General features: G+C 34.5%; 28 protein-coding genes. 16 read left to right on the forward strand and 12 right to left on the reverse strand.

Annotated elements, in window-relative coordinates; translation table 11 throughout:
- Nucleotides 1-88: 88 nt before the first annotated feature.
- The 14 genes from J7574_RS20990 (at nt 89) to J7574_RS21050 (ending at nt 29,028) form a co-directional block, all read left to right on the forward strand.
- Nucleotides 89-1,225 carry a hypothetical protein gene (locus J7574_RS20990; RefSeq protein ID WP_290973471.1) on the forward strand — a complete coding sequence of 379 codons (1,137 nt, stop codon included), beginning with the start codon at nt 89-91 and terminating at the stop codon, nt 1,223-1,225.
- 620 nt (nt 1,226-1,845) lie between these two features.
- Nucleotides 1,846-8,847 (forward strand): hypothetical protein, encoded by a 7,002-nt coding sequence (locus tag J7574_RS20995; RefSeq protein WP_290973473.1) that lies wholly within the window; start codon nt 1,846-1,848, stop codon nt 8,845-8,847.
- Between the two features lie 12 nt (nt 8,848-8,859).
- Nucleotides 8,860-14,637 (forward strand): VWA domain-containing protein, encoded by a 5,778-nt coding sequence (locus J7574_RS21000; RefSeq protein WP_290973476.1) that lies wholly within the window; start codon nt 8,860-8,862, stop codon nt 14,635-14,637.
- Between the two features lie 95 nt (nt 14,638-14,732).
- On the forward strand, nt 14,733-16,766 hold the full coding sequence (locus J7574_RS21005) for a hypothetical protein (protein WP_290973478.1): 2,034 nt from the start codon (nt 14,733-14,735) through the stop codon (nt 16,764-16,766).
- 74 nt (nt 16,767-16,840) lie between these two features.
- A complete protein-coding gene (locus J7574_RS21010; protein WP_253788399.1) occupies nt 16,841-17,113 on the forward strand; it encodes a hypothetical protein in 273 nt (90 codons plus the stop codon).
- 344 nt (nt 17,114-17,457) lie between these two features.
- Entirely contained in the window at nt 17,458-18,255 is a 798-nt protein-coding gene (locus J7574_RS21015; RefSeq protein ID WP_290973486.1) for a DUF5977 domain-containing protein, read from the forward strand.
- Nucleotides 18,256-18,266: 11 nt separating this feature from the next.
- Nucleotides 18,267-19,148, forward strand: a complete 882-nt coding sequence (locus J7574_RS21020; RefSeq protein ID WP_290973489.1) for a DUF5977 domain-containing protein — start codon at nt 18,267-18,269, stop codon at nt 19,146-19,148.
- A gap of 199 nt (nt 19,149-19,347) precedes the next feature.
- Nucleotides 19,348-21,996, forward strand: coding sequence for a tail fiber domain-containing protein (locus J7574_RS21025; RefSeq protein WP_290973492.1), 2,649 nt, complete (start codon nt 19,348-19,350; stop codon nt 21,994-21,996).
- 152 nt (nt 21,997-22,148) lie between these two features.
- Nucleotides 22,149-25,868 (forward strand): tail fiber domain-containing protein, encoded by a 3,720-nt coding sequence (locus J7574_RS21030; protein WP_290973495.1) that lies wholly within the window; start codon nt 22,149-22,151, stop codon nt 25,866-25,868.
- A complete protein-coding gene (locus J7574_RS21035) occupies nt 25,868-27,097 on the forward strand; it encodes a hypothetical protein (RefSeq protein ID WP_290973497.1) in 1,230 nt (409 codons plus the stop codon). Before J7574_RS21030 ends, J7574_RS21035 begins: the two co-directional genes overlap by 1 nt.
- Nucleotides 27,098-27,445: an SET domain-containing protein-lysine N-methyltransferase gene (locus tag J7574_RS21040; protein WP_290973499.1), complete on the forward strand. Its 348-nt coding sequence runs from the start codon at nt 27,098-27,100 to the stop codon at nt 27,443-27,445.
- Nucleotides 27,446-27,559: 114 nt separating this feature from the next.
- A complete protein-coding gene (locus tag J7574_RS23195; protein WP_367272609.1) occupies nt 27,560-27,661 on the forward strand; it encodes a DUF6734 family protein in 102 nt (33 codons plus the stop codon).
- A gap of 83 nt (nt 27,662-27,744) precedes the next feature.
- Complete coding sequence (locus J7574_RS21045; protein WP_290973501.1) at nt 27,745-27,918, forward strand: hypothetical protein; 174 nt, start codon at nt 27,745-27,747, stop codon at nt 27,916-27,918.
- Between the two features lie 102 nt (nt 27,919-28,020).
- Nucleotides 28,021-29,028 carry a hypothetical protein gene (locus J7574_RS21050; RefSeq protein ID WP_290973504.1) on the forward strand — a complete coding sequence of 336 codons (1,008 nt, stop codon included), beginning with the start codon at nt 28,021-28,023 and terminating at the stop codon, nt 29,026-29,028.
- A gap of 176 nt (nt 29,029-29,204) precedes the next feature.
- On the opposite strand, the gene fsa is transcribed toward J7574_RS21050, so the two are convergent.
- The 12 genes from fsa to J7574_RS21110 form a co-directional block, all read right to left on the reverse strand.
- A complete protein-coding gene (fsa, locus tag J7574_RS21055) occupies nt 29,205-29,861 on the reverse strand; it encodes a fructose-6-phosphate aldolase (protein ID WP_290973507.1) in 657 nt (218 codons plus the stop codon).
- A 411-nt stretch (nt 29,862-30,272) separates the two neighbouring features.
- Nucleotides 30,273-31,598, reverse strand: coding sequence for a xylose isomerase (xylA, locus tag J7574_RS21060; RefSeq protein WP_290973510.1), 1,326 nt, complete (start codon nt 31,596-31,598; stop codon nt 30,273-30,275).
- A gap of 8 nt (nt 31,599-31,606) precedes the next feature.
- A complete protein-coding gene (locus J7574_RS21065) occupies nt 31,607-33,088 on the reverse strand; it encodes a xylulokinase (protein WP_290973512.1) in 1,482 nt (493 codons plus the stop codon).
- Nucleotides 33,089-33,091: 3 nt separating this feature from the next.
- Nucleotides 33,092-34,099 carry a GntR family transcriptional regulator gene (locus J7574_RS21070; protein ID WP_290973514.1) on the reverse strand — a complete coding sequence of 336 codons (1,008 nt, stop codon included), beginning with the start codon at nt 34,097-34,099 and terminating at the stop codon, nt 33,092-33,094.
- 368 nt (nt 34,100-34,467) lie between these two features.
- A complete protein-coding gene (locus J7574_RS21075) occupies nt 34,468-35,502 on the reverse strand; it encodes a glycoside hydrolase family 43 protein (protein ID WP_290973518.1) in 1,035 nt (344 codons plus the stop codon).
- Nucleotides 35,503-35,523: 21 nt separating this feature from the next.
- Nucleotides 35,524-36,957, reverse strand: coding sequence for an MFS transporter (locus tag J7574_RS21080; RefSeq protein ID WP_290973521.1), 1,434 nt, complete (start codon nt 36,955-36,957; stop codon nt 35,524-35,526).
- Between the two features lie 328 nt (nt 36,958-37,285).
- Complete coding sequence (locus J7574_RS21085; protein WP_290973524.1) at nt 37,286-38,395, reverse strand: endo-1,4-beta-xylanase; 1,110 nt, start codon at nt 38,393-38,395, stop codon at nt 37,286-37,288.
- Nucleotides 38,396-38,437: 42 nt separating this feature from the next.
- On the reverse strand, nt 38,438-39,601 hold the full coding sequence (uxuA, locus tag J7574_RS21090) for a mannonate dehydratase (RefSeq protein WP_290973547.1): 1,164 nt from the start codon (nt 39,599-39,601) through the stop codon (nt 38,438-38,440).
- Nucleotides 39,602-39,722: 121 nt separating this feature from the next.
- Nucleotides 39,723-40,460 (reverse strand): SDR family NAD(P)-dependent oxidoreductase, encoded by a 738-nt coding sequence (locus J7574_RS21095; RefSeq protein ID WP_290973527.1) that lies wholly within the window; start codon nt 40,458-40,460, stop codon nt 39,723-39,725.
- 133 nt (nt 40,461-40,593) lie between these two features.
- On the reverse strand, nt 40,594-42,747 hold the full coding sequence (locus J7574_RS21100) for an alpha-glucuronidase family glycosyl hydrolase (RefSeq protein ID WP_290973530.1): 2,154 nt from the start codon (nt 42,745-42,747) through the stop codon (nt 40,594-40,596).
- A 282-nt stretch (nt 42,748-43,029) separates the two neighbouring features.
- A complete protein-coding gene (locus J7574_RS21105; protein WP_207297457.1) occupies nt 43,030-44,058 on the reverse strand; it encodes a LacI family DNA-binding transcriptional regulator in 1,029 nt (342 codons plus the stop codon).
- Between the two features lie 82 nt (nt 44,059-44,140).
- Complete coding sequence (locus J7574_RS21110; protein WP_290973537.1) at nt 44,141-44,578, reverse strand: PepSY-like domain-containing protein; 438 nt, start codon at nt 44,576-44,578, stop codon at nt 44,141-44,143.
- A 298-nt stretch (nt 44,579-44,876) separates the two neighbouring features.
- Here J7574_RS21110 and J7574_RS21115 point away from each other — a divergent pair, with 298 nt between their 5' ends.
- Both J7574_RS21115 and J7574_RS21120 read left to right on the forward strand, forming a co-directional pair.
- Nucleotides 44,877-47,066: a sensor histidine kinase gene (locus J7574_RS21115; RefSeq protein WP_290973539.1), complete on the forward strand. Its 2,190-nt coding sequence runs from the start codon at nt 44,877-44,879 to the stop codon at nt 47,064-47,066.
- A gap of 12 nt (nt 47,067-47,078) precedes the next feature.
- Entirely contained in the window at nt 47,079-47,720 is a 642-nt protein-coding gene (locus tag J7574_RS21120; RefSeq protein WP_290973542.1) for a response regulator transcription factor, read from the forward strand.
- Nucleotides 47,721-48,092 lie beyond the last annotated feature (372 nt).

Here is a 48,092-nt window from a genome sequence, read left to right on the forward strand (position 1 = left end):
GAGACAAATAATATTCTGTGAAAAAAAAGATGACAATCACATCTAAAAATACAGTAAATTTCCTCTTTTTACTGAGAACTAAATTTTTATGAAAACAACAATTAGCTTTTTGATTTTTATTAACTCATTACTATTATCAAATATTGTCAACGCTCAAAACAGTCAAAATTATAATAACTTATTTTATGAGAAATACAATGCGATTAGTAATCAAAACTTAAAAGATTCTGTAAAATCTGTTCATCTCAAAATAAGTAAACCAAAAGAGGATATGCCGGAATATAAAAAAACAAATGCTATCTTTAGTAATGGAATTAGAGGCTCTGTATATTTCTATTTTGATAAATTCCAAAGACTTGAAAAAAGATCAGGTATTGTTTTTCCACGTCTAAACTATCTAGAAGATGATTCTAAAACAGAATACGAATATGAATATAATGAAACTGACTGGGTAGAAAAAAAAGAATTAAGATCTACTTTAAAAAAGTATTATCCTGTGATGGATTATAATTTATTAATCAAATTAAATCAAATTAGAATTCCTAAAGAAGATGAAATATCTAAAGAAGATGGTAGAACTTGGCCTCACTATAGAGAAGATAAATTTGAATACGAAATTGACGATGCAGGAAGAATTATTAATGAGAAAGAGTATTTTGTATATAGAACTGGCAAAGAAACTATGAACAAAAAAGCCAATGATAATGACTTAATAAATCAAAAAACATTTATCTATAATGAAAAAGGGCAAGTTGTAAATCAAAAAATTACAGTTGGTTTATATGCTCAGAATAAAATGGCATATCACTTTTTAGGTACTGAGTGTTCTTATTGTAAAGACTTACAATTGCAATATGAATATGATTCAAAATCACGTATTATCAAGATAATTATGTTTGGATGCGAAAAAGTTATTGCGCAACAAGATTATAGCTACAATTCCATTAAAGATTATGTAGAAACTGTAAAATATTATGTGACAGGAAATGGAGGAATAGCCAATCCTACTAGAAATTTCGTAAAAACATTTAATGAACAGGGTGATATTATAAAAAGAGAATACATTCCTGATTATCCAGACCAAGATATCATTCAAAAGATAAGTTACTACACCTACCAATACGACAGCCATAACAACTGGATAAAATGCAACATATTCCTTGAAGGAACACCAGATGGAGAACCAACTTTGGTTGCCGAAAGAAAAATCGAATACTACAATTAGTTTTTTACAAAATACTATCTCAGTGCTGCGCTTAAAATTTAAGCGCAGTAAAAGATAGTTTTATTCTGTTATTAAAGCAGACTTCTTTTCTAGATACTTCATTTCATAGAAGTAATACATTAAAATTCTCTTTGCTCTTCATAGCAAAAACTCATTTCATCTTTTCCCCAAAAAACATAATTGTTCACTTTCTGAACAACTGTGTTAAGTCTTAAAATACAATTGTTCAGTGACCTTGCATGCGTTTTTTAAAGCCTGTTTTTTTTCAAATATTTGCAATGTGAAAAAGAAACAGCAATCAAAATTGAAAGCAAACTCACATAGAAAAACAATTTTCTGATTTAGACAAAAAGACTTAACAACAATGTTTTTTAACTAACTATTGAAACAATTAAAAATTCATGGTCATAACACCATTAAAAAACACAACTACCTAAGAAACAGGTAAAACACAACACAAAAACACATTTCAAAATTATTTTGTCCTCTCTTGCCCGAAAGGAATGCACTCTACCTATGCCTTGTTCTAACAGAAACATTTGGAGAGAATTACAGCAAGATCCTAAAAAAATTGAATGAGTTTGTGTAAACCACTAACAACAGAAAATAAATTTTAGAATATGTCAAATCAAATAATGCACCCCTCGTTAAGCCAATTATTACCATTAGACAAAATCCCTAATGAGTTAGAGGCAATCAGAGATGCCCTCGCAAGTCTTTTTGATTCTGTTTTTGTCAAAGATTTAATTGCTAGCCAGAGTTATGACAACTCCTCTGGTTTTTACAGCATGACATTAACCACGTACAATTCACTTGGACTTGATATTCCGCTAGCACAAGATTTAAAGCTGGTTTTGAATCCAACTGTCGATGGCAAGACCGAAATTCCAATCAGTTTTGATTACTCTTGGATTATTTTAAAGTATATCAATGATTTTAACTTTGAATCATTTGACAATGCTATTGAATCTGTATTGCGTATTCTTTTTGAATTAGCAGAAATCAATGAAAAAACATTTTTAAATGAACTTATTAATACTTTTTATCCTGGTGCAAATGCGCTAGTAGATTTTGTTAATCAGTTTAATAGCGTGCATACAGACGCTATAGCAACTTTAAACGATACAAATGCCTCTTTTGATAATCAAGTAGAGCACTTATCACAGCAAATAGGTAGCTTAGACATTGACTTACTAAAATTTGCTTACGATGCTCTTCTGAATGTTGGAAATGAAGGATTAGATCGTTTGAAAAAATTATTTGCTCGATATTTCGATAATATCGAAAAAAACATCAAAGAGGCTTTAACGCTTCAGTTCAGAATGGCTATTAATGAAATTAGCGTAGGGCTTCAATTTCCTCGCAAATGGCTACAACCAGTTTATACAGGCAAAGAAAATGTTACTGACATAAATTTGGATGATCCATTGCCAGAAAATTATTTCAGTTACTTAAAGTTTGATGTCGGAAGCTTAGAATATTCGTCTAATCGCGGATTTATCTTTAATAATATCTCTAGCTTTAGTTTAAACAGATCTATGATTGGAAATACTGGATTAATCGCAGAATTTTCAGGACTAAAAGTAGATTTAAGCAGAGACAAAAATATTCCCGAAGCAGATGCTGACGGAAGAGGCGCCGCATTTAGAGGAGTTTACGCTGAAAAAGCGGCTATCAAATTACCAGAAAAATGGTTTAAAAAAGAAAACGATGCTACATTACAAATCACTGGAAAACAATTATTAATTGGTACAGAAGGTGGAATTTCTGGAACAATTGGATTAGAATCTCTAATTGTTGGGAATCCCGTTGAGGAAACTGATTATATGTGGTTCAAGTTAGGTAATCGTTTCAAAGTTGGTTTTAACAAATTTGATATTTCCTTCAAACAAAATAGAGTTATCTCTTCTAACATAAAAGGTGCATTAGAAATTCCAAAATTTAAGAAAGGTAATACTCCATTTATTGTTGACATCGAAGGTCACTTATACGATGATGGAGACTTTAATCTAACCGCTTCTTTTGATAAAGAAAATGAGCCAAAAGCCAATTTATTTGGTCTAGTAGATTTTGATTTCCACAGTTTTGAACTTGGAAAACAGGACGACGATTATTATGTAGGAACTTCTTGTTATGTGTCTTTCCCTGAGAATACATTAATGTCTACATTGACAAAAGGACAAGGTTTTGATGTTGAAAAACTTCGCATTTATAGCGACGGAAATATTGAAGTTGAAGGAGGCTCTATTCCAATTCCTATTAATTTATCTGTGAATCTTGGACCAGTCCAGATGGCGGTAAGCAATATCAACTTTGGTTCAACGCAACTTAATGGACGTAAATATAATTTTTGGGGATTTGATGGGGCTATTAGTGTCAATCCATTAGGGTTAGATGCTCGTGGTGAAGGTATTAAATACTATTACAGCACAGAAGAAGGATTCAAAGATTCTTTCGTCAGAATCCAAACGATCGAAGTCGATTTACTTATTCCTGGAACAGCTTCTAAGGAAAATGCGATGGCTATTATCAATGGTATGATTTCGCTTCCTCAACCAGGTGTATCGCCTGAGTTTATGGGAGAGGTTTCATTAAAATTGCCAAAAGCTAAAATTACGGGAAGTGTTGGTATGCGTTTTGCACCTAAATATCCAGCATTTTTAGTTGATGCAAGCATCGAATTACCTACAGGTATTCCGCTTGGATTTCTTTCAATAACGGGCTTTAGAGGTTTATTAGGATTTAGATATGTGGCTACTAAAAAAGCAGCTGGATTAACGGTAGAAAATTCTTGGTACGAATTCTACAAACACCCAAAAGCCGGAGTCAATATTAAAAAATTCAGCGGACCGCCAGATTCTTTACAATACGATTCGCCATTCTCTATTGGAGCTGGTGCAACCTTTGAATCAACAGGTGGAACGATTTTAAATATGCGAGCAATGTTATTGCTCTCTCTGCCAACATTATTTTATATTGAGGCAGGATTAAATGTACTTGGTGACAGATTAGGCCCTATTGAAAAAGATCAAAGCACTCCCCCATTCTTTGCAATGGTTGCTTTTGGAGATGATTCACTAGAACTTGCAGCCGGAGCCGATTTTCAAATGCCAAAAGAAGGCGGAGAAATCATTAAGGTACATGCTTTATTAGAAGCTGGATTTTTCTTCAAAAATCAAAAACCTTGGTACATCAATATTGGTTCTAAAAAAGATCCGATTACGGCTAGAATCTTAACTTTATTTACAGCTAAAGCATTTATTATGCTTTCGGCTCAAGGAATTGAAGCTGGGGCAAGATTAGACTTTAAACTAGAGAAAAACTTCGGACCTGCAAAAGTCAAGTTATGGGCTTACTTGGAAATGGGCGGAAAAATTTCATTCAAACGTCCTCAAATGGGTGGTTATATTGCCGCTGGTGGAGGAATTCAGATTAAAATCTGGATCATTAATGTTGAAATTGTCTTAGACACCATTTTCTCTGTAGAGTCATTTAAACCATTCTTGATTTATGCAAAATTAGAATTAAGTGTACGTGTTAAACTCGGTTTCGTTAGAGTTCGTAAAAATTTCTTAATTGAACTTCAATGGGATATCAACAGAATTGTCGATCGTACACCGTACAGTCCGCTTCCTAAAGGTACCTATGGAGATGCTAATGATAACAGAACAGCCGATTCTGTAAAAGGAGTGCATATGCTTACAAATGAAGCTTTCCTGCTTGATTATTTTGATCAGATGCCTAGCACAACTGCCATTTCTAAAGTGATTCCGTTAGACACTTTTATCGATATTAAAATGACTAAAGGAGTATTGCCAAATACCAGTCTTACTAAAATAATTGGTGGATACACAGCAGATGCTAAAAATTATATTGATTTAATGCCGCCTGAAGCAACATCAAAAGCAGGTCGAAAACTTCGACAAGTGAAACACCAATATTCAATTGAATCGATTGAATTACTTTCTGCAAATGGAAACTCTTGGGAACCTTATCATCCTTTTAAAGCAGTTGTAGATTCAACATCCAGAGATCTTGTAAAAGATTTACCGTGGGCGCAATGGCAAAAGGTAATAGATCAATACGATAGCATTCGTGTTTTGGCAACTAATCCATTTTCATACTTAAGTGCAGGAGAACCTGGTTGGCATGTTCCGGAACAATTCGGAATCACACCTTCTAAGTTATTCTGTGTCTCTGAAAGCATTGAACCAGATTATGTCAATTTTTTAAATAAAAAACTAGGAAAACGTTATTATGTACCTACTCAATATGAAGCAGATAGAATCAATGGTCTGTACTTTAAACTCGTTGGTGAAGGTCCTGAAATCGTGGATGGTGAGCTTAATAAGGGGGATTTTATGAACATTTCTGCAGAAAGCAATCCTCATGGTTTTAGAAGATCGCTTTCATTCAAAAATTACGATCAAGTCGAAATTATTTTCCCTGAATCTGCTATTGAACCAACTTTAAAACTTACAACTCAAGCAAAAACAGTCAATATTAGAGCCTATAGTTCGGTCTTTGAAAACGGAGATAAGCTAGCAAAATACGTACCTGTTAAAATTAGAAAAACTGCAGATTCAACAGCTCTCGAAGAAGTAAGCTATACTAAAGCAGAGCTGAGATCGCCAATTACTTTATTTGATGAAAACGGTGCTATTTTATCGAAGAATAAAATTGATAGAATTGTTATTAGTCCTGTGGCTGCAAATGCTAATGCTATTTTAGAGATTAGAAATAAAATTGCTGCGCTATTTAATGCTACTTACGCTTCAGCTGATGGCGAATTCATTGTGTCAGAACCAAGTGATGTAGCTGAGTATGACCGTTTAATGACAATATTAGCACAATTAAAAGCGGAAGCGGGTAATGATAATCCAACTGGAACTTCTGCTCCATTAACATTTACTCGTTTTTATGGATATAACGGAAAAGCCTTTTTTGCCTTTGATAAAGTTTTCAAATACAATGATACTTATTTAATTTCATTTCATCCAACACCAAAAACTACTGTTATCGCACAAATAGATGCAAAAGGAAATCTGTTGAGAGAGCGTTTATTGAATGGCTTGGTAACATCAATGCAAGTGGTAAATACTAATTTATTAATCACTCAAGCTTTAGATGCAACACAGTGCAAAGGAATTGGAGAAGCAATTGTTGATGATACTTTTATTGTGGGTTGCGCAGCTCCTGCTGCAACAACTGCTATTGTTGAACTTGATTCTGAGTTAAACAGAAATTCTGGAATGCAGTATATGAATACATATTCTGAAGGTTTCAACAAGCTGATTTCATTGCCAAATAATGAACTGCTTTGGATTAATACTTTGTCAGATGGAACTCAAATTAACTGGGTAAATGGTACCGACCGTTCTCTAGTTCGCCGTATAAAAGTAGATGAGGTTGCAATTAAAGTTCTTCAGCATAATAATACTTATTTCAGTTTGATTACTAAAAACAAAAAAATCATTCATTTCAGTATCGATGCGAGTGTTAAAACAATTACAATAGCAGATACAAAATTAGTTTCAGAACCATCCATTTCTGAAATTACCGATGCAGTAATTGCCAATGGCAAAGTATTGCTGACGGTTAAATTGACAAACGGAAAATTCGGATTGGCTCAAATTAATGGAACTGCCATTACAGTTGTGAAAAACGATGTAATTTTTGATTCTGCTCTTTATTTATCAAATAATACTTTGGCTGATAATTCTGTTATTGCTTATAATGAAAAATACTTGTTTGTATTAAATACTTCATTAAACCTTATAAGACTAATCGAAAGAGGAAATGCAAATGATAAAGCATCAATTATTAACATTAAAAATGAGCCTTCGACAAATGAGATTCTAATGCTTTCATCCAAGCAAAATGAAAAAGGAATTTATTTCTCTCTATTTAATGATCAATTTGATAACTGTTCTTTATATCCAAAAGAGACTGTTTCGGTTGTTTCGTCTGCATCTGCTCTAACAGATTCGACTGCGAATCAAACAGACTTAGGCAGCACCGATAAAATAGTATACACAAGAGAAACAAAATCTTCCAATTTATTAACAATTAACGCTCTTATTTGTTCTGCTGGAGGAGATTCGGATGATGATAACGAAGTAAACTACTCTACTTCTATTCAAGAAATTGGGTGGTTGACAAAGGAAAGTGCGGTGCACAATTTAACTATTCCAGGTTCTGATGCTGTTAGTGGAGATAATAAAGCAATGGAAGCTGCTATTCAAAATACCGTTCAACCGATTTGGAGACCAAATTCAACTTATTGCTTAAAATTTACTCTTACAGATAGAGTGGATGATAAAGACACTACTAAATTCGATTACTATTATGGTTTCAAAACATTAGGACCTGTTGGGCACTACCCTGTTCCAGATCCTGTAGTTCCTGCTGGACAAGATGCTCCTGCTAAAAATGAATTAACCGATTTGTCTAAATCGCCATTGACTTCATTGAGACAGTATTTAGATTACAACCGTTCTTATCCAAATGCAGATGGAAGTTTGTTATTATCTAAACCTTCATTCTATGGAAATGAACAATGTAAGATAACAATGTTCTTCAAGAATCCTTATGTGTATCATATGCTTAAAGAATGGGATGCGTATGACAACAGAACAAAAATTGATGGTGCTTTAAATCTTATTATTAAAGATCCTTTGAATGATGTACTTATTCAATATCCGTTACCAGTACAAACCGTAGAAAATCCTACTACGTATCCGCGTGCAGAAAAAGAAAACACAAAATGGGTTGACGATAACGATCCTAGAATTCCTCTAAACATCCAAATGTTGCAAAACATGATTAAAGGAAGTACTGGTAAAATAAAATGTGACATTACAATTGGAGATGCCTTAAAACCAAAATCGTATGGATATGAGGTCAAATTAACCGATCTAAAACCTTCGAAATTATATACTGTTTTAGCGAAAAACTATTTCGATAAAAATCAAAATAATCAAATCGAAGACTCGGAAAATGTATTGGTACACCAATTTGGTTTCCAAACGTCTCGATACAGAGATTTTGCAGAGCAAATTAATAGTTATGAACTAGATGAAGCTACAGGACGTAAAGCTTTATTTGATATACCATTAAGCTTAAGTGAGGATCAGATTACATCTTTAAACAATGTTATTTTTGGAATTGATGACACTCTAAGCAATTCAATTGCTTTAAAATATCAACATCTATTTGATCGTGCTATTGAGGGAATCTTAAAAATGTCTCCTGTTGATCCTGCTCAATCTACAGAAGTAAACCGAATTGTAAATACTAACACTGGTGAAGTCGTAGCGCTTTTAGTTCGTAATCCGGAGCCGTTTAATATTCCTAAAATTCCATTAGAAGAAATTCAAAAAACTATTGCTGTAGTAGACGATGCTGGCGTAGCAAAAACAAACTATCAAGTGTTGCATTCTAAAGATTATGCGCAGGTATTAATTATGAATAACAGTAAAAAAATTACTGATTCAAATTTAAATATCAAGTTCGAATATAGGATGTGGAATAATAACGGATCTACTGCACAGTATTCAACACCATTAACAGTTCGTGCTGCCGAGCCGGTAACCTTAACTATAGAAAATATAAATCTTTAAAAAACAATAAAAATGAGTTCTATAAATCTTCAAGAAAGCCAATCCTCAGGTTGCGAGACATACATCGCTATCGTTGTCGATGAGTCGGGTTCGATAAATGGCAATGAAGCGCAGCAAATACGAGACGGGCTGACTTCATTTATCAATTCTCAAGCTCAAAGCAAAATTACGCTTTCTTTAATCGGAATGTCTAATAGCGACAGCAATTCAAGATCAGAGCATGTTATTCAAAAAAGAATTTCGGGCAATACTTCCAGTTTTTTAAGTTGGATTAATGGTTTTGGTTCACGATCAACCGATCCTCAATCAGATCACTGGGCTTCTGGTTTAGAAGTTGTAAACAACTTGACTGTAATTCCAGACGTTGTTGTAGTGGTTACTGATGGTTTGCAGGTCAACGATACTGATTTGCTGAAAAATTTATATCAAAATCTGGATGAAAAATCACATATTTTTGTTTACGGTGTTACAAGCACCGTAAACAATGCTACCGAGTTGGTAACGCCAATTACAACCTTTTTAGGAAAAACACCGGTAGTAAAAAGTAGCGGTCTTTCTATGCTAAATACAGACTACATCAGAGTTCCTGATTTTAGCACTTTAGGATCAGAATTAAATCAATTAAGTAGTGATTTATCAAGTGCACAAATTGGATGTCTACCTAATGTGAGCATCATTCAAAATAAATTAGTTTATCCTGTTTTAAAGAAAGGTCTTGCCGTACACGAAAGTGCTGGAACTTTGGTTCTTAGAAACAAAAGTCGTGTTCCTCTTACTTTGCCCTCAGGAGTAAGAATCCATAATGCAAGCAGTCTAGGCGGATTGGTTTTCAGACTTCAAGATACTGTTGTTATTCCTGGTTTGGCTAGTGTAGAAGCTACCATTCGAATTGACGGAACACCTTCTGTAATGGATAGCTACAATGCTCTAATTGTTTTACCAAATGTTTCTAATCCTAGCAACTTTAAAATCAGTTTTACTGTAAGCAAAGAAGTTTATATTGTTGATCTTAATTCAAGCAAAACAGCCTTACAATCTACAAGTTTACAAATCGCTGCAGCAGGTTCTAAGGGTCTTGATAGTACAAAAGGAATTCATCTCCGTTGGCTTTTGGCTGGAGAATTGGGTGCAAACCACCTTCCGAAAGGAGATTTATATAAAGGTGGCAATGTTAATTTTAATAAACCTGATGATTTCGTAAAGTTATATCGAGCGCCTTATACTAAAGCTGTCCATAAATTAGATTTAACAAAAAAGCCTCAGTCTGTAGATCGCAATAAAGCGCTTTGGGTTTATAAAACTCCTGCGCTGCAAAGATCAATCTATGTTTATTTCAAAAACAAAGCAAAATATCTTTTAACAAGAGCTAGTTTTGATCCGATGACAGATCCATCTGGTTTTATTCAAGCTTATGGAAACGAAATCATTGAGATTGAAAACAAAACTGAATTGTTTTTTGCTGCCGAACTTAAATTTAATGCTGCAGATATCTCAGGCACTGTTAAATTAGAAACATTATCTGTAGCTGAAAACAGCATCGCTGCATCAAAAAGAGTAACAAATCGTAAAACTTATCCATCTGCACAGCTTAATGCAATTCGCGTTGTAGCTGACAATGGAAGAAGCATTCGTTTTAAAGCAAATAAATGTTTATTAAGTGAAATCAATTTTGAATTTTATGGTGATTTTATCCAAAATGCAAATATAAATGGCAACTGGGATTTAAAAGGAAAATATGCTTTAACTACTAGTGACAGTAAAGCATTTGAACAATTAGAACCAAAGCTAAATGCTGTTCACGGAAAATGGTTAAAATTTAATGATGGAGAATATGTCAATGTAAACAACTATAAAGACAAATGGAAACGCACAACAGCTGAAGGAGATAAAAACATCAAAGAGGTTGTTGAAAGTTACATCGATCTAAGTCTTGACGGCACAAATCCAACTGCAATAGAAACTGTTGAATTTAAAGATAATGTTCCTACTAATGAACCTCAAAATGGAGAAACGGCAGAATTTGCACATAATACAACCGAAATATCTAATCTAGATTTATTGAACATTGCTGCAAATGATTATCACATTGCCAGAATGTTAGGTTTAGGATGTATTGATATTGATCAAGCTGTTCTTTCTGGCGAATATATCTATCTAACAGAGTACATAACATTTAAGAATTTAGAAGGAGGTACAACTCCAAAAGAAGTACAGCACCTTTCTATGAGTATTCCAACTTCTGTAAACACAGAACGTTTGCCTCTTCCTGTACAATTAAGTAAATTTTTGCCAGGTCTTAACGCGGGTTCTGATGAAGACGATCAATCTGCAAAAATTACAGATCCTAATGGATATAGTTTTGATGGAAAGAAAAGATATCTGAGTTTGTTTATGAATGACATCGCAGATTACAGTGTAAACACTGCTTTCTTCGATTCTACAGACGAATTTGACGGAAGTTCTTTTACATTCCCAATCTATGCAGGAGTTGATTACAAAATTAAAGGTGAAACAAATTGGCAAAAACCTGAATTAGCTTGTGACACAGAATATTCTAACGTTACTAAGGAATTAACGCCAGGGTCTTTTGAGCCTTCTCCTATTATCATTCCTGAGTCTGGAAAATCATTTTTAAATGTTCGCCAAGAAAAAACGGGTTTAAAAACGCACGTATATCAAGGTTACGGCATCAATATTTTCTCAAGGGCAACATCTGGAAGACAATTAGAGATTACTTCTGATATTAAACCAAATAATACATTATTGCCTCCATCTGGAATTAATTCTTTATTGATTACCGAAGAAAATCCGTTGATGTTTACTTCGATGAGTGAACAAGTTAAACTGAAAACACTTTTAGACAATAATGCACTAACTGATAAAACTTACATTCGACTTCTTTTTGAATATTATTCTGCTCAAGAATTATTAAGCTACAGTATTCCTGACGGAATGAGTAAAGAAGATGCTTTACTTGCTGATAAAATCTATCCAGATAATGAAGAGCTATTTGCTGATTATTTTAAACTTTATTTCAGAGATAGTCTTCCTCAAATTGAACATGCAAAAATTGCAACCATCACAGATAGTTTATCAAATGAACTTACCTCAATTATTAGAATTACCGAATACAAAATTCTAAGTAGCGGCGAAGACATAAAAGTCAACTTGACCAATGCCAATAAAGATAGATTTATTGGAGGTATTTTAACCGTTGGCGAAGAAAACTATATCATCCAAAATATTAATGTTATCATTACAGCAGAGAAATTTGAATATGCAGATGTCGAAGTACTTAAAAAAGAAGTAAGCGAAAGCCTGCTTTCAGACGGAGACGCAACAGTCGATTCTGAACAGATAAAGCAAATCAAAAAACCAGTTAACGAATTATGTTCATTAGTAGAGAATATGCTAACGCCTGCAAATTGGAGACAGCCAAGTCCAATTGGTTTTCAGGTTCAATTGCCACAAGTTTTAAAAACTGTACATAGAGAAATTGTTTTGCAAAAAGACAGTCAAGGAAATGATACTTTACAGGTAGAAAAAACAAGAGGAATTTGGAGTGACAAAGTCGAAATTAGAAAAGCTTTGGAGCAAGCTTATCAAGTAGATGCTAATGGAGAATATATACTAGATAGTGACGACAATCCAATTCCGCTTCCTGAAGAAGAGAAAAAGCATTTTGGTTTATATGAGCTTACTTTCAAAGGATTAAAACTGGCTCAGCATCCGCAATACAACACAAACAATACACATTCAGTTGAATGGGCAAATGGTATGGTGCGTTTGTTTACTACAAGCTGTTTTGATGGCTCAAATCCTATTCCTGTAAAACCTAGAAAAGAATTTAAAGTTGTACGTGCAGACAATATCGGAACAAACCAAGATTTAGTCTTAATTGTCAATGATCCTAATTTTAAAATTAAAAAAGACGGAACCCAAGAAATGGATCCGACTTATGATCATATTATTCTTGAAGAGGATGCAAACCACAACCCAAAAGAGCAAAAAGTAAATTATTATCCAAGCTATAAAGCATATCTTTTTGCTGATCCATCAAACGGAATTACAGCAGCAAACATTCAGCCAAGAGAAGGAGAAAATACGCATTATTCAATTTTTGGAATTAGCAGCCATTCGAATGGTTATGATTATGATTCTAAAATTAGCGTTCCAACTCCAATGTATGCCGTTAGAATAGAAAAACCTGTAAAACCTGAGGATGTAAAAGGAGCTTTATATGCAACAAGACCTGATTTTTTCAATAGATCAACATACACGTTCACAACTAGATATACGCACAAACCTTACGGGATGCTGCATTACAGAGCAAATGATCAGGCTTTATTAAGTGCTTTATACGAGACAGCAACAATTGCTACAATTCGTGAAGAGCTGAGTAAACTTGGCGGAAATAATGAAGAATATTTCACTAATAGATGGCAAAATTTCTTAGACTTTAACGGGTTGCAGAATAAAGCGAATTATGAAGCTTATCCTCCTGAAACTGTTTCTGAAGAAAATTATCATTTCCCAGTTCCTGACAGTGAATTATTAAGAGATGAGATTAATGAATTTATCAAATGGCATAATACAACACAGAAACAAACTGTTCCAGACGTAACCGCTTTAACTGCTCTTAATCAAGTTATTATTCCTAAGACAGCGGGAATTGAAGAAGATTTATTAGCCATCCATTTTATTGAACAAGCTATTCATGCCACTTTTGTGCCGCTTACTGAAGTTCCTGTTATTTACGAATATATTAATGATAACGATTATGTACCAGTTAATAAAAAGCAAACCATTAAAGACAAGAACGGAAATGTTTTAAAATATCCGAATCCTGATTTAGATATTGCTCCAATGATGAAAATCACAAATGCAGCTGAGTTTAGAACGCAGTTTACAGATTTTAATCTTGACGGTAATTCACAAAACATCTATTTCTATGGTGTTCGTGAAATGGATATTAAATTGAATTTTAGTGAGTTTAGCACTTTCTTGGGACCTGTAAAATTAGTTCCTTCTAGTCCTCCGCAAACACCAGAGATTAAGAGAATTATGCCTGTTTTAGAAAATCAGGTTTTAGGAATCAAGCCTTCTATTCAAATCGAATTAAATGCTTACAAACCAGAATACAACATTAAAAAAATAAATATCTATCGTGCAAAAAATATGCTTGATGCACAATCGATTAGAACGATGACTCCTGTCAAAGAAATTTTGATTAATGAGGATACTTTATCTACTGATTTTAATAGTGTTTGGACGGTTTATGATGAATTTGAAGATTTAGAAAGTGTTCCTTTTGGTGATGGTCTTTTCTATAGAATTACGGTTTCAAGAGAAATTGAATATGCTGATCCGAGTTCGACAGATGAAAATAAGATTATCAATATTGATTACACGCCATCTCAGCCATCAAAAATTACAGCTACAATAATTGCTGATAATACTGCTCCAGAATCTCCAGAGTTAACGGCAACTGGAGCTCCAACAGGAGAAAATGAATCTGTATTGAAACCAATTGTATTTAGTTGGGAGAAAACGGTTCATAATGGTAAATATCATTTGTATAAAATGAATAATCAAGGAAACTGGGATAAAATTCAAGAGAAAATTTCTAATGAAAACATCGTGACGTTGGCTTTACTGGATACCAAATTAGAAACCGACGAATTAACTATTAAAAATGCTGATGATGAGAGAATTTACCATCATTTCAAAGTCCTTGCTGAAAATTCTTCAGGCATGTTTAGTAGTGAAGAAAAAATTCTAACCCTATAAATTCTAAAATGAATCCCAACGAAATTGTTTGTTGGGATTCAAAATCAAGCTAATCAAAAATAATATTTACAGAAAGAAAATAAATTTCAAACAACATGGCAACAGACAGAACTAACATTGGCTATAAATTCGAAAACGGCGATATTCCGACAGGGGCAGATTTCCAAGAGGTTTTTAAAAGTTTCGTTCATATTGACGAAGACAAAGCCGACTTTCAAATGGTCGAAACAGGAACCGATGACCAGCATTATGTAACTCCTGCCCTTTTACGCGCAGGTTTACAAAATATCGGCATCATTACAGGAAACAGCTACATGCCTCTTAAAGAGCATTTTGACAATTTTGTCGGCAATACCATTTCTTTACAATATGCACCAGTCAACTATAGTGTTAAAGTATTTAAAAACGGACAATTATTGCTAGAGAAAGAAGGCCAAGGAAATGATGGAGATTACATCATCAATTACGAAATGGCCAAAATTACTTTTTCGGGTAACATTGATAATAGAAATATTGAAGTCGATTATTGGTATAAAAATTTAAGTCCGAATCCAAATCCAGGAGGCGGTTCAGGTCAACAAATTGACTTTACCAGTTTTTTACATACCTCAGGAAATGAAACTAAAAACGGAATCCTGACTTTCAACAACACCACTCCTACCTCAACTAGCGGGATCGTATTAACAAACAGCGGTGCCGATGCTGGCGCAAAAGTATTGGATGTAACAGTTAGCGGTGCTGGAAGCGGTATTGCGGTTCAAAATACAGCAGCAGGAACCGGTATTAAAGTATCCAACACTGGATCTGGAGCAGGTTTACAATTAAATTCTTCTTCAGCAGCAACAGGAGATCCTTTGCAAGTATCGAAAGATAATGTTGTAAAAGCTAAAATTGATGCTGAAGGAATTGTAACAGCTAAAAAATTTGTTAGCGAAGGCGGAACAGCTGAAAAATTTGTAAAAGGAGATGGTTCTTTTGATGATAAAATTTATGCTGAAGACACAAATGTAATTCATACTTCTGGTAATGAAACTAAAGACGGAGCTTTAAAGCTAACACACAATACTTCGGCAGATGATGTTTTAACAATTGAGAAAAATAATAGTGCGAACTGCTTAAAATTGGTTCAAAATTCTAGTTCTAGTGCTACCACTTCTACTTTTGACACGAGTACTGAAAATCTCAACAGAAAAGCCATCAGCGTTCAAAAAACACAAGTCGAAAAAGCATTTATCACACACGACGGAAACGTATCTGGAACTTCATTTACAACCTTAAACGAAAAAGCCGATATTACAGATGGCTTCTTAACACTAGCAGCTTCTGATTCTGCAACTGCAATGGCTGGTCATGCAAAATTATACGCCAAAACAGATGGCACTACCGATTTGTATGTAATGGGTAGTGATGGAGTTGAGAAGAAGATTGGCACTCCAGAGCTTAGTAATTATGTCGATAAAACAACTAATCAAACAATAACAGGAATTAAAACTTTCAATAGCAGCAGCACAGATCTCGGTATGATATCTATGACCTCTACAAGAGGATCTATTCCTTTACTAAAACTTGCAAATTCTGGGCTCGGCAGTACGTGTATTAATTCAATTCAAAATGATACTATAGGGCGAAATCTTGTATTAACTGCAGGTCCCGCCTCGACAGGATTTGCTATTGAATCAACAAATAATGGAATTTCAACATTTAAACTAAATAAAGAAGGGGATATCACTGCCAATTCTTATAAAAAAGCAGGTGGTACAAGTTCGGAATATTTAATGGCAGATGGATCTGTTACTACCTCTGCATCTCAAGGATTACCTTATAAAGTTTATACAGCTTATATAAGAACAAACAGCCTTTCTACTCCCACTGTAATGCAGAACACTTTTGGAGGCACAATTGTATTTTCGGGGTCTGCCGGTGTATATAATGCCACATTAGCTGGGGCTTTTCCAAGTAACAAGACGATAGTTTTTGCCACAATTGGAATACCTAATGTATCAGGAAATGTTTCACATAGTATAAGAGCTTACCAAAATACTAGTGACACGGTACAATTTGTATATGAAGAAAATTCAACACCAGTTGCTGGTGCACATGTTAATTTAGAAATTAGAGTATACAATTAAATGTAAGCTCGATTCCTTTAAATGATTAACATTTATCTAAAATAAAATATTAAATACACATCAAAACAATAAAAATGGAAAATACAAAAATCAATAAAGAAGAAGCAAAAACAATCAATGCAGAACAATTAAAGAAGTTACAAGATTTTAATGTCTTTATGGATAAGGCGAGACTGTCATTGGGAGAATTGTCTATTCAATACGAGTTTCAAAAAGCAGATATCTTAAGTCAGATTGCCGTTCAGCAGCAAAACTTCAATGAATTAGAAAAAGCAATCAAAGAAGAATACGGAGATATTCGTGTGAATATTGAAACTGGCGAAATTGTAAAGCAAGAACAAGAATAATTCTTGATCATAATTTTTAAATAGTTATTTAGGAACCACAAATTTATTGCCTTTTTGGCGTGGTTCCTATTAACTTTTATTAGGCTTTTACAGCCAATTTATTTGTACAAATTAAGTACAAACTTCCATCATATTCTTCATCTATTTACTTCAATACAATCTGCTTTATTTAATATTGCTTTTTATAAAATTCAATTTTTCAGCAATAAAATAAATTAATAGCACTTCAAAAAGGTGAAATCAAAAAGCATCTAAAAATAGCTTTCTCACCTTATCAAACTTAGTTATGCTTAACGCAATTCTTCTCTAAGTTGAGACAAATCATAATCAATTATAAACAAAGTATGGAATATTACAATATAGCCAAGTCATTGACTGCGGCAAAAAATGATTGCGCTGCCGGAGTCATGGGAACTTCCGTTACACTAACTGCAAATGCGAACCAGTTTATATCGACAGTAAGTGTTGAAGATGCCAATGCAAAAGCAGATGCATGGTTGGCAGCAAATGTTCAGGCCTATGCCAATAACGTAGGTTCATGCAGAGTTACAGCCTGGAGAGGAGTAAATCCGTCTTGTGTTGTTGAACCTGATGTTAACTTATCACCTTTTAACTACATGGTTATTAGATACAAATGGGCCATAGGAGCAGGGCAAGATTTCGACACTTATACCGGAATTATTAATTCGGGAACCGCCTTAGATAATAAATGGATGGGATGGGGTCATGGATTTAATAACGAAATCCCAACAAATGCCCTAGCAGCAGATTCTTATATTATGTGGGCTGGTGATAATACGCAAGCAAATGGTGTTGAAGCCTGTCTTGTTAATTTCAGTAAAATAACAACAGACTATCCTACTTTAAATACTGTTCAGATAAGAATGGCTGGCTCATGGTATAGAACTGTCGAAACAGGAAATATAGATGTAGAAATAGTTACGTATCTCGGCGGTACAATGCAAAAATCGGGTTATGACATCATTAATGTTGGCGGAACTTTGGTGGATCGAAAGAACTTTTCAAAAAAAGTGCCAATCCAAGGAACTAATTTGGCTAAAAACATTGAGGCCGTTACTAATCTCGGATACATTACCTACATCAAAGACTCGTCTACAGGAAAAATCGTAATTAAATATTAAAAAACAAACGTATGGGAAATACAGGATACAAATCTTTTGGAGCACTCGAATTATATTATGTTGATGACGGAAGCCCAACAGGACAGCCAACTAAACCAAATGTAGTTACAGATCCTGATTATATCGCACCCGTTTTAGATACTACAACATGTGCTCCTAGTATAAGATATTATAGTGTAGAAAAAAGATTAAGCGCAAAAAAAAATAACTGCGGAACAGGATACAGCGGAAGTGTTGTTACACTTACTGCTCTTCCAAATCAATTTGTCTCTACCATAAGTCTTGCAGATGCCAATGCACAAGCAGATGCGTGGTTAGCGGCAACAGTACAGAATTATGCAAACATCACAGGAACATGCGAAATTACCTATACTCCACCCACAGGTGGAGGCGATGGTGGAAGCGGATGTTTTGTTGAAGGCACTCTCATCACATTACCTGACGGAACAAGAAAAGCGATTGAAGAACTTACTCTTGACGAACTATTGCTTTCTGCGGAAATTGAAACGCTTAACGATACCAATATTCCTAATGAATTGTATAAATGGTCATGCGAATATTTATCTGAAAATAGGATTGTTTCGCCTATCACAAAAATTACAAAACAAGTTGCCGAAAAAACAATTATCGTTAATGAAGGATTATTCGAAGCCACTCCTACTCACCTACAACTAATTCAACGCAATGGCTTTTGGAGATTTATTCCTTTGGGAGATATAGTGGTTGGAGATAATTTATATACGATAGACCGCGAAATTATTCTTGTTACTTCTGTAACTGTGAATTTAGAAAAACGAAACATCTATCCAATGACCCTAAATCCATTTCACACCTATTTTGCAAATGGAGTTTTAACCCACAACTATAAAGAAGCAATGCATAATGATAACTAAAGAAGAACGTCATCTTAATCAATAAAAATAATTTCTTCTTTTAAAAACTCTACAAGTACTTAATCCAAATTCTACCGAAAATTCTTTTTGAAATTGACCTTGAAATAATCTTAGTCAAAAAAGAATGTAGAATTTGGATTTACGTGCATATCATTTCCAAAGAAAGGCTTTAAATACATGCAATTATCAATAAACAAAAATGGATACAAATCATAACAGAATAAAAGTCTCCGACTTAGAAAAAAATGAACAAAACAAAATTTTAAAGACCAATAGCAATGGTGAATTAGAATTTAGCGACATAAACGACATCAGTTACAACTCCCTTGATTATATTGTTCCAGGCAAGGCTTTGGATGCAAGACAAGGAAAGATCTTAAAAGATTTAATTGATGACGCAAACGAATTGCTTGCTACTGATAATGTCGATTTAAATACACTTCAAAAACTAGGAGACGCGATTGAAGTGGTTTGCAGTTCTTTAAGTACAATAGTAGTAAACGATTTAAGTTCTGGCGGTACAACAAAAGCTTTATCGGCTGAAATGGGAAAAACTTTGCAAAACAACAAAGTCGATAAAATCTCCGGAAAAAGCCTAATTTCTGATAGTGAAATTACTCGTTTGGCTTCACTCTCAAATTATGTGCATCCTCCTACTCACGCACCAAATATTATTGCACAAGATTCAGAAAATCGATTTGTTTCTGATGCTGAAAAAGCAAATTGGAATGCAAAGCAAACCTCTTTAGGATTTACTCCTGAAAATGCTTCGAATAAAAATACTGCTAATGGTTATGCTGGTTTAGGAGCAGATGGAAAATTAATCTCTTCTCAGCTTCCTGCCATTACAGTAAATGATACTTTCGTTGTAGCTTCAGAAACTGCAATGTTAGCATTAATTGCAGAAACCGGAGATATTGCAGTAAGAACCGATTTAAGTAAATCGTTTATTTTAAAAGGCTCAAATTCAGACATTTTAAATGATTGGCAGGAATTATTAACTCCTACTAGCGAAGTAACAAAAGTTTTTGGAAGAAACGGTTCGGTTACGGCTCAGGCTGGTGATTACAATGCCGATCAAATTACTGAAACCTCATCAAGAAAATTTCAATCTGCGACTCAACAAGCATTTAATGATGCGACCAGTTCAATCCAAACACAATTAAATTCAAAAGCTTCTACCACTGGCTCAGGAGCTTCTGGCACTTGGACTATCAATGTAACCGGAAATGCAAATACTGCAGGAGGATTAGCCGTTCATTCGTCAACAAACAATGAACCAAACAAAATTGTCCGAACAGATGGTAATGGTTACATTCAAGCAGGATGGATTAATACTATTTCTGGCGATAGTGGAGCTACTCCAATTAATAGAATTTATGCCTCAGATGATCAATATTTAAGATATTATACACCCGCAAATTTCATAAACTCGTTGGGTTTAGCTACAACTGCAACAAATAGATGGTATGATGGTTGGGTAAATCTGGATGCAAATACAATTTCCGGAAGTAAATCAGGATTCACATACGCTAATAATGCACCATTCAATGGTCCTTTAGTTCATTTTGATGCTGGCGGTTATGGTTTACAGTTAAATTCCGTCTATCATGTTGGGAACGAAATATCATTTAGATCAAGAAATGGTGATGGTAATACTTGGAATAGATGGAATAGAATTTGGCATGATGGAAATGACAGCTCGTTATTGAAAGTTTCTTCAAACAGTAGCACCCCTCTCAACTCAAATTTTGCAATCGGAACTGAGTCGAATAGAAATTTCATACAATCCCATAATGGGTATCCTCTTGATATTAATCCACTTGGAAATACTGTGACAATTAATGGAAACACAGCATTGCATGTTGGAAACTTCAATCCAAATAACGTAGTTCAAGGTGGAAATGCAAGAGGGCGTTCAATATCTAAAAACAATGGGAATGCTAATAATTCAGACGAAACAAATCCATCTGGTTTCTTCTATGGCAATACGGTAATGGGAATGCCAAATAATGATTGGTGGAATTGGATTAACATTGCGGGTAGTGACTGGTCAGGCATAGATGGCTACGGTTTTCAAATTGCAAACTCTTTTTGGAATGGTAATTTATTAAGTAGAAATATGACTTCAGGTTCTTGGTCTGGCTGGAGGACTATTATTGATACTGAGAACTTGATTAATTATGCTGCTAAATTAAATGGCTCAAATGCATCTGGTGTATGGCCAATAAGCGTAAATGGAAATTCTACAGGGTTTCCATTTCAACCTGGTATCCAACTAGATAATTTATCTGGCAATACTTCAACTATTGCAAGAGAAGAAACACCATCTTCAGGTTATAGCTATACCTCAACATTACATATGGGTTCGGGTGATGGCAGACAGCAATTAACTATATCAAGAGATGGTAGCGGAATGAAATTTAGAGGAAATACCACTACTAGTGGTACTTCTGGTTGGACGTCATGGAAAACTGTTCTAACAGATAGCAACTACGCCACCTTTTCAGCATTCTCAGGTGCAATCACGGGAGCTTCTTTAACTGTTGCTGGAGATGTTACCGCTTTTTCAGATGCCCGAGTCAAAGAAAATATTCGTCCGATTTCAAATGCAATTGAAAGAATTAAAGCTTCAAGAGGGGTTGTTTACGATAGAATAGATAACAATCAAAAAGATAATATTGGATTTATTGCTCAAGAACTTGAAGAAAATTTCCCTGAATTGGTAATTACCCATGGAGATGGAACAAAAGCCGTTAAATATCAAAATGCTGTTGCTATACTATTCGAAGCAATAAAAGAACAGCAAGCTCAGATAGATTATTTATTAGCTAAAATTGATGAGTAGAACTCAAAATTCTTCTTTATTCTTCGCTATTTACTGTCATGATTCATAGAGAAACCTGCCTATAATGGCCTATTTTTCTTTTCAATAACGAAAGCTTTAACCTATTTCTATTTTTTCTAAACCAGTAAAACTAAATAATTTAATCAATACATATGAATACAAATCATAATAGGATAAAAGTATCCGACCTAGAGACAAACAGTCCCGATAAAATTTTAATTACAAATTCCAATGGTGAATTAGAATTTAGTTACATTAAAGACATCAGTTACAATGCATTAGACTACACCCTTGAGGGCAAAGCTCTTGATGCCAGACAAGGTAAAATTTTAAAAGGTTTTATTGACAATATTAATACTTTGCTTGCTTCTGATAATGCCGACTTAAATACCATTCAGGAATTAGTAGATGCTATTGAAGTAATCCAAACATCACTAAATAATATTTTAGTAAATGACCTTACAACCGGAGGAGCTACAAAAGCATTATCTGCAGAAATGGGTAAAGTACTGCAAAACAACAAAGTTGACAAGGTCACAGGAAAAAGTCTCCTTTCAGATTCAGAAATTATGCGTCTCGGAACACTCGTAAATTACACACATCCAACAACTCATGCTCCGAGTATTATAGCTCAGGATACGAGTAATCGTTTTGTTTCTGATACTGAAAAAGCCACATGGAATGCAAAACAATCTGCTCTCGGATTTACTCCTGAAAATATTGCAAACAAAAATGCAGTTAACGGTTATGCGGGACTAGGTGCAGATGGAAAAATTATCGGGACCCAATTGCCTTCAGTTGCAATTAAAAATACCTTCGTAGTCGCTTCACAAACCGCCATGTTAGCATTAATTGCAGAAACAGGAGATATGGCTATTAGAAGTGATGTAAACAAATCTTATATCTTAAAAGGGACAAATCCAGCATTAATAAGTGATTGGCAAGAATTGTTGACTCCACCAGATGCTGTTACTACTGTTTTTGGCCGTAACGGAACTGTTACGTCTCAAACAGGAGATTATACGGCTGATCAAATTAGTGAAACTGCATCGAGAAAATTTCAAAATGCCAATCAAAATGCCTTTAATGATGCCACATCTAGTATTCAGACACAATTAAATTCAAAACAGGCAAATATAGCCGCAGGTACGACAAGTCAATATTTTAGAGGTGATAAAAGCTGGCAGACGCTAGACAAAACTGCTGTTGGTTTACCTAACGCCGATAATACTGCAGATGCAGTTAAAAATGTTTTATCTGCAACAAAATTGACAACTGCTAGAACTATCAATGGCGTTGCTTTTGACGGATCTGCAAACATTACAATCAATGCAACAGATTCAACTGCAAGAATTGCATCTAGCGAAAAAGGTGCTCCGAATGGGGTTGCTACACTGGATGCCAGCGGTATTATCTTAACTTCACAATTGCCCAGTTATGTTGATGATGTATTAGAATTTACAAATCTAGCTGGTTTTCCAGCAACGGGTGAATCAGGAAAAATTTACATTGCTAAAGACTCCAACAAAACTTATCGCTGGGGTGGATCTGCATACGTTTACATTACAAGTGGTGCAGTAGACAGTGTTGCAGGAAAAACTGGCGTTGTGACCTTGACTAAAGCCGATGTTGGTCTCGGAAGTGTAGATAATACCGCCGATGCAGCTAAAAATGTTTTGTCTGCTACAAAATTAACTACAGCTAGAACAATTAATGGGGTATCATTTGATGGTTCTGCAAACATTACGATTGCTGATTCAACAAAAGAAAATAATATTACTGCAGGCACAACTGCTCAATACTGGAGAGGAGATAAAACTTGGCAGGCTCTAACTACAGCAAATGTTCCTGAATCTGGAAATTTATATTTTTCAAATGCGAGATCGATTGCTTCTGTTTTAACCGGATATAGTTCTTCAGCTGGAACAATTTCAGCCACTGATACTGTTTTAACAGCTATTAATAAATTAAATGGAAACGGTGATTTAAAGGCTCCTCTAGCCTCACCTACGTTTACAGGAACTGTCACTGCGCCAATTTTTTCTGGAGCTTTAACCGGAAATGCTGCAACAGCCACTATTCTGCAAACCGCTAGAACAATTAATGGAGTATCGTTTAATGGTTCTGCAAATATTACTATTGCTGATTCGACAAAATTACCTCTAGCTGGCGGAACAATGAGCGGAGATATTGTATTTCCTGGAACTGATCGTTCAGAAGGTATTTTTGGAACTTATGATTCTACAAAAACACAATCAATATGGTCTATAGGAACAGCTTATAGAAGTTCTATCGATGGCTCAAATTTTGGCACTCTCTATGGTCTTGCTTACAAACATACCAATAATACATCAGGAGGAACTATGGCTGGTGGACATCAAATGGTATGGTGCAATAATGGTTCTCCTAAATCTGCCATTGGAGATGGAATCTGGACAGCAGGTACAATTACAGGTGACGGATCAGGTTTAACGGGTATCTCACAATCATTTAGTATTGGAGGAAATGCTGCAACAGCTACTAAATTTCAAACACCGAGAACAATTAATGGCGTTTCATTTGATGGTTCTTCAAATATTACAATTCCAACAAATGATACGGACAAAGTTCCTCATCAAGATGGAACAAGATCAGATCTTAATTACAATAGCGCTGTTACAGCATCTGGTTTTTACAATGTTAATTCAACAGGGACAAATGGTCCTGGTTCGTCTTACAACAATCTAATTGTTGCCAAAGGAATTGATACAGGATTGCAAATAGCAGGAGGTCATAATAATGATTCATTGTGTTTTAGAGGATGGAGCTCGAATGGAACAACTTTTACGCCATGGAGAAGAGTATTGCATGATGGTAATTATAATTCATATTCTCCAACATTAACAGGAACAGGTGCTAGTGGAAACTGGGGCATAAATATTACAGGAAGCGCTGGCGGTTCTTCAAGACTTGTAGATTTATTAGCTAATAGAACTGATGCCGCAGCTTATCCAATTCTTTGGGGGGTTAATCAAGGAACAAATCCAATAACTGGGAATGCTTCGACTTATGCATTTTCATGTGATGCTGTCAAAATCCAATCAAGTACAGGAACAGTAATCGCGAATAACTTTAGTGGAAACGGAACTGGTCTAACGGGAACTGCAGGTTCGTTAAATATTGGTGGAAATGCAGAAACAGCAACTTCTACCAGAAGAATATCGTTTACTGATGGGCCTAGAACATTAGTTGACCGTTTACCTAATACATATGCTAGAACAGTTAATTTCGATTTTGTCAATTCAGCAGTTGTTGGTGGTACTGGAAATTATGGCGGAGTTATGACATTTGCTCCATGGGATGGAAATACATCTTCTACGGGAGACTCTTCTTATCAATTAGGCTTTAGAAACGAAAGTGGTATAAATGGTTCTGGGTTACCTGGCCTTAGGCTTCGTAAAGGAATTGACACAACATGGGGAGGGTGGTATGATATTTTACATTCTGGCAATTATGCAGCATTCTCAGCTTTTACTGGAGCAATTACTGGATCTTCTTTAACCGTATCTGGAGATGTTACCGCTTTTTCTGATGCAAGAGTTAAAGAAAATATTAGACCAATTTCAAATGTAATTGAAAGAATTCAAGCTTCAAGAGGAGTTGTTTATGATCGAATTGATAACGATCAAAAAGACAATATCGGATTTATTGCCCAAGAACTTGAAGAAAATTTCCCTGAATTGGTGCTTACCAGAGAAGATGGAACAAAAGCTGTTAAATATCAAAATGCTGTTGCTGTATTATTTGAAGCAGTTAAAAAACAACAGGCACAGATTGAACAACAGGATAAAAAATTGAAAATTATTCTTGAACATTTAAAACTAAAATTATAATGGCACTTTCAACAACCGGCTCTCTTTCCTTAGGAGATATAAATGTAGAATTAGGTAGAACCAGAACAGCATCCATATCTTTGGATGCTGCTGAAAATGGCTCGTATGTTGCAATCAATCAAAATAGTTCCTCTCGACCTTCTAGTTCAAATCCTGCTACCATTAGCGAATGGAGAGGTTACAATCATTTTGCAACTGCGCCTTCAATTACAATTACAAGCTATAGTTCTGGAAATTTATATTTTACGGTTTCTGGTACTGGATATTCACCTTCGACCTTAACAGTAAAAACCAGTACTACTTCTTCAACAGGACCTTGGAGTAATTCGACTGCAGGATCCAACTCACCTAGAGGTGTTTCTATTCCAACTGTAACGACTTGGTTTATGATTGAAGATGCAATTAACACTTCCGTATTTTCAAATGTATATCAATTTGTGGTTGCTAATGACACTACACCTCCAAGTGTACCAACAGGTATATATTGTAATGACGGAGATGGAGAATATACAACATCCATCTTTATTGGATGGAATGCTTCAACAGATAACAATGGTGTTACGGGTTATAACTTACAGCGAAAAGCAGGTTCTGCTGGAACATGGGTTACTAGATATTCAGGTTCAAATACTCAATATTATGATACCGGAAATTATGACACCTCATATTATTATCAAGTTAGAGCATATGATGCAGCAGGGAATTACTCCGCCTTTTCTTCGTCAGCAAGTTGGCGAACAGGTTCAATTGTTTGTTTTGTCGAAGGCACTTTAATTACGCTGCCAGATGGTTCGCAAAAACCAATTGAAACCTTACAAGTTAATGATTTACTACTTTCTTCCAAAATTGATACTCTGAATGATACGAATGATGTTACTAAACTTTATAAATGGTCTTGTGATTATTTAATGGAAAAAAGAATTACAGCACCAATAACCAATATTAAACCAGAAATTGCTCATAAAACAATCATCTTAAATAATGGATTACTTGAGGCTACTCCTTTTCACTCGCAATTAGTTCAAAGAGATGGTCTTTGGAAATTCATCCCTATCGGTGAAGTTGTCGTTGGAGATAATTTGTATGGCTTATCTAAAGAAATCATTCCAGTAATCTCTGTATCTGTCAACCTAGAAGAAAGAAAAATTTATCCTCTAACCTTAAGTCCGTCACATACTTATTTTGCAAATGGTATTTTAACACATAATATCAAACCAGTAGACCCATAAATGAGTTATAAAATCAATAAAGAAGATTTAACCAATATTAAAATAAGTGCTATTCAAGATATTCTTCCTAATGAATCAATTGGTATTTGGGTAATAGATAAACCTATGAGTGATAAGTCCCGATTTCTATTCCAAAGCCAAATGCAAAGAAAGTGGTGGGAAACCGATGATTTAGGAAGATATTGCAACCATTCCCCAATTCCTAACACTGTTGTGTATGTACACAGAGACAGATTGGAATTAAAAGCAAAAACTTTTATTCAAAGTGGAATGGAAATAATGGTAGATTATCGAACCATAACCGAATGTATTGGTTACATTCCTGATTTAGAATTTTTAAAAATATAATAGCACTTTCAACAACAGTTCCCTTTGATGTGATATAAATATTAGCTTTGACATTCGAATCGACTAAAACAGATCTTGGCAAATTAGAGAAAAATATGATAAAGGCCGCAGGCTTTGGGCAAAATAAAAACTTACAGTATTCAAGAATACTCTTTTTTGCATGTTGATTCGGATGTCATCCTTTATGGCTCCTTTCAATTTGAACACTTATCATAAACCTTATGTACCGTATTTCGAACTATTAGAAAATTGTGAAATAGATTACCTATTAGATTCCCCACAAAAAAACTTCTTAAATCTTGAATTTAACAAGCTATTTTGCAATTCTTTATTTGCTTTCGGTAGACAATAATGAAAAAAGTTCAGATCTCTTGCCCTCATCACAAATTATGTATAGTTTGGGAGCAACACTTTTGGCTGTTATTGCTGATAAACCGCAAATGTCTATCGAAACAATTATAGCCCCGTACTAAACTAGCTTCTGAGATAGTATCAATTAATTTTAATGAACAATGTAAAAAACGATTTATCCAGATTTATCAAAATAATAGATGAATTACTAAAATTCAAAAAAAATGAGCATTAACCACAACAGAATAAAAGTCGCTGATTTAGAAACAAATCAACGTGATAAAATTTTAAAAACAAATGAGAATGGAGAACTAGAATTCAGTGATATTTCTCAACAAGAATATGATCCAGTTTCTGCAACAACTACAGGTATTGTTGATAATACATCTCTGCAAGAATTAGGTGGTGCTGATAAAACTATTAATGGAGTTAGAATTGGTAAAGGTAACTCTAATAATGTCGAAAACACTGCTTTAGGAAATGAAGCTTTACTTGTAAATACTTCAGGTACATACAATACAGCAACAGGTTCAGGAGCTGTAACTTTAAATACTACAGGTTCACTTAACACTGGAATAGGTAATACTGCTTTATATAATAATACTACAGGAAGTTATAATACTGGAGTAGGTACAAATTCTTTATACTCAAATAAAACTGGTAATTCTAATACTGCTTTGGGGAATGGTGCTTTGGCTGGAAACCCAAACCAAACAAGTCCATCTAATACTAGAAATACTGCTATAGGAGCTAGTGCAGGTTCAGCTATAAGAACAGGAAGTGATAATGTTCTTATAGGGGGAGATATTCCTATAGCTACTAATAGTGGATTAATAAATGGTAACAAAAATATTGAAATTGGCAGATTAAATAACTTGCATCAAACTGGAGATAATAATGTTTTTATAGGGTGGGCTAGTTCCCCAACATCAACATTAAGCAATAATATTATCATATCAGATGGCGCTGGAAATATAGCTATTAGAAAAACTAATACTAATCAATTACTAGCTCCTACTTTGACAAAAGCTTTAGTTACTTCAGGAGGAACAACTTCTTTAGTTAATAAAGAATATGCAGACAGTAATTTGCCTACAATGACAACTTTAAATGTTGCCCCAACTTCAGCCACAGCCACAGGAGTAAAAGGAGATATCAGAATAGATAATGATTACGTTTATATATGCGTAAATACTAACACTTGGAAAAGAAGTGCATTAACAGCTTGGTAGATGAAACAAGCATTTTAGAACTTAATAAATCAAATAAAAAGCCAGCATCAGACGACAAAAAGTCTTCTACGCTGGCTTTGATATTTAAAAATAAAATAGAAAATCAATAAAAAAACTCCCTTCCCCAACAACAGAAAGAGAGTCTTAAAAACTATAAAAAGGAAAATAAAAAAATACTATAAATTCATCTTTTTAGCATCTTCAACAAATTGCTTCAAACCAATATCGGTCAAAGGATGTTTCAATAATCCTTTTATTGCAGAAAGCGGACCTGTCATAACATCTGATCCTATTTTAGCGCAATTGATAATATGCATTGTATGTCTTACTGAAGCAGAAAGTATTTGAGTTTGATAATTATAATTGTCGTAGATTTCTCTAATTTCTGAAATCAAATGCATTCCGTCTGTTGAAACATCATCTAGACGACCTAAAAACGGAGAAACATAAGTCGCTCCTGCTTTAGCGGCAAGCAAGGCTTGACCTGCAGAAAATACTAAAGTTACATTGGTACGGATTCCTTTTGAAGAAAAATATTTGCATGCTTTTACTCCATCGCCAATCATAGGCAATTTAACCACAATCTGCGGATGCAAAGCGGCCAATTCTTCTCCTTCTCTTATCATTCCTTCAAAATCTGTCGAGATTACTTCAGCCGATACATCACCGTCAACAATATTGCAGATCGCTAGATAATGATTCAAAATGTTTTGCTTTCCAGTAATTCCTTCTTTTGCCATTAAAGACGGATTGGTGGTTACACCATCTAAAACGCCCAAAGCCTGTGCTTCTTCAATATCCTGAAGATTAGCAGTATCAATAAAAAATTTCATGTTTTTTGTGTTTTTTAAAGTTAGTAGAGGCGCACGGCAGTGCGTCTAAAAGATTTTAGCGAGAAAAAATGTGCATGTCGATTGATTCTGTTCTTCAAAAAACCTTCAATAAAAATTTAACCACTATTAATTTTTATCAAACTGGCTCCATTTTAATCTTTCAGATAAAAAGAAAATAGTAACTAAACCTTAAATCTATTCTCTCAACTTAAAATCAAAATATAGACCCACATCTTAATGCACATTTCTCAATTGTAATCTAAAAAGCATTCTTAAAGGATTAACGTCTTATGACTATCATATTTAAAAATCTAAATGTTTTCAGATATTTTGCCCACTAAATATTTTTTTGTAGAAACCTAACAGATTTTAAAACCTGTTAGGTTTAATTTATTTTTAAAATCTTACCAATTAAATATATTGGTTGATGATGTTTTCAAACAATTCTTGCTTACCGCTTTGAAGATTTAATTCTCCATTTTCGTGAGCGATAGTGTAAAGATCTTTAAGTCCTAATTTTCCATCAGCGAAATCTTTACCTTTTCCAGAATCAAATGAGCTGTATCTTTCTTTTCTTAATTTCTCGTATGGAGAAGAAGAAATAATTTTATCTGCAGTCAATAAAGCTCTTGCAAACGTATCAGCTCCGCCAATGTGCGCTAAGAAAACATCTTCTAAGTCTGTAGAATTTCTTCTTATTTTAGCGTCAAAGTTAACTCCACCGCCTTGTAATCCGCCAGCTTTTAAGAAAACCAACATTGCTTCAGTAGTTTCTTGAATGTTATTTGGGAACTGGTCTGTATCCCATCCATTTTGGTAATCACCTCTATTAGCATCGATACTTCCTAACATTCCAGCTTTTGTAGCAACCTCCAATTCGTGTTGGAAAGTATGTTGTGCCAAAGTAGCATGGTTTACCTCAATGTTGATTTTGAAATCTTTGTCTAAACCGTATTCTTTTAAGAATCCAATTGCAGTTGCAGAGTCAAAATCATATTGGTGTTTAGATGGCTCCATTGGTTTTGGTTCGATGAAGAAAGTTCCTTTAAAACCTTGCGCTCTTGCATAGTCTCTAGACATTGTTAAGAATTGCGCCATGTGATCTAATTCTCTTCCCATATCTGTGTTTAGTAAAGACATATAACCTTCTCTACCTCCCCAGAATACGTAGTTTTCTCCTCCTAAAGCAATTGTAGCATCTAGAGCCAATTTTACTTGTCCTCCAGCTCTTGCCACAACATTAAAATCAGGATTTGTAGCTGCACCGTTCATAAATCTTGGATTTGAGAAACAGTTTGAAGTTCCCCAAAGCAATTTAATTCCAGATTCTGCTTTTTTTTGTTTTAAGTAATCTGTAATAAAAGCTAAACGTTTTTCTGATTCTGCAAAAGTTGGCCCTTCATTAATCAAATCGTAATCGTGGAAACAGAAATAATCGAATCCTATTTTACTGATGAATTCAAAAGCAGCATCCGCTTTATCTTTTGCCGCTTGATACGGATCTGATGATGCATCCCAAGCAAAATTTTGAGTTCCAGGTCCGAACGGATCGCTACCTTGTCCGCAGAAAGTATGCCAGTAAGCAATTGCAAATTTAAAATGCTCACGCATTGTTTTTCCAGCTACAACTTGGTCTGGATTATAATATTTAAATGCCAATGGATTATCAGATTCTTTTCCTTCAAACTTAATTTGGCCAATACCTTTGTAGTATTCTTTATCTCCTAAAACTATCATTTGTTTTTTTATTTAGTTGTTAATATTAATTCTAATTCTTGTTTCCATTTTTTATAAGCCGCTTCATAAGGCTCTTTATTGTGCAGTGGCAAAAACGTCATTACGTGGTCATTATCACTTACATTAGCTCCAAATTTACTGTAATCTCCGTCTTTCAAACCAACTGCTCTAGCTGCACCGACAGCCCCCGTTGTATTATAAATTTCGATTTCATAACCAATTAAAGTTGCCACAGTGTTTGAGAAAATCTCCGAACGGAAAAGATTATCATTTCCTGCTCTAATTACATTAATTGTGGCATTATCATCTTTTAGGCATTCCATTCCATACACAAAAGAAAAAGCGATTCCTTCAAGAGAAGCTCTAAATAAATGCGCACTGTTGTGAATGTTCAAATTCAGATTTAAGAAATGCGTCCCGATCGTTTTGTTATTAAACATACGCTCTGCCCCATTTCCAAATGGAATTACCACAACACCTTCAGATCCAATTTCCACATTCGAAGCCTTTTCATTCATTGCCTCGTAGCTTTCGTTACCCATATTATTGCGAAGCCATCTGTACTGAATTCCAGCTCCGTTAATATTTAAAAGTTTACCAACTCTTGGCGTTTCTAATTCGTAGTTTACATGAACAAAATTGTTTACTCTCGTGCTTTTTCCAGACGACACTTCGCTAACGGCATAAAAAACCCCAGAAGTTCCGCCTGTTGCTGCCACTTCTCCCGGATTCAATACGTTCAAAGACAAAGCATTATTCGGCTGATCTCCTGCTCTATACACAATCGGAATCCCAACAGGAAGACCAGATTCTTGAGAAGCTTTTTCAGTCACAACACCCTGATTGGTAAAATTTTCTACAATTTTTGGCGTCAAAGACCTATCAATCCCATAATAATCCAAAAGCCAATCGGCTACTTTATTTTCTTTATAATCCCAAAGCATTCCTTCAGACAAACCGTTTTTGGTTGTCGTTACTTCGCCAGTTAATTTCAAAGCGATGTAATCTCCCGGAAGCATGTATTTATCAACTTTGCTATACAGCTGAGGTTCGTTTTCTTTAACCCATTTTAATTTTGAAGCGGTGAAATTTCCAGGCGAATTCAATAAATGCGTCATGCATTTTTCTTCTCCAATTTCTGCAAAAGCTTTATTCCCGATTTCAACCGCACGGCTATCACACCAAATAATTGAATTTCGTAACGAAGCACCTTGTTTATCTACAATTACCAATCCGTGCATTTGGTACGAAATACCAATTCCCTGAATTTTAGAAGCGTCGATATTCGATTCTTTAATTGCTCTTTTTGTTGCCGTACAAATGTGCTGCCACCAAATTTCTGGATCCTGTTCTGCCCAATCTGGGTGAATTGAAAGGATTTCCATTTCGTTCTGAGGCTCATTCAAAACAATGACTTTTTTGCCTGTTTCTGCTTCTACCAAGGCTGCCTTGACAGAAGAACTTCCAATATCATAACCGATATAATACATAACTTACAATGATTCTCTTATTATTAATTTTGTCGACACATAACACTTCGTTTCTTCGTCACGCGTAATAAATGCCGCTACTTTGGTTCCTAATTCATTAAAATCAGTCGAAACAACTGAAATTCCTTTGTATATAAATTTCTTCATTGGCGTTTCGTTGTACGAAAGAAAACCAACGTCTTTTCCGGGTTCAAAATCCTTTTCTTTGCATTGCTCTAAAAAGTATCCCAAAATCCTGTCGCTTACACTGATATATGCAATTCCTTTCTCGATATTGAACTTTTTTGGATCTGTGACAATGTCGTATTCAAAACCAAAATCAGCACAAAATTTCTTAAAAAATTCAACCGTTTCCAAAGGGTGATTCGTAAAATCCGGATATACAAAATCTATCTTTTTATACTTTTTAAACAAATCAACCGCTACTTTTAAAGCATCATAAAAAGCTTTTCCGAAATCCTGAAAAACATAATTATTTGCTTTATCAGCCCTAATATTCCAGTCAATCAAAAGCAATTTATCTTTTGAAATTGCCGACAATGCGGGCGGAATGTCAGCGTGGTCAAAATTCATCACCACATATTTGTAATACTTCCCGATTCCGTTATTAATGATCGTTTTAAAAACATCAATATTATAATGATGAAACTGCACATCAACAATCACATTATCGGGCAAATTATTCACAACCGAATGATACAAAACCTCTTTATAAGCCTTAAACGTATCCAAAACCAAAAGCACCTTTCTAGTTTCGCCAGCTACATAATAACCTTTGTTTGGCACAGAATCAATTACTTTCTGATCTTTCAAAATCGAATACGCCTTAAAAACCGTGTCCCTCGAAAGCTGATACGTTTTGCAGATCACATTTACAGATGGAAGCAAATCTCCCTTTTGCAAAATATTCTCCGCAATGGCATTGGTAATCCCGTCAACCAGTTGCTGATACTTCGGAATATCACTTTCGTGATTAATTATAAACTCAAATTTTTCTTCTTCTTTTAGCATACCGTTCTGTTCCGTTCTGTTATGCTAAAATAGGTAAAAATATTTTACAAAAAAATTATTTTTTAGGTTAAAATTGTTATTTTTTTAATCGTTAATCTTAATAATTTGGGCGTGTTTCGCCGCGGCGAACCGGGCTATCCGTTACAAGTCCTCGCCTGCTCGTTCCTCGCGTCTGTGGGCTTTTCACTTCTATCCCTCACGCAAAACGGTTTCAAAAGACATTTATCATAAGATTTGTCATTGCGGGAAACTAAGCAACTTTACCATTTAATCCAGTAAAGGATTGCTTAGTTTCCCGCAATGACAAAAAAACAAAATCAGAACGCAACCGATTGTATTTTTTACGAAATTTTTTTAGCCAAAAAATCTTAATCAATCAATCTTCTTATTCCGTAAGGATCAATGGTGATAATCGAGCCATCTTCCAGATAATCGATTTTGGTCACCTTCATGCTTCTCAGATGCGTTACGCCTTTTGACAGGCTTGAATCGTGGTAGAACAGATACCATTCGCCATCCACTTCGCAGATCGAATGGTGCGAGGTCCAGCCCACAACCGGATTCAAGATTCTTCCCTGATACGTAAACGGTCCGTACGGATTGTCGCCAATCGCATAGCAGATGAAATGCGTGTCTCCGGTAGAATACGAGAAATAGTATTTTCCGTTGTATTTATGCACCCAAGAAGCTTCAAAAAAGCGGCGGCTGTTATCGCCCGCCAGGATTTCGTTTCCGTTTTCATCCAAAATTTTAATCTCTTTCGGCTCTTCTGCAAACTCCAGCATATCATCTCTTAACAAAGCTACGATAGGTCCCAGTGCTTTTTCTTCTGCCAAAGGCTCTTCGTTCTTTTCATCATATCTGTTGTTTCGGTATTTCTGAAGCTGTCCGCCCCAAATTCCTCCAAAATAGAGGTAATGCTTTCCATCTTCGTCTTCAAAAACCGCCGGATCAATGCTGTAGCTTCCTTTTATCGCTTCCTTCTCCGGAATGAAAGGCCCGACAGGCGAATCTGAAACGGCAACCCCAATCTGGAAAATTCCACTGGCGCGTTTGGCCGGGAAATACAGATAGTACTTTCCGTTTTTGTGCGCCGCATCTGGCGCCCACATCTGCTTTTCTGCCCAGGCAACGTCGTCTACATGCAGCGCGACTCCGTTATCAACCGCTTCCGATGAAATGTCTTCCATAGAAAAAACATGATAGTCTTCCATCCCGAAATGGTCCCCATTGTCGTTAAACGGAATTCCCGCATCGATGTCATGCGACGGATAAATGTAAATTTTACCATTGAATACATGCGCCGAAGGATCGGCTGTATAAATATGGGACACTAAAGGCTTAGAAATCGCCAGTTCATCAATCTGTTCAAAATTAATGTGTTCAATGCTATCTTCAGGCATATTGATATTTTGTTTAAATAATTAAGTTCTTCTTTCTTTTAGTTCTGCTTCAATTTGAACTTCCATTTCTTTATTGATTTTATAGAAAAACAGCAATCCAACTCCAATTAAAAAAGGGATTGCAGGGAAAATGCTTACTAGTAATTTGATTCCGTTTACAGCTGTTTCTGATTGTTGAGGTGCATTTGGAACGTAATGGAAATAACCTAAAAACAAGGTTGTCAAAGCACCTCCAACACTTAATCCCGTTTTTAACCCAACCATCATCGCAGAGAAAATTATCGCCGTTGCACGACGGTTATTCAGCCATTCTGAATAATCGGCAACATCAGCAATCATTGCCCAAAGGATTGGTATAGTGATTCCGTAGAAAAAGCCATGCAAGATTTGAGAGAAAAACATCAATCCGATTGAGGCTGGCGGAAAGAAATAGAAAGCGATAATAAATAAAGTCGAAATGAATAAAAACACTCCGAAAATATTTCGTTTTCCGTATTTGTCAGCCAGATTTTTGGATAAGGTAATCCCGACAATCATGAAAATAATTCCGCCTGCATTGAATAAACCAAAACCTGCAGAAACAGGATCGTTACCAAAATGATTTAATCCAATTGTAGTTAGAAAATCTAAAATAGGCTGAATAAAAACAGCTAATTGTTCTTTGTTCACATAGTTTTCAAAATAATACACATACGAACCGCCTTTCATCGCCAAAGTCACAAAAACCAAAGTCGTTAGCGTAAGCATAATTACCCAAGGTCTATTTTTAATTAAATCACTTAAATCTTCTTTAACGCTTGACTTTTGTTCTGGTTTCGGAATGATTCTTTCTTTCGTAGTTAAAAAAGTAATCAAAAGCATGATCGTTCCAATAATTGCCAAAGCAGTCATTACTTTCTCGATTCCGACTGCCTTATCGCCATTTCCAGCACTTTTTATAATTCCGAGCATGAAAACCTGAACAAAAAATTGGGCAAACATAACTGCCACAAAACGGTACGATGACATACTGTTTCGTTCTTTCATATCGCCTGTAATCACACCACTTAAAGCAGAATACGGCAAGTTGTTTCCAGCATAAAAAAGCAACAATAAAGTATACGTTACAACGGCATAAATTACTTTTCCTTTATAAGAGAAATCAGGAGTAGAAAATGCTAATAAGGCCACCACTCCAAGCGGAATCGCAGTTATTAAAATCCATGGCCTAAATTTTCCCCATTTGGTACTTGTTCTGTCTGCCAAAACACCAATAATTGGATTAAAAATAAAAGCTGCAATCAATCCAACAATCAGCATGATAATGGAAGAATCAGTTGGCGACAAGCCATAAATATCGGTGTAGAAATACGCCAGATACGTCATCAAAGTCTGAAAAACCAAATTGGCTGCCAAGTCTCCTAAGCTATACCCAATTTTTTCTTTGACGGAAAGTTTTTGTGAAATGTTAGTCATTCGCGGGTTTGTGGTCATTTTGTTGATTAGTTATGTAAGCAAAAGCGGTTTTTCTAAAGTTAATACGTTTTTTGTTATTTCGAGCAACGGGCGATAGCGAACAAATGACGCCAATCAAACACAGAATCCTACAACACCGTTTGCAGTTTTTAATGTGATTTTCTCTTTCGTCGAAATGACAATTTTGTGCTTAATTTTATTTAAACAATCGGTTGTGTAAAATTAGATAAAAAAACATAGTAAGCAAATTTACTTCGCTTTATTTAGATTATTCTTCATTTCACAACCGATTGTAAATAATTTAGCAAAACTCAGGCTTTTTTAGCGCTTATTTTTTAGTTTCTTTCAGTTTTAAAATGCTATCGTATGCTTTTTTATGTTTTAAATCAGCATCAAAAGGCAGCGGATAATTGGTTCTTCCTTTTATTGGCCAGTCGTTTAGCCAAGATTGCCCGTCATAAACACCCCAAAAAGTAACTCTGCTGATTTTATCTTTATGTTTCAAAAATAATTTAAAAATCGAAGCATAACGTTCAGCCAGTTTATTTTGGATAGAGTCTGGCAATGCTTTTGGATACGGATTCATTTTTTCGCTTCCTTCAAATTTCTGATTCACGTCTGCTCCTCTCAATTCCCACGGATTGGGCAATACGGTAATATCCAATTCTGTAAACGCTACTTTAACTCCTAAAGCCGAATATTCTAAAATACTCTTTTCAATTTCTTCTATCGACGGACTTTCCAATCTCCAATGTCCTTGAATTCCAACGCCATCTACTTTTCCGCCTTCTGCTTTTATTTTTTTGATTAAAGCAATTGCTCCCGCTCTTTTAGCCGGTTCTTCGATATTATAATCATTATAATACAATTCTACTTTAGGATCTGCTTTTGCTGCCAATTTAAAAGCGTCAACCAAATACTTTTCTCCAAGTGTTTTCAAAAAAACCGATTGTCTCAAAGTTCCATCTTCGTTTAAAGCTTCGTTTACCACATCCCAAGAACCAATTCTCCCTTTATATTTGGAAACTATCGTATTGATATGGTCCTGCATAAAAGCTTTCATTTCTGTACTGTCAGCAATTTTCTCCATCCAAGGCGCCAATTGGCTGTGCCAAATTAAAGTGTGCCCGTGAACAAACATTTTATTCTTTTCTCCATATGCTACAAACTTATCCGATAATGTAAAATCGTATTTGTCTTTCTGCGGATGAACATACATAGATTTCATAATATTCTCGGCAGTAATGGCATTAAACTCTTTTCGAATCAACGAATCTTCTCTTGGATTTTTTTCATTAATCTGATTCAAATCTAAAGCAGTACCTATATAAAAATCTTTTTTAAAAGCATCTTTTAACGTAAGCTGTTTTTTCTGCGATGTACAACTTATACTAAGCAGAGTCGTGACGGCAAATAAGCATGGTTTAATGAATTTCATATGTTTTGGTTTAATAGTTATATAGTTTTGTTGTAAAATAAATTACAAATTCAGTTTATAGGCAATTCCCATTTCCAAACCTCTTAGCTCTGCAAGACCTTTTAATCTGCCCGTTAAAGAATAGCCTGGATAAGTTTCTGTTTTTTCATCTACTTCGTGAAGAAAACCATGGTCTGGGCGCATTGGCAAACTTATTTTGGTTTTATTCATTAGAATCAATAATTTTTCAACAATGCTTTCCATTTTAACATCACCGCTTAAATGCTCCGATTCTCTGAAAACAGTTTCGCTTTCGCGGATGGTATTTCTCAGATGCAAAAAATGGATTCGGTTTTCGTAATCGTCAATTATTTTTTCTAGATTATTTTTCGGATCAGCACTAAGCGAACCCGTACAATAACACAATCCGTTGGCTATTGAAGGAACCGCACTAAAAATCGCTTTCAAATCGGCTTCTGTCGATACGATTCTCGGAAGACCTAAAACCGAAAACGGCGGGTCATCAGGATGAATAGCTAATTTTTGTCCGTTTTGCTCTGCAATTGGCGTCACTTCCGCTAGAAAATAAATCAGGTTTTCTCTTAGCTTTTCATTATTGATATTAGCATAATTATCCAAAAGTGACAAAATCTGTTCTGCTGTAAAATTGATTTTACTTCCTGGCAATCCTAATAATACATTTTTAAACAATAGCGCTTTTTCATCTTCAGACAACTGATTTCCAAATTGTAATGCTTTTTCTTTTTCGGCATCTGAATAATCATTTTCTGAATTCGGCCTTTTCAAAAGAAACACATCAAAATAAGTAAATGCATCCTGATTGTACAGCAAAGCTTTACTTCCGTCATCGTTTATAAAATTATGATGGGTTCTCACCCAATCCAAAATGGGCATAAAATTGTAGGTTATAATTTTAATTCCGCAATCTGCCAGATTCTTTAAACTGATTTTATAATTTTCAATGTATTGAAGATAATTCCCCGAAGCGCGTTTGATTTCTTCATGAACAGGAAGACTTTCTACAACTGTCCATTCCAATCCCGCATTTTGAATCATCTTTTGTCTTTCCTGAATATCCTGAACAGACCAGATTTCGCCAACAGGAATTTGATGCAAAGCAGTCACAATTCCTGTTGCTCCGGCTTGTTTTATATCGATCAATTTTACGCTGTCCTGAGGTCCAAACCAACGCATGGTTTGCTGCATTTTCATCATACTTCTTTTTTTTTTATGCCACGAAGGCTCTAAGACGCAAAGTTTTTCTTCTTTAAGCCTTTTAATATAAAACTTTGCGACTCTGCGCCTTTGCGAGAGATCTCCTTTAAACTTAGAAACCAATACTGTTTCCGCCATCAACAGGCAATACTGTACCAGTAGTATATTTTGATTCGCTTAAAGCGAAATAATAAACCGCATCAGCAATGTCTGAAGGTTCTCCTAAGAATCCCATTGGTGTTCTTCCCAGCACTTTATTTTTTCTTTCTGGGTCATTATCAAGGGCTGTCGATGACATTTTAGTTTTTATAAATCCTGGAGCAATACAATTTACACGAATTCCTGATGGAGCCAATTCGACCGCCATCGCACGTGTCATCGCTTCGATCGCACCCTTACTTGACGAATACGCAATTACTTTTGGAATTCCGTACTGCGATGCCATCGAACTGATATTGATAATACTTCCGCTTCCTTTCGCTTTCATGTTTTTAACTACTTCTCTACTTACAGCAAAAACACTCAGAAGATTGGTGTGAATTATAGTTAAGAAATCTTCATCTGTCACATCCAAAAACTCTTTTTTCATATTGATTCCAGCATTGTTGACCAAAATATCAATCGGATTGTCTTTTGTAATGTTTTCGATCATCGCTGGAATTCCCTTTAAATCATTCAAATCAAAGATTACCGGAATGGCATTTTCTCCAATTTCCTTGCAGGCATCTTCTGTTTTTTCTTTTGATCTCCCGATGATGTAGGTTTTAATTCCGTTATCACAAAGTTTTTTTGCTGTTGCAAAACCTAATCCCGAATTTCCTCCAGTTACAATTGCTGTTTTATTGCTCATAATTTTTAAAATATATTCTATTTAGTACGCTGATTGGACGGATTCGCTATCGCGAAAACGCTGATCTACACGGATTTTTTTATTTTTTATCGGAAAAAATCTGTTTTTTTTCTGTGTTCCACTCTTACTTAATTTATCCATTTCCTGGTGCAAATGGAAATTTTAGCGATTTAAAATAATCCAAAGTCTTCGTTGGTTTTTCTACTCCCGCCGGAAGTTCTTTTCCAGAAAACTGCTGAAAGTATAACAGACAGGCATCACGCCACCATTTTGCTTCTTTGTACTGAATTTCCAATAACATTTCAACTTCGTGAAAGCGCTCGTTGTCGATATATTTTTCTGCTTTCTTCCAGACATTCTGCATTGTCGCGACCTGATTTATACCTTCTTGGTATTTCAACGCCATACCGTTCCAAAGTGTCTCACCATTTTTCAGTTTATAATCCCATGAAACGTGATGAAACCACAAAAGATCTTTTTCTGGACAGGTTTCTAAATTATCAAAAAGTTTCTCAACTTCAGGTGCATATTGCACAGTTGCATTCGTTCCAGTTTTAGATCGGTCGAAACCAATTCCGTTTTTATCTGCTTTATGATAATACGTCGGATTCCATTCTGGTCTGGACAAATTAGAAACCCAAGGTCCTGGTCCATAATGATGGCCTGTATCCATAATATGATGCAATCCAAGCGGTGTCATATAATTGACAACTGCTTCTCGAGATTCGATCATGATATTTTTTACAGGTTGAATAAAGTTTTCATCGTTCGAAAAAGTGCTTCGCAACCATTCATCGGCAATCGTTTCAGAATCTAAATACGGATTCCAAGCCAATCTTCCGAAACCATACCAATTGGCTTGTGCAAAAGGATGTCCTGTCCAATTCAAATCGTTTCCGATATTGGCAACACCTGCAATTCCCGTTAGTTTATTTTGATATAAAGTTCCGTCAACAACTTTGGCAACAGTGGAACCTTTACCTTTTTGATACGTATCTGATTCTAAAACTTCCTGAAATAATTTAGGAAGGAAAACCAAATGCGTGCTAAAACCTAAATATTCCTGCGTAATTTGAAATTCTATCATTAAAGGCGTTTTCGGCATTGCACCAAATAAAGGATGGAAAGGTTCTCTTGGCTGAAAATCGATTGCTCCATTTTTTACCTGAACAATTACATTTTCTTTAAATTTTCCATCGTAAGGCTGAAACTCTGCATAAGCCTGTTTCGCACGGTCATTGGCATCATGTTCTGAATATACAAACGCTCTCCACATAATTACACCACCAAAAGGTGCAACGGCATCAGCAAGCATATTGGCTCCATCTACATGATCTCTTCCGTAATTTTGCGGTCCTGGCTGACCTTCTGAATTGGCTTTTACCAAGAATCCACCAAAATCAGGGATTCGTTTGTAAATTTCTGCTGCTTTGTTTTTCCACCATTTGATAACTTCTGCGTCTTTTGGATCAGCCGTTTTTAATTTTCCTATTTCGATTGGTGCCGAAAATCTTGCAGTTAAATAAACTTTTATTCCGTAAGGCCTGAAAACATTGGCTAAAGCTTCCACTTTTTCCAAATATTGCGGAGTTAAAATTAATGCATTTGCATTTACATTGGTCAAAACCGTTCCGTTAATTCCAATTGAAGCATTCGCTCTAGCGTAATCAATATAACGCTGGTCTATAAAATCTGGAAGTTTTTGCCAGTTCCAAAGCGAAAATCCAGCGTAACCTCTTTCAACAGTTCTATCTAAATTATCCCAATGGTTTAAAATTCTAATATTTGTTTTTGGCGAATCGGCAATATTTAAATTCTGAGCAGATTTATTGGTTTCCAATATTTTCAGGAAATTAAAAATCCCGTACAAAACGGCAACATCATTTTTTGCTGTAATAATAATCTGTTTTTTGCCTTTAAGAGAAATTGATTTAATAATAAAGCCTTCTTCATTTATTTTATCAAAATCAGATTTTAACTCATTTTTAATTTCAATGCTTAAATTAGATTGCGAACCAATAATTAAATTATTCTCCCCTTTTACATCTGACTTGATTTCTGGATTAATACCCAGCATATCCTGAAAACCTGTTTTAAGTTCTTTTTCAGCAATTTTAATCGTTTCTGAATTTCCTAAAACCACAATACCTTTAAGATTGTTTTTGTATTCGGAAGCCAATGCAGTATTTTTTACGGCATTATATTGAAGCCACAATTTATAATCCTTTTGTGCCGGAGCCGAAAGGGAAATCAAAAGAAAAAGGAAAACAAATCTTAATGAACTCATTTGGTATTAATTTATTTTTTACGATCTCAAGTTTAAAAGAAGCAATATTTTACCCTCAAATAAAAGTATTTAATAAAATTTTAATTTAAAAAATACATTATCTTAAATAAAACAATAATTGCAATCGGTTGCGTAAAAATATAGGATTGTTATTTAAGAAAAAAATTTTAGCTCTACTTTTTTCAAAAAAATAATTTATTTAACAAAGAAAGGCAGGATAATTTAAAAAACTATCCTGCCCTGTAGTACGATTAAGTCAGTCTTTATTATTTAAAGCTGAAATTATTTTTGTGTAGATTCTCTTGCGAGCACTTCTGTGTTTAAAAAGGTAATTTCTTTGGCATCGTCATTTTTAGCCGATTTCAAATTTTTGATAATGATTTCTGCTGCTGCTTTTCCCATTTTTTCAGCCGGATGCGTTATAGTCGACAAATTAGGATCGATGATCTGCGAAATCGGGTCATTATTAAAACCAATCACTTTAAATTCTTCAGGTACTTTTATACCACGTTTTTTAGCAGTCTGTACAGCACTTACAGCTAGAATATCTCCTGGAGCAAATAATCCATCTGGCATTGGTTTTAAATCAAACAAAGCATTGCTGGCTTTTACACCATCTTCGTAAGTAACAGAATTTAAATTGATAATCAGATTTTCGTCTATATCAACATTATGATCTTTTAAGGCTTCGATATAACCTCTTTTTCTTTCGCTGTATAAATTTCCCAATTCCGATCCTGCCGTAATATGCGCAATACGAATACAGCCCTGCTCAATAAGGTGTTTGGTTGCTTTATAACCTGCTGAATAGTTATCGATTACCACTCTAAAAGTGTTGTAATTTTTAGGAACCCTGTCAACAAAGACTAACGGAATATTATTATTTGAGAATTGATGAAAATGAGCCGTATCACGAGTTTCCATAGCTAGTGAACAAATCACACCGCTAACACGATTACTGTAAAGCGACTTAGCCATATTGACTTCTTCTTCGTATGAGTCATGCGACTGCATGATGATAACAGTATAATCAGATTTTTGAGCCGTAATTTCAATTCCGCTAATTAATGATGATAAAAAGGGCTGCGTAACGGTAGGAATCAAAACACCAATCGTTCTGGTTTTATTACCACGCAAACCTGCAGCTAAAGTATTTGGGACAAACCCCATCTCTTCAGCAGTTTTTTTCACTTTCTTTATTGTTTTATCACTAATGGTGTGATGATCCTTTAAAGCTCGTGAAATGGTTGAGGTTGCCAAATTTAGTCTCTCGGCAATGTCGTAAATCGTTACATGTTTATTTTCTTCCATAAAGCAAATAATAGAAGATGTAAATATAAACTATTTTTTCTCACCTTCATATTTTCAAGAGTCTGGCTATCGATTAAAGATATTACTGCTTCTTCTTATCTTTTAAAATTTTACCGTCTTTTGTAAACTCCAAATCGATGTTATTAGTCAAATCAACATCAAGATCTTTATGCCCGTAGTCAATGTGCGTTATCTTTTCATTTGGATGATTTTTGGCTACATAAGCTTTGATATTATCGGGGATAAAATCAGTTGGAATTGGTTTGTTTCCACCGTCAACTTCTCGATAGGATCCATCTTTCCAAAATTCAACTTCTGTTCCGTCTTTCAGCTTTACTTCATAGCCTTTCTCTCCATGTTCTGCATCTTTTTTGGCAATTTCAACAGATGTATAACTAAAATGTTTCTTTAAAAAATCTTGTGCAGGTTTTGGCAGTTCTGTTACTTCTATTTTCTTCTGCGCGTGCGCCGATATCGTTAAAATCAACAATACAAGGACTAAAAAAATTCTACTTATCATGATCCATTTTCTTTGTATATAGCCACACTAATTTACTGTAAGAAAATTTACATTCAAATTAATTTAAGAAAGTTTTAGTTTTTTACACAAATCGTAACGCATTGATTTACAATAAAATTAAATCAATTTACAACTGTTTTTTATATCACAACTTCATCTAAAAATTTTATTTTTCAGAAGTCTCATTTAATTAATTTGTAGTACTTTTACTTATCTCTCGAGAGAAACAACTCTTAGCCCCAAGTTTACAAAGCTTTTAAAATTTACTCTAATTCTTTAGAGTATAATCCAAAAACGTATGGCAATCTGGTCAGAAAGGTTTTATTTAATATTCATTGTTTTTTTTTCGTTTAGTCTGCAAGCACAGATTGAAAGTAAAAAGAAGCCTTTGGATGTCAAAAAATCTTCAACTATTAAGCAAAATCCAAAAATTACAAACCTTTATGACGCCTATAATAAAGGAGAGGAAAAAAAGGCTTACAAAAAAGCGCACGAACTTTTAAAATCAAAATTAGATAACCGATCTATTGCCAACACAGATCTTCTTCTTGCTTATTATTTCAACAAAAGAGCCGTTATTGATTCCTCTATTTATTATACAAATCAAGCTTTTAAGTATAACACCAGCACCAACGATTCTTTAAAAAGTCGCCTTTTTTCTCTAGGCTATAACCTTTTGGCGATTAACTATAACAAACGAGGATTATTTAACGAAAGTAAAAAATGGCACCTTAAAGGTATAGAAGCTTCTCAAAAGTATAATGAGAAAAATCTTTTCTATATCCATATGCACGGCTTAGCACAGACATATACTGAACTCGGCGATTATCAAAACGCTTTAAAACTATTTAAGGAATGTCTGGAATTCAAAGATGATTCAGAAATAATTTTGGGAAGCTATATTAATATTGCCGATATTTATTCGAGGCTAAAAGATTATGATAATGCAAATATCTATTATAAAAAAGGTAAAGTACTCTGCGAAAAAACCGATAACTTTCAGGGAAAATCCATCATTTTACTTGGTTTAGGCGAAAACTATCAACTGCAGAACAATTACCATGAAGCATTAAAAATGTTTCAAGAAGCACTTGCTATTGCAGATGAAAACGAGCTTAACCAATTAGCAATTATCTCAAGAAGCACCATTGGCGATTGTTATGTTTCACAAAAAAAATATAATGAAGCGAAGCTGATTTTCTCTGAAGCGCTTCAAAAATCAATTCATTTTGGATTACTTCAAAACCAAATAGACATCTACGATGAATTGAGAAAAATTGAGATCGAAATGAATAATTATAAAAATGCTTATTCATTTTTTGAAAAATCAACCCATTTAAAAGATTCTATTTCCAAAATGGAGAGAACCAAAGAGATCAACGAATTGGAAATCAAATACAAAACAGCCCAAAAACAGAAAGAGATCAAATCTTTAAAATTTGAAAATGAGGCTAAAAGACTAACACTGGCAAGCCAAGAAGAAGCAATTAAAAATATGATTCTTAAGGATGAAATTTCGAAAAAAAATAATGAGAATACAATTCTAGCGTATCAAAATTCATCTAATAAAAAACGAAATGAAATATCACTTCTAAAAAAAGATCAGCAGTTAAAAGACTTAGAAATTAATCAGCAAAAGAATCTTAAATCATTCACCATTAACGCATTTTTTATTCTTTTGATTCCTATAGTCGCCTTATTATTTCAATTTTACAAAAGATTCAAAGTCCAGCAACTTTTAAACATTAAACAATCGGAGATTAGCTCTCAAAAAATGAATAGCATTTTAAAAGACCAAGAATTAGAATTAATTAAAGCTTCAATCAGTGCACAGGACAAAGAAAGACAGCGTATTTCTCAAGAACTCCACGACAGTATTGGCGGTAATCTTGCTGCAATCAAATTGCAAGTAAATCATTTAAATCCTTCTAATTTTTCAAATATTAAAAAAATAAGCAATCAGTTGGATGAAACATATCAGCAGGTTCGCAATTTATCGCATACTTTACTTCCAAAGAAATTCAGCCAGAATAAATTTCTAGAAGTTTTAGAATCTTATTTGAATAATATCAGTGAAGCAAGCAAAATCCAGATTTCTTATATCCCTTATCCTAAAAAAGAAATTAATGAATTAGACGAAAATATTCAAATCGAAATTTTCAAAATTATACAGGAACTTTTAACCAATACAATTAAACACGCACAGGCTTCTAAAATAGAAATTCAATTAAACTATATCGAAAATATATTCAATCTCTTATTTGAAGACAATGGCATAGGTTTCGAAAGCGAAAACATTTTAAAAGGAATTGGCCTCATTAATCTAGAGAATAGAATTAGCAAACTAAACGGTTCTTTTTCAATCGATTCAAAACCAAAACGAGGCACCATTTTTAATATTGAATTTCCTGTTTTGCAATTGATGCCAAAACCTCAAATCAACGGTTTGAATTTAAAAAATCAGCTTGACGAATTGAAAAGTAACTAATTATTCTAATGAATGACTAAGATTAATCTACTTATTGTTGATGACCATACTATGTTTCTGCAAGGAATTATTTCTTTGTTGGAGCAGGAACCCAATATAATTGTTGTTGACAAGGCTATTAATGGACTTGAAGCATTAAATATCATTCAAAAAACACCTATTGATTTCATCATTCTCGATATCAGCATGCCTGAAATGGATGGGATTGAATTGAGCAAAATCCTTAAAAAACAATATCCGCATATTAAAATCCTAATTGTAAGCACTCACAGCAATGTCATGATTATTTCAAGATTAATTAGAATTGGGGTAAATGGTTATCTATTAAAAAATGCTGAAAAAGAAGAACTTTTAAAAGCTATTAATACAATTGCATCGGGCAAAAATTATTTTGCAGAAGAAGTAGAAGAAAAACATTTTATTAATAGCTCAAGAATAGAAAAACAAGTTTCTAATCTAGCTGAATTAAGTTCGAGAGAAAAAGAGATTTTAGTTTTGATTGCTCAAGAATACAATACGGCCGAAATTGCAGAGAGAACTTTTATAAGTTTAAATACAGTAAATACGCACCGTCGCAACTTATTATCAAAACTAAATGCTAAAAATACAGCAGGCTTGGTAAAATATGCTGTAGAAAATGGTTTAGTTGACTAATCCTTTAAATCTAAATTATACAACTAAGCTCGAATAATATAGTAAAGCTCCCCAATGCTAATACTATTTATTCGAGCAAGTGATAAGAAATCTGATTTTAATCAAATTAAAATTGCATGAAAATATCAATTAATTTCTCCAAAAATATAGTTTGATACACCTCGTTTACATTGCAACTTTAATACAAAACTACTATTCTAACCTTTATTCCACATCACTATAAATAGTGATTTTTACTTAAATATCTTACTTTTTTCAAGCTTAAATTAAAATTCCAAAACCGCTATAAAACAGAAAACCCCGTTTCGTTAGAAACGGGGTTTTCAAAAGAAAGGCGACGACATACTCTCCCACAATAATGCAGTACCATCT

The sequence above is a fragment of the Flavobacterium sp. genome (assembly GCF_017744675.1).
Classification (GTDB): Bacteria; Bacteroidota; Bacteroidia; order Flavobacteriales; family Flavobacteriaceae; genus Flavobacterium.

Coding starts and splice junctions, on each gene's coding strand:
- J7574_RS21115 (WP_290973539.1), top strand. CDS start 44,877: ATGGCAATCTGGTCAGAAAGGTTTTATTTAATATTCATTGTTTTTTTT.
- J7574_RS21095 (WP_290973527.1), bottom strand. CDS start 40,460: ATGAGCAATAAAACAGCAATTGTAACTGGAGGAAATTCGGGATTAGGT.
- J7574_RS21030 (WP_290973495.1), top strand. CDS start 22,149: ATGAATACAAATCATAATAGGATAAAAGTATCCGACCTAGAGACAAAC.
- J7574_RS21020 (WP_290973489.1), top strand. CDS start 18,267: ATGGGAAATACAGGATACAAATCTTTTGGAGCACTCGAATTATATTAT.
- J7574_RS21075 (WP_290973518.1), bottom strand. CDS start 35,502: ATGCCTGAAGATAGCATTGAACACATTAATTTTGAACAGATTGATGAA.
- J7574_RS21000 (WP_290973476.1), top strand. CDS start 8,860: ATGAGTTCTATAAATCTTCAAGAAAGCCAATCCTCAGGTTGCGAGACA.
- J7574_RS21005 (WP_290973478.1), top strand. CDS start 14,733: ATGGCAACAGACAGAACTAACATTGGCTATAAATTCGAAAACGGCGAT.
- J7574_RS21010 (WP_253788399.1), top strand. CDS start 16,841: ATGGAAAATACAAAAATCAATAAAGAAGAAGCAAAAACAATCAATGCA.
- J7574_RS20995 (WP_290973473.1), top strand. CDS start 1,846: ATGTCAAATCAAATAATGCACCCCTCGTTAAGCCAATTATTACCATTA.
- J7574_RS21110 (WP_290973537.1), bottom strand. CDS start 44,578: ATGATAAGTAGAATTTTTTTAGTCCTTGTATTGTTGATTTTAACGATA.
- J7574_RS21120 (WP_290973542.1), top strand. CDS start 47,079: ATGACTAAGATTAATCTACTTATTGTTGATGACCATACTATGTTTCTG.
- J7574_RS21070 (WP_290973514.1), bottom strand. CDS start 34,099: ATGCTAAAAGAAGAAGAAAAATTTGAGTTTATAATTAATCACGAAAGT.
- J7574_RS21100 (WP_290973530.1), bottom strand. CDS start 42,747: ATGAGTTCATTAAGATTTGTTTTCCTTTTTCTTTTGATTTCCCTTTCG.
- J7574_RS21015 (WP_290973486.1), top strand. CDS start 17,458: ATGGAATATTACAATATAGCCAAGTCATTGACTGCGGCAAAAAATGAT.
- xylA (WP_290973510.1), bottom strand. CDS start 31,598: ATGATAGTTTTAGGAGATAAAGAATACTACAAAGGTATTGGCCAAATT.
- J7574_RS21025 (WP_290973492.1), top strand. CDS start 19,348: ATGGATACAAATCATAACAGAATAAAAGTCTCCGACTTAGAAAAAAAT.
- J7574_RS21080 (WP_290973521.1), bottom strand. CDS start 36,957: ATGACTAACATTTCACAAAAACTTTCCGTCAAAGAAAAAATTGGGTAT.
- uxuA (WP_290973547.1), bottom strand. CDS start 39,601: ATGCAGCAAACCATGCGTTGGTTTGGACCTCAGGACAGCGTAAAATTG.
- J7574_RS21085 (WP_290973524.1), bottom strand. CDS start 38,395: ATGAAATTCATTAAACCATGCTTATTTGCCGTCACGACTCTGCTTAGT.
- J7574_RS21065 (WP_290973512.1), bottom strand. CDS start 33,088: ATGTATTATATCGGTTATGATATTGGAAGTTCTTCTGTCAAGGCAGCC.
- J7574_RS21040 (WP_290973499.1), top strand. CDS start 27,098: ATGAGTTATAAAATCAATAAAGAAGATTTAACCAATATTAAAATAAGT.
- J7574_RS21035 (WP_290973497.1), top strand. CDS start 25,868: ATGGCACTTTCAACAACCGGCTCTCTTTCCTTAGGAGATATAAATGTA.
- J7574_RS21105 (WP_207297457.1), bottom strand. CDS start 44,058: ATGGAAGAAAATAAACATGTAACGATTTACGACATTGCCGAGAGACTA.
- J7574_RS20990 (WP_290973471.1), top strand. CDS start 89: ATGAAAACAACAATTAGCTTTTTGATTTTTATTAACTCATTACTATTA.
- fsa (WP_290973507.1), bottom strand. CDS start 29,861: ATGAAATTTTTTATTGATACTGCTAATCTTCAGGATATTGAAGAAGCA.
- J7574_RS21050 (WP_290973504.1), top strand. CDS start 28,021: ATGAGCATTAACCACAACAGAATAAAAGTCGCTGATTTAGAAACAAAT.